Annotated in this window: 44 protein-coding genes and 3 tRNA genes (1 of these 47 only partly in view); 30 read left to right on the top strand and 17 right to left on the bottom strand. The window is 66.1% G+C overall.

The features are described from left to right. Positions 1-202, bottom strand: a 202-nt coding sequence (locus CGK74_RS19065) for a hypothetical protein (RefSeq protein WP_206186275.1), incomplete at its 3' end; no start/stop codon positions are given. Between the two features lie 43 nt (positions 203-245). On the opposite strand from CGK74_RS19065, the gene CGK74_RS16265 reads away from it, so the two are divergent. Together CGK74_RS16265 and CGK74_RS16260 are read left to right on the top strand one after the other, a co-directional pair. Continuing rightward, positions 246-1,601: a sigma-54 dependent transcriptional regulator gene (locus CGK74_RS16265; protein WP_094269460.1), complete on the top strand. Its 1,356-nt coding sequence runs from the start codon at positions 246-248 to the stop codon at positions 1,599-1,601. 48 nt (positions 1,602-1,649) lie between these two features. Then, entirely contained in the window at positions 1,650-2,933 is a 1,284-nt protein-coding gene (locus CGK74_RS16260) for a type IV pilus assembly protein FimV (protein ID WP_240498759.1), read from the top strand. A 30-nt stretch (positions 2,934-2,963) separates the two neighbouring features. Here the strand turns inward: CGK74_RS16260 and CGK74_RS16255 are convergent, their stop codons facing one another. The 5 genes from CGK74_RS16255 to CGK74_RS16235 all read right to left on the bottom strand — a co-directional run bounded on the left by CGK74_RS16255 (position 2,964) and on the right by CGK74_RS16235 (position 8,887). Beyond that, complete coding sequence (locus CGK74_RS16255) at positions 2,964-3,866, bottom strand: hypothetical protein (RefSeq protein WP_094269459.1); 903 nt, start codon at positions 3,864-3,866, stop codon at positions 2,964-2,966. Between the two features lie 18 nt (positions 3,867-3,884). Further along, positions 3,885-4,583 carry a C39 family peptidase gene (locus CGK74_RS16250; protein ID WP_094269458.1) on the bottom strand — a complete coding sequence of 233 codons (699 nt, stop codon included), beginning with the start codon at positions 4,581-4,583 and terminating at the stop codon, positions 3,885-3,887. An 11-nt stretch (positions 4,584-4,594) separates the two neighbouring features. Continuing rightward, positions 4,595-4,957: a hypothetical protein gene (locus CGK74_RS16245; RefSeq protein WP_094269457.1), complete on the bottom strand. Its 363-nt coding sequence runs from the start codon at positions 4,955-4,957 to the stop codon at positions 4,595-4,597. Between the two features lie 68 nt (positions 4,958-5,025). Then, a complete protein-coding gene (locus tag CGK74_RS16240; protein WP_094269456.1) occupies positions 5,026-6,924 on the bottom strand; it encodes a hypothetical protein in 1,899 nt (632 codons plus the stop codon). 61 nt (positions 6,925-6,985) lie between these two features. Next, on the bottom strand, positions 6,986-8,887 hold the full coding sequence (locus CGK74_RS16235) for a hypothetical protein (RefSeq protein ID WP_094269455.1): 1,902 nt from the start codon (positions 8,885-8,887) through the stop codon (positions 6,986-6,988). Between the two features lie 407 nt (positions 8,888-9,294). Between CGK74_RS16235 and argJ the strand changes: the two genes are divergently transcribed. Beyond that, complete coding sequence (argJ, locus tag CGK74_RS16230; RefSeq protein WP_094269454.1) at positions 9,295-10,533, top strand: bifunctional glutamate N-acetyltransferase/amino-acid acetyltransferase ArgJ; 1,239 nt, start codon at positions 9,295-9,297, stop codon at positions 10,531-10,533. Between the two features lie 100 nt (positions 10,534-10,633). On the opposite strand, the gene apaG is transcribed toward argJ, so the two are convergent. Continuing rightward, a complete protein-coding gene (gene apaG / locus CGK74_RS16225; protein WP_094269453.1) occupies positions 10,634-11,029 on the bottom strand; it encodes a Co2+/Mg2+ efflux protein ApaG in 396 nt (131 codons plus the stop codon). 65 nt (positions 11,030-11,094) lie between these two features. Here apaG and purB point away from each other — a divergent pair, with 65 nt between their 5' ends. Both purB and CGK74_RS16215 read left to right on the top strand, forming a co-directional pair. Next, the gene (gene purB / locus CGK74_RS16220; protein ID WP_094269452.1) at positions 11,095-12,471 is read left to right on the top strand and encodes an adenylosuccinate lyase; all 1,377 of its coding nucleotides are present in this window, start codon (positions 11,095-11,097) and stop codon (positions 12,469-12,471) included. 88 nt (positions 12,472-12,559) lie between these two features. Continuing rightward, complete coding sequence (locus tag CGK74_RS16215; protein ID WP_094269451.1) at positions 12,560-12,877, top strand: DUF2322 family protein; 318 nt, start codon at positions 12,560-12,562, stop codon at positions 12,875-12,877. A gap of 83 nt (positions 12,878-12,960) precedes the next feature. On the opposite strand, the gene secF is transcribed toward CGK74_RS16215, so the two are convergent. From secF to queA, 5 genes are all read right to left on the bottom strand, one after another. After that, positions 12,961-13,893, bottom strand: a complete 933-nt coding sequence (secF, locus tag CGK74_RS16210) for a protein translocase subunit SecF (RefSeq protein ID WP_094269450.1) — start codon at positions 13,891-13,893, stop codon at positions 12,961-12,963. A gap of 27 nt (positions 13,894-13,920) precedes the next feature. Continuing rightward, positions 13,921-15,783, bottom strand: coding sequence for a protein translocase subunit SecD (gene secD, locus CGK74_RS16205; RefSeq protein ID WP_094269449.1), 1,863 nt, complete (start codon positions 15,781-15,783; stop codon positions 13,921-13,923). Positions 15,784-15,897: 114 nt separating this feature from the next. Then, a complete protein-coding gene (gene yajC / locus CGK74_RS16200) occupies positions 15,898-16,221 on the bottom strand; it encodes a preprotein translocase subunit YajC (RefSeq protein ID WP_094269448.1) in 324 nt (107 codons plus the stop codon). A 92-nt stretch (positions 16,222-16,313) separates the two neighbouring features. After that, positions 16,314-17,426 carry a tRNA guanosine(34) transglycosylase Tgt gene (gene tgt / locus CGK74_RS16195; protein WP_094269447.1) on the bottom strand — a complete coding sequence of 371 codons (1,113 nt, stop codon included), beginning with the start codon at positions 17,424-17,426 and terminating at the stop codon, positions 16,314-16,316. Then, on the bottom strand, positions 17,416-18,492 hold the full coding sequence (gene queA / locus CGK74_RS16190; protein ID WP_094269446.1) for a tRNA preQ1(34) S-adenosylmethionine ribosyltransferase-isomerase QueA: 1,077 nt from the start codon (positions 18,490-18,492) through the stop codon (positions 17,416-17,418). The genes tgt and queA overlap by 11 nt, the downstream gene beginning before the upstream one ends. Positions 18,493-18,568: 76 nt before the next feature. Between queA and CGK74_RS16185 the strand changes: the two genes are divergently transcribed. Next, positions 18,569-18,653, top strand: a tRNA-Leu gene (locus tag CGK74_RS16185). A gap of 146 nt (positions 18,654-18,799) precedes the next feature. Here CGK74_RS16185 and nhaR read toward each other — a convergent pair. Beyond that, positions 18,800-19,696 (bottom strand): transcriptional activator NhaR, encoded by an 897-nt coding sequence (gene nhaR / locus CGK74_RS16180; RefSeq protein WP_094269445.1) that lies wholly within the window; start codon positions 19,694-19,696, stop codon positions 18,800-18,802. Positions 19,697-19,838: 142 nt separating this feature from the next. Between nhaR and CGK74_RS16175 the strand changes: the two genes are divergently transcribed. The 4 genes from CGK74_RS16175 (at position 19,839) to tilS (ending at position 23,401) form a co-directional block, all read left to right on the top strand. Further along, a complete protein-coding gene (locus tag CGK74_RS16175) occupies positions 19,839-20,183 on the top strand; it encodes an HPF/RaiA family ribosome-associated protein (protein WP_094269444.1) in 345 nt (114 codons plus the stop codon). A gap of 99 nt (positions 20,184-20,282) precedes the next feature. After that, positions 20,283-20,945 carry a Bax inhibitor-1/YccA family protein gene (locus tag CGK74_RS16170; RefSeq protein WP_094269443.1) on the top strand — a complete coding sequence of 221 codons (663 nt, stop codon included), beginning with the start codon at positions 20,283-20,285 and terminating at the stop codon, positions 20,943-20,945. A 166-nt stretch (positions 20,946-21,111) separates the two neighbouring features. Then, positions 21,112-22,077: an acetyl-CoA carboxylase carboxyltransferase subunit alpha gene (locus tag CGK74_RS16165; RefSeq protein WP_094269442.1), complete on the top strand. Its 966-nt coding sequence runs from the start codon at positions 21,112-21,114 to the stop codon at positions 22,075-22,077. Between the two features lies 1 nt (position 22,078). Next, a complete protein-coding gene (gene tilS, locus CGK74_RS16160; RefSeq protein ID WP_094269441.1) occupies positions 22,079-23,401 on the top strand; it encodes a tRNA lysidine(34) synthetase TilS in 1,323 nt (440 codons plus the stop codon). On the opposite strand, the gene CGK74_RS16155 is transcribed toward tilS, so the two are convergent. Together CGK74_RS16155 and CGK74_RS16150 are read right to left on the bottom strand one after the other, a co-directional pair. After that, a complete protein-coding gene (locus tag CGK74_RS16155; RefSeq protein WP_094269440.1) occupies positions 23,398-24,003 on the bottom strand; it encodes a response regulator transcription factor in 606 nt (201 codons plus the stop codon). The two genes, tilS and CGK74_RS16155, sit on opposite strands and share 4 nt — an antisense overlap. After that, complete coding sequence (locus CGK74_RS16150) at positions 24,000-25,937, bottom strand: sensor histidine kinase (RefSeq protein ID WP_240498758.1); 1,938 nt, start codon at positions 25,935-25,937, stop codon at positions 24,000-24,002. The genes CGK74_RS16155 and CGK74_RS16150 overlap by 4 nt, the downstream gene beginning before the upstream one ends. A gap of 245 nt (positions 25,938-26,182) precedes the next feature. Here CGK74_RS16150 and CGK74_RS16145 point away from each other — a divergent pair, with 245 nt between their 5' ends. The 19 genes from CGK74_RS16145 (at position 26,183) to CGK74_RS16055 (ending at position 45,092) form a co-directional block, all read left to right on the top strand. Next, complete coding sequence (locus CGK74_RS16145; RefSeq protein WP_094269438.1) at positions 26,183-27,187, top strand: TRAP transporter substrate-binding protein; 1,005 nt, start codon at positions 26,183-26,185, stop codon at positions 27,185-27,187. Positions 27,188-27,262: 75 nt separating this feature from the next. Then, on the top strand, positions 27,263-27,958 hold the full coding sequence (locus CGK74_RS16140) for a TRAP transporter small permease (protein WP_094269437.1): 696 nt from the start codon (positions 27,263-27,265) through the stop codon (positions 27,956-27,958). A gap of 14 nt (positions 27,959-27,972) precedes the next feature. Next, positions 27,973-29,259 (top strand): TRAP transporter large permease, encoded by a 1,287-nt coding sequence (locus tag CGK74_RS16135; RefSeq protein WP_094269436.1) that lies wholly within the window; start codon positions 27,973-27,975, stop codon positions 29,257-29,259. 220 nt (positions 29,260-29,479) lie between these two features. Continuing rightward, complete coding sequence (ndk, locus tag CGK74_RS16130; protein ID WP_004292046.1) at positions 29,480-29,905, top strand: nucleoside-diphosphate kinase; 426 nt, start codon at positions 29,480-29,482, stop codon at positions 29,903-29,905. Between the two features lie 130 nt (positions 29,906-30,035). Further along, complete coding sequence (rlmN, locus tag CGK74_RS16125) at positions 30,036-31,181, top strand: dual-specificity RNA methyltransferase RlmN (protein ID WP_094269435.1); 1,146 nt, start codon at positions 30,036-30,038, stop codon at positions 31,179-31,181. Continuing rightward, complete coding sequence (pilW, locus tag CGK74_RS16120) at positions 31,181-31,987, top strand: type IV pilus biogenesis/stability protein PilW (RefSeq protein ID WP_094269434.1); 807 nt, start codon at positions 31,181-31,183, stop codon at positions 31,985-31,987. The genes rlmN and pilW overlap by 1 nt, the downstream gene beginning before the upstream one ends. Next, entirely contained in the window at positions 31,984-32,928 is a 945-nt protein-coding gene (locus CGK74_RS16115; RefSeq protein ID WP_094269433.1) for a RodZ domain-containing protein, read from the top strand. Before pilW ends, CGK74_RS16115 begins: the two co-directional genes overlap by 4 nt. Positions 32,929-32,943: 15 nt before the next feature. After that, positions 32,944-34,203, top strand: a complete 1,260-nt coding sequence (gene ispG, locus CGK74_RS16110; RefSeq protein ID WP_094269432.1) for a flavodoxin-dependent (E)-4-hydroxy-3-methylbut-2-enyl-diphosphate synthase — start codon at positions 32,944-32,946, stop codon at positions 34,201-34,203. 59 nt (positions 34,204-34,262) lie between these two features. Next, positions 34,263-35,558 carry a histidine--tRNA ligase gene (gene hisS, locus CGK74_RS16105; RefSeq protein ID WP_094269431.1) on the top strand — a complete coding sequence of 432 codons (1,296 nt, stop codon included), beginning with the start codon at positions 34,263-34,265 and terminating at the stop codon, positions 35,556-35,558. Further along, entirely contained in the window at positions 35,558-36,202 is a 645-nt protein-coding gene (locus CGK74_RS16100) for a tetratricopeptide repeat protein (protein WP_206186279.1), read from the top strand. The genes hisS and CGK74_RS16100 overlap by 1 nt, the downstream gene beginning before the upstream one ends. 3 nt (positions 36,203-36,205) lie before the next feature. After that, a complete protein-coding gene (gene bamB, locus CGK74_RS16095; RefSeq protein ID WP_094269429.1) occupies positions 36,206-37,348 on the top strand; it encodes an outer membrane protein assembly factor BamB in 1,143 nt (380 codons plus the stop codon). 15 nt (positions 37,349-37,363) lie between these two features. Beyond that, positions 37,364-38,692, top strand: coding sequence for a ribosome biogenesis GTPase Der (der, locus tag CGK74_RS16090; protein WP_094269428.1), 1,329 nt, complete (start codon positions 37,364-37,366; stop codon positions 38,690-38,692). 113 nt (positions 38,693-38,805) lie between these two features. Next, on the top strand, positions 38,806-39,042 hold the full coding sequence (hfq, locus tag CGK74_RS16085) for an RNA chaperone Hfq (RefSeq protein WP_004292992.1): 237 nt from the start codon (positions 38,806-38,808) through the stop codon (positions 39,040-39,042). A 51-nt stretch (positions 39,043-39,093) separates the two neighbouring features. Next, entirely contained in the window at positions 39,094-40,239 is a 1,146-nt protein-coding gene (hflX, locus tag CGK74_RS16080) for a ribosome rescue GTPase HflX (RefSeq protein ID WP_094269427.1), read from the top strand. Between the two features lie 14 nt (positions 40,240-40,253). After that, complete coding sequence (gene hflK, locus CGK74_RS16075) at positions 40,254-41,543, top strand: FtsH protease activity modulator HflK (RefSeq protein ID WP_094269426.1); 1,290 nt, start codon at positions 40,254-40,256, stop codon at positions 41,541-41,543. Next, positions 41,543-42,424 (top strand): protease modulator HflC, encoded by an 882-nt coding sequence (gene hflC / locus CGK74_RS16070; RefSeq protein WP_094269474.1) that lies wholly within the window; start codon positions 41,543-41,545, stop codon positions 42,422-42,424. The genes hflK and hflC overlap by 1 nt, the downstream gene beginning before the upstream one ends. Before the next feature lie 7 nt (positions 42,425-42,431). Then, on the top strand, positions 42,432-42,617 hold the full coding sequence (locus CGK74_RS16065; protein ID WP_004292984.1) for a DUF2065 domain-containing protein: 186 nt from the start codon (positions 42,432-42,434) through the stop codon (positions 42,615-42,617). 6 nt (positions 42,618-42,623) lie between these two features. Beyond that, entirely contained in the window at positions 42,624-43,778 is a 1,155-nt protein-coding gene (locus tag CGK74_RS16060; RefSeq protein WP_094269425.1) for an ATP phosphoribosyltransferase regulatory subunit, read from the top strand. Positions 43,779-43,781: 3 nt separating this feature from the next. Further along, complete coding sequence (locus CGK74_RS16055; RefSeq protein ID WP_094269424.1) at positions 43,782-45,092, top strand: adenylosuccinate synthase; 1,311 nt, start codon at positions 43,782-43,784, stop codon at positions 45,090-45,092. Between the two features lie 239 nt (positions 45,093-45,331). Here CGK74_RS16055 and CGK74_RS16050 read toward each other — a convergent pair. Both CGK74_RS16050 and CGK74_RS16045 read right to left on the bottom strand, forming a co-directional pair. Further along, a tRNA-Leu gene (locus CGK74_RS16050) sits at positions 45,332-45,416 on the bottom strand. Positions 45,417-45,587: 171 nt separating this feature from the next. Next, a tRNA-Leu gene (locus tag CGK74_RS16045) sits at positions 45,588-45,672 on the bottom strand. Between the two features lie 39 nt (positions 45,673-45,711). Between CGK74_RS16045 and rnr the strand changes: the two genes are divergently transcribed. Then, positions 45,712-46,209, top strand: partial view of a ribonuclease R gene (gene rnr / locus CGK74_RS16040; protein WP_094269423.1) — the start only. It continues 2,517 nt past the right edge of the window; the window shows 498 of its 3,015 coding nt (coding positions 1-498); the start codon lies at positions 45,712-45,714; its stop codon lies beyond the right edge, outside the window.

Here is a 46,209-nt window from a genome sequence, read left to right as displayed (position 1 = left end):
CGTCAACCACTACTTCCCCCAGATCGCGCGAAGAACCTTTTTTTACCCGCATCCGGGGTCGACGTATTCCGTATCGCTGTCTAGTATGAAATCGGTTGTCCTGCGCCGACGGCATTTCCGTATCCGGAATTCCATGCCCGATCACGGCGTTACGGCGATCGACGGGACGTCGAGAAGCCCGATTCTGGGAGGCGAAGGTCATGAACAACATTCCGGAATTGCGCCTGCAGCCGCGCTGACTTGCGATGAGCGCAGGCTATCTGGCACGACTGGCGGCGCCGCGGCGGGGAGTCCTTCTCGACTGTGGAGGCCGTATTTACTCAGCGCTCGAGACGCTCGGTCTCGAGCGCTGGGAGTTTCAGATGGTGTCGACGATCGACGCCGCGCGCCGGGCGCTGCGCCAGGATCCGGGCGCGATTGGCCTGGTCGCCTTTGATGGGTGTCAGGCTTGGCCTCAGGCCGAACTCGAGATGCTGTTGGCGCGCAGCGATGTGGAGTGGGTCGCCTTGCTCGAGGAGGGGCTGCTGCGCAGCGAGCGTGTCAGTCCCGAGTTGCTGCGCAACTTCAACGATTTTCATTCCCTGCCACTCGATCGCGAACGCATGGCAATGACGCTGGGTCATGTCCATGGCAAGGCCGCCTTGCTTCCGCGGGCCAAAACGGCGTTCTCAGCGGCGGGCGATTTCGGCATGACCGGCCGCAGCGAGTGCATGCGACTCATCTACCGGCAGATCGAGAAGGTGCTCGGCGTCGATGCGCCGGTACTGATCGGCGGCGAGTCCGGCACCGGCAAGGAGCTGGTGGCGCGGGCGATCCACCAGCATTCCCTGAGGGCGGCCGGGCCCTTCGTGGCGATGAATTGCGGCGCGATCGCGCCCAATCTGATCCAGTCCGAGCTCTTTGGCCATGAGCGTGGCGCGTTCACCGGCGCTGCGCAGCGCAAGATCGGCAACATCGAGGCCGCCAACGATGGCGTGCTGTTCCTTGATGAGATTGGCGACCTGCCATTGGAGATGCAGGCCAACCTGCTACGTTTCCTGCAGGAGAAGACGATCACCCGGGTCGGCTCCACCGAGCGCGTGAAGGTCAATGTGCGCGTTATTGCCGCCACCCACGTCGATCTGCAGCGCGCCGTCGCTGACGGCCGCTTCCGCCAGGATCTCTACTACCGGCTCAATGTGCTGAACCTGACGCTGCCTGCGCTGCGTGAGCGGCGCGAGGACATCCCGCTGCTGGCCCAGACCATATTCGACGAGCAGCGAGTGCATGCCAGTCCGCAGGTGAAGGGATTCAGCAGCGCCGCGCTGCGCGCAATGATGGACTACGACTGGCCGGGAAACGTGCGCGAACTCATCAACCGCGTGCAGCGCGCGATGATCATGAGCGAGAGCCGCCTGCTGAGCGTCGCCGACCTGGGCCTGCCGGCGGCCGTGGATCCGGTCACGCCCACGCTGGAGGAAATCCGCACGAACGTCGAGCGCGAGGTCATCGAGACCAGCCTCAAGAAGCACGGCAACAACGTCTCCGAAACGGCCCGCCGCCTTGGCGTGTCGCGCGTCACCCTGTACCGAATGATCGACCGCCTGAAGATCGTCCTGTAGCCCGTTCGTGGCGCGGGGCGCGTGTCATCCTCTGTGGGAGTCTGCGAGATGAGTAAGTCCTGCGCCGATGCAACGCTGCTGCGCCCCTTGCTGGGCATGCTGATCGCAAGCCTGAGTGGTGGCGGATTCGCCGCAGATGAACCCGGCAAGGCGGACGACATCTCCGCACGCTTCGAGGCGCAGATAAGGCAGATCGAGGCGCTCAAGCGCGAACTGGCGCGTCAGGAGGCGGCGCTGTTCGATCTCAAGCGCGAGGTCGACCTCGAGCGGCGTGGGCGCGGCGTTGCGCCGACCCCAGGTCCCGAACGGGCGGTGCAGGTGGCGCAGGCTCAGCCCGCACAACCGGTCGGCCAGGCGCCCGAGGCGCCCGACCGGCCGCCCGAGGTCGCGCCGATCTTCGAGCAGCCCGGGGTGCTGACCCCGCCCGGGAAGTGGATCTTCGAACCGTCGCTGCAGTACTCGTATTCCTCGAGCGATCGCATCGCCCTCGTCGGCTACACGGTGATCCCGGCCATCCTCATCGGCCTCATCGACGTGCGCAACGTAAAGTCGAACTCGCTCACCGGGACGCTGGCGCTGCGACGCGGGCTGACGAACCGCTTCGAGCTCGAGGCCCGCGTGCCCTACGTCTATCGCTTCGACAACACCCGCGGGCGGGAGATCTTCACAGGCAGTGCGGGCGACGACATCTTCACCGACGTCGATGGTCGCGGTATCGGCGATGTCGAGTTGATCGGACGCTATCAGCTCAACGACGGCGGCGGAGATTCTCCCTATTACATCGCCTCGCTGCGCTTCAAGAGCCGCACCGGCAAGGATCCCTTCGAGGTGCGCTCAAGCTTTCTGGCTGATGGCGCCCGCATCGCGGCGGTGCAGGAGGAGTTGCCGACTGGCTCCGGTTTCTACTCGCTCACGCCGGGGCTGACTGTGCTGATCCCTTCCGATCCGGCGGTGTTCTTCGGCGGTATCAGCTACCAGTACAGCTTCAAGCGCAGCGGGGTGAAGCCGAATGTGGTGCCGGCCGAGGCGGCGGCGGTCTATGACGAAATCCAGCCAGGTGGCGTCTTCGGCTTCAACTTCGGCATGGGCCTCGCGCTGAACGAACGCTCCTCGTTCAGCATCGGCTACGACCATCTTTCGGTCGGCCCGACCAAGGCCCGGCTGGACAGCGGAGAACGGGTCCCAGGCGTGCGCGTGCAGCTTGGAACCTTGCTCCTCGGGTATTCGTACAAGATCGACAACTCGCAGACGCTGAACCTGTCTCTCGGCGTCGGTGTCACGCGCGATACGCCGGACGTGCAACTGACCTTGCGCATGCCGTTCTCGCTCTAGGCGTTGGAGCGCCCGCCGGGGCGCTTCGCGTCAGCGCATCAGCGAAGCGCGATTGAGTGCCTCCTGCATGGACTGGTGCATGCGCATGCCTCGCATCATCTCGGCGCTGTTGATCGTGGCATTGATCGTGGTCACGGTCTGGATGCGCTGGTTGTCCAAGGAGTTCTGCACGATCGTGGCGAGCGAGGTCGCGGGCAGGGACACGTTGAGGCTGTTGTTCATCCCGTTCTGGATCACTGCGACCGTGGAGCCCGCCGCCAGGGCCTTGGCCGTGACATTGCCAAGGTCCTCGACGCGCAGATGGGTCGTGCTCTGCAGCACGCCATTGATCAACACGGCACGTTCGATGCCAAAGCTCATGCGCAGGCCGCCGGGGGCGATGAAGCCACCCCGCAGCGTATCGAGCTTCTCCGCCGGGAGTGCTGCGGACGCGAGCAGATCTGCCCCGGGGTGCGCAGCCTCTCCGACGGACGGAGCCCCGGTGCCGGCGGCGCGGAGGCGCGCCTTCGTCTGCGCCAGCGCAGCCGATTCCCCGGCCAGCGTCGTCGACAGCGCTGCCAGCTTCCGGCGGATATCCTCGACCTTGACGATGACGGCAGTCACCTCCGGGACGGGCATCTCTTCGGCGGGGCGCGACATGTTGTCTGCGTTCCGGTCGGCTTGTCGCACCGGCGCCGCTTGTGCCGACATATTGCGCGCGAGGATCTCGGTCACCGGCTGGACGTGTGCGTCGATGACCTCGGCAGCCGGCTCGGTCCGCTCAACCGCGTGGGCAGGCTGTGGAGCGGCCGGGCTGCGGAAGACTTCGAGTTCGCCTGACCAGGGGTGTTCGATCAGCCGCGCCGCGCGGACCTCGGCGAGCCCGGCGCCCGTCAGTGAGAGGCCGACCATCAAGGCGATGGCGGCAATGCGCGGGTGCGGAGCGGCATGCATGGTCAGCCTCCGGTCGACTCAGAAGTCCACCAGGCTGTGCCGCGTCAGCGCATGAATCGCGCTGCTGCCGCGTTCGGCATGAAGCGGCGCCTGTGGCCTGATACGCCAGTCCTCGACGCGGTTGAACCGTGCCAGCTCAACGCGGTTCGCGACCAGCAGCAGGATATTGTTGATCCAGTAGCGCTCGAAGTCTGCTCGCGGCATGACACGTGTCCCCATCGCCGGATCGCCGAGCAGCACATCGCGATCGCGCACACCTTTTATCACCACGAAGTGCGCGTAACCGTTCTCCTGGATCAGGACGATGGCCGGGACCGCGGCCTGCGCTAGCTGGTCCAGCGTGCCCTCGATGCCGCGCGCGTCGAAACCGTGGCTGTCGAGGTAATGCTTCATGTCCAGCATCGAGAAGCCTTCGGCGCGGATCTTGTCCTGGTTGCCGCGCTCGAACATCGCCTGGAACACGCTCGCTTCATCAACCACGAGGCCGTAGTGGTGAGTCAATAGCGTTGCGAGCGCAGCGGATCCGCAGCTGAAGTCGTACTGCTGGCGCAGCGTAGCCAGGAAGCGAGCGTCCTTCATGCTCACCACCGGCATCGCCACGTTGCCACCGAGGGGCGTGACCATGCGTGGCACATCCGCCAAGGCGGGGCCGCTGGTCAGCCAGAAGAGGGTCGCCAGGGCGCAGGCAAGGCGACAGTGCGTGCCGAGCGGGCTCATCGTCCCCTCCGCTAACGGACCTCGACGTTGAGGATGACGGCGTTCTGGATCAGGACGCCGTTGCCCGAATTCTGGATCAGCATCGGCATGCCGGAAGTGTTGGCGAGCGCGCCGTCGGATACGACGTTGTGTCCGGTCACCAGGTCATAGGCCTGGACCTCGCTGACCGACCCGACCGCACGGATCTCGCTCAAGTGCGTGTCGGCGCCACCACGCTGTGTTTCGAGGATGTCGCTACCTAGCGCCTGCTGGGCAAACAGGTGCTCGGCGGCAGCGTTCGGGCGCGACATGCTGTCCGCGTGGGCCGTGCCCGGCGAGGCACAGGTGAAGGCGAGTGCGACGCCCAGTGCGATCAGTGGCAAAGCGGATCTCATGATGGTTCTCCTTGCCAATCGTGCGCTGATAAAGCCGGACGGCCAGGCCGTCCGGCTCCCATGCAACCTCAGCGGTTGAGACTGAGGTTGGCCTGCACGTTGGCGCTCTGCTGCACGAGTGCGCCGATCCCGCTGTTCTGGGCGCTGATCAGGATGCCCGCACCGTTGGTGAAGGCGCTGCTGATGCTGTTCGACATGTCGAAAGTACCCGCAGTCACGCTCACTGCACCGCCGCCGCCGCCACTGCCACCGGTGCCGCCATTGCCACTGCCACCGGTTGCGTTGCCGCCGGCGAGCGTGCCGCCACTGCCGCCGGCGCCACCGGTACCGCCGTTGCCGGCACCGCCTGCGCCACCGGTACCGCCGGTCGCATCGCCGCCGCCGGCTGCGCCACTCGAGGCCGTGCTGGTGCCAGCGCCGCCGGTTGCGCCGCCGCCGTTCGCCGTGGCGCTCGTGGCGGTGCCGCCGTTGCCGCCGGTGGCCGAGCCGCCCGAGGCTTCGCCGCTCATCGCGAGGCCGCCTTCACCGCCCGTGCCGCCCGCGTTGCTTGCAGAGCCGCCAGCGCCGCCGGTACTCGTGGCGTCGCCCGTGGTCGCACTCGCCAGCCCGGATGTGCCGCTGCCGCCCGATGCGGTGTTTGTGCCGCCATTGGCCGTACTGGCCGCGCCGTTCGCCGTGGCGCTGCCATTGGCGTTGCCGCCAGTGCCATTGCCGTCAGCACCCGTTCCGCTTGCGGTCTGGGTGTTGCCGCCGCCGTTGGCGGTGGCGTCACCGGTCGTGCCGCCGGTGGAATTCGCGGTGCCTGCCGTTCCGCCAGCACCGCCGGTCGCCGAAGCCATGTTCGAGGCATTAGCCTGACTGCCAGCCGTTTCACTGGTAGCCGAGGCTTCTGCGCCGAATGCGCCACCCCAGGCTCCGCCTCCGCCCGCGCCGCCGCCATCGGCGCCGCTGCCGCCCGCCGAACTGCCGGCAGATGCCGAGCCGACCTTGCTCATGTTGCCGGCGTTCCCGGATCCACCTGCGCCCCAAGCGCTGCCGGCAACGGCGCCGCCGGCTGCAGAACCGTCACCGCCGACCGACGTGGTGCTGCCGGTGCCGCCCATGGCCTTGCCGCCGTAGGCGTTGCCGGAATCGGCGGACGCGCCCACCTTGGCATCGGCGTCGCCGCCGCCCTTGGCCATGGCATTGCGTGCATTGCCGCCTTCGCCGCCATTGCCGCCGCTCGCACGGCCGGTGTCGGCACCACCGCCGACGGCTTCGCCACCGCTGCCAGCAGCCACGAAGCCGGTGTTGGCGTCGCCGCCGCTGGCCTTCCCACCATCAGCGTGGGCGCCGGCGTGGCCACTTTCGGCATCGCCGCCTACCGCCTTGCCGCCGCGTGCGCCGTCGCCGCCATTGCCGCCCCAGGCCATGCCGCCATTGGCGCCGTTTCCACCATAGGCGTCACCGCCGCCGGCCTTGCCGCCGTCGCCGCCATAGGCCTTGGCACCGTTTCCGCCGTTGGCATTGCCGAAGTTCACGGCGGTGTTGCCCAGGCCATGAACGCCAATCCTCGACACGGAACCCTCCAGCTTCGACAGTGCCACCGCCGTGCTGGTGTTGAATGCGTTGGCGATGCTCGAACTCGCCGACGCGCCGTTGTTGGCGGCCGTGCCGTGGTCGAGGGCCCACGCAAGGCCGTTGTTGCTGCGGTTGTTGCCCTGGCTGTTGTCGTTGTGCTCGGTGCTCGACGTGCTGTTGTCCGTCTTTGCGTAGGCGCTCGAGTATTCGTTGGCCATTGCGCCAGTGCCGCTCTGCGCCGAGGTCGCGGTCGCGTTCTGCGTGACCGGCCCGGCGATGGCCGAGGCAGACACCTCGGTCTCGGTGGTCGTGCCTGTGGTTGTGATGGTGTTCGTCGGGTTCGCTGTCGCCTGCGATGCGAAGCCGAAGGCGAGGGCGATGGAACTCGCGAGGTATTTCATCTTCATGGTGATCTCCGATCGGTGCGTGGAGGAGGCGCGGCCGTTCTGGCCACGCCTCCGGCCCGGCTTAACGGTTGAGGTTCAGGTTCGCCTGCACGTTGGCGCTTTGCTGGACCAGGGCACCAATGCCGCTGTTCTGGGCGTTGATGATGATGCCGGCGCCATTGGTGAAGGACCCGGAGATGCTGTTGCCCATGTTGAACATGCCGGCGTCGACGCTGACCGTGCCGCCCTGGCCGCCTGCGCCGCCGGTGCCGCCCTGGCCGCTGCCGCCCGTGGCATTGCCCGCGGTGAGTGTGCCACCGTTGCCACCCGCGCCCCCGGTGCCGCCCTGGCCCGCGCCGCCGTCACCGCCAGCGCCGCCGGTGGCCACGCCGCCGGTCGCATCGCCGCTGCTGGCGGTACTGGTGCCGTCGCCGCCGCTGCCACTGCCGCCGGTCGCCGCACCGCTGGTCGCCACGCCGCCGGCACCGCCATTGGCGTTCCCGCCGCTCGCATTACCGCTGGTTGCAGCGCCGCCCGCGCCGCCGAGGCCCGCGGTGTTGGTCGCGGTGCCGCCGTTGCCGCCATTGCTCGCGCTGTTGCCGGCGTTGGCAGTGGCTTCACCCGAAGTGCCCGTGCCGGCGGTCGAGGTGTTGCTGCCGCCTGTGCCATTGGCTTCGCCGCCCGTGCCGGCTGCGCTCGACGTGGCCGCGCCACCGGTTCCGGTGCCCGCACCCGCCGTCGCAGTGGCGGTCTGGTTGCTGCTGCCGCCGGTGGCGGAGGCTGCGCCGGTCGTGCCGCCCACCGAGGTCGCCGCGCCGCCGGTGCCGCCGGCTCCACCGGTGGCGGTCGCGGCGTTGCTTGCGTTCGCGCTGACGCCGCCGTTCGAGCTCAGGCTCACCGCCTCGCCGGATTCGGTCGTGGCTGGCACGCCAGTCGCCGTCGCTGTGGCCGTCGCTGCCTTCGCGCCGGCACTGCCGCCGTCGGCATAGCCACCGTCGGCCCCACTGCCACCAGCATGGCTGCCGGCCATTGCGCCGCCGACCGAGGACTTGCCGAAGGCGCCGGCGTCGCCGCCACTGCCTTTCGCGTTGCCGCCCGCCGCGAAGTCGACGGCCGTGCCATCACCGCCGATCGCCTTGGTGCCGCCAACGTAGCCGCTTGCGCTGCCGCCCGCTGCCTTGCCCGAATCGGCACTCGCACGCACGGACGCGTCTGCATCGCCACCACCACCGGCGAGGGCCTTGCTCGCGTTGCCGCCGTCACCGCCGCTGCCGCCCCGGGCGTTGCCGGAGTCGCCGTTGCCGCCATAGGCATTGCCGCCGCTACCGGCCAGCACGCCGCCGCTGCTCGCGTCGCCGCCGCTGCCGCGGCCGCCATCGGCCGAGGCCCTTGCGTTGCCGCTTTCGGCATCGCCACCGATCGCCATGCCGCCGGATGCGCCATTGCCGCCATCGCCACCAAAGGCCTTGCCACCGCTGGCGCCGTTTCCACCTGCGGCGTTGCCGCCATAGGCATTGCCGCCGTTGCCGCCGGAGGCCTTGCCTCCGTCACCGCCGTTGGCGTTGCCGGCGTTGAATGCGCTGTTGCCGAGGCCATGCACGTTGATCTTCGTGACCATGCCGTTCAGCCTGGAGAGCGCGATCGCCTTGCTGGTGTTGAACGCGTTGTCGATGCTCGACGTTGCAGTCGCGCCATTGTTGGCCGCCGTGCCGAAGCCGCTTGCCCATGCCTTGCCCGCATTGTTGCGGTTGTCGCCTGCGCTGTTGTCGTTGTTTTCACTCGTGGTGGTACTGCTGTCCGTCTTCCACACGGCTGTCGAGTACTCGTTCGCCATCGCCCCGGAGCCGCTCTGGTCCGACTGCGCGGTCGCGGTCTGGTCTACGGAGCTGGCATCGCCGGTCAGGGTGTTGGTGGGGTTGGCTCCGGCTTGTGTCGAAAAACCAAAGGCAAGCGCAAGCGCACTTGCAAGCAGACTTCGTTTCATGGCGTCCTCCACTGATCGATGACAAGGCGCTGCGAAGCGCAGGCCCTGCCGAGCGCCCGTAGCATGGCGCGTACCACCAGCCGGAAAGCGGCTCCCCGCCTCGCACGGTGGGGTGAGGCGAGCGCCCATGCGGGGGGAGGGCGTGCGTTTCCGTAGCGAGGCTGTACAGCGCTGTATCAGGATGGAGGTCCGGATACGGCGCCGGATGGCGCGCTGAGCCGCGTGATGGCTGGATTTGCGGGCGAGACCGACGTCCGGATGGCCTGTATCGGTGCCGTTACAGCGGGGCTGCGGACTGGCGCGGCGAGCGTGGCGCGACACCGTGTGCGCAGCCTGAATCCGCTATCATTTGCCGATTCGACGATGCCGGCCGTTCCGCCGCCGGCATCCGCAATCCGGAGACCCGCATGGCCGTCAATTTGAACACCCCGAATCCCGCCGATCTGCTGCCGGTTGCCGGCGTTCGCCTTGGCGTTGCCGAGGCCGGCATCCGCAAGGCAAACCGTCGCGACCTGACGGTCATCGAACTGGCCGAGGGCAGCCGTACTGCCGGCGTCTTCACGCGCAACCGCTTCTGCGCCGCACCGGTGCAGGTGTGCAAGGCGCATCTGTCGGGCGCTGCGATCCGCGCGCTGGTGATCAACACCGGCGTCGCCAATGCCGGTACCGGCGAGCCGGGTCTGGCCGCTGCGCGCGAAACCTGCGCGGCCCTGGCGAAGGCGATGGGCATCGGTACCGAGCAGGTGCTGCCGTTCTCGACCGGCGTGATCCTCGAGCCGCTGCCGGTCGACCGCCTCGTCGCCGGACTGCCGAAGGCGATCGCAAACCTGCGCGCCGACGGCTGGTTCGACGCGGCGCACGGCATCATGACCACCGACACGCTGGCCAAGGCAGTGTCGAAGCAGGTGCAGGTAGGCGGCAGGACCGTGACGCTGACCGGCATCAGCAAGGGCGCGGGCATGATCAAGCCGAACATGGCGACGATGCTCGGCTTCCTCGCCTGCGACGCCGCCGTGGCGCAACCGGTGCTCGAGGCGCTGGTCAAGGAGGCGGCCGACCTGTCCTTCAACAGCATCACGGTCGATGGCGATACCTCGACCAACGACTCCTTCATCCTGATCGCCACCGGCAAGGCTGGCAATGCGGAGATCACCGCGGCCGCGGGTGCCGACTACCAGGCCCTGCGCGATGCGGTGGTCGAGGTGTCGATCGCGCTGGCGCAGGCCATCGTGCGTGACGGCGAGGGCGCGACGAAGTTCATGACGATCGCGGTCGAACGGGGCAAGGATCGCGACGAATGCCGCAAGGTCGGCTACGCGGTGGCGCATTCGCCGCTGGTGAAGACCGCCTTCTTCGCCTCCGACCCCAACCTGGGCCGCATCCTGGCAGCGATCGGCTATGCCGGCATCGACGACCTGGATGTGTCGAAGCTGCGCGTGTGGCTGGGCAATCCGGAGGAGGCGGTGCTGGTGGCCGAACACGGCGGGCGCGCTGCGTCGTATCTGGAAGAGGCGGGTTCGCGCATCATGAAGCACGCGGAACTCACCGTCCGCATCGACCTCGCTCGTGGCAACGCGGCGGCCACGGTGTGGACCTGCGACTTCTCCTACGACTACGTGAAGATCAACGCGGACTATCGTTCCTGATCATTCGCCTCCGAGGCCGACCATCGGGTCTGCCTCTCCCGACGCGAGGCCAGCGTACGCTCGAACGAGGGACGCCGGCTTCGTCTTGTGTGGCGGTGTGTCAGTGCAGGACGCGCGGCACCGCCAGCATGAAGGGCGCGATGGCCGCGTCGAAATGGTGGCCGTCTCCTGCCACCATCTGATAGCTGCCGTGCATGGTGCCGACCGGTGTCTCCATCACGCAGCCGCTGGTGTAGCGAAAGCTCTCGCCGGGCGCCAGGGTCGGCTGCTCCCCGATCACGCCTTGGCCATGCACTTCCTGCACCTTGCCGTTGCCGTCGGTGATGATCCAGTGACGGGTCAGCAGCTGTGCCGGCTCGCTGCCGGTATTGCGGATGGTGATGTGGTAGGCGAAGACGTAGTGGTCGTCTTCCGGGCGGGACTGCGGGGCAATGTGCTCGGCGACCGCGGTCACTTCGATGCGGTAACGCTCGTCGGGGCTGTCGGGCTGGCTCACGTCGTTTGTTCTCTGTTTCGCAGGGGGTAAGCGTTAAAATAGCACTTTTGCCCGGAATCTCCGCCATGTCCCAAGTCGCCCCGTCCCCGCTCACTGCCCTGTCTCCGCTCGATGGCCGTTATCACGGCAAGGTGGCGGGGCTGCGCGATCATTTCTCCGAACACGGCCTGATCCGCAACCGCGTGAAGGTCGAGGTCGAGTGGCTGAAGGCGCTGGCGGCCGAACCGAAGCTGGCGGAAATCGCCCCCTTCTCGGCGGCGACCGTGGCCGAGCTGGACGGTGTCGTCGGCGCATTCTCGACCGATGACGGTGAAGCGGTGAAGGCGATCGAGGCCACCACCAATCACGACGTCAAGGCCATGGAGTACTGGCTCAAGAAGCGCCTGGGCCACAACGCCGAAGTGATGAAGGTGTCGGAGTTCATCCACTTCGCCTGCACCTCCGAGGACATCAACAACACCTCGCACGCGCTGATGCTGTCCGAAGGCCGCGATCGCGTGCTGCTGCCTGCGCTCGATGCTGTCATCGCCCGCTTCCGCGAGCTCGCCCACGCGCTGGCCGACCTGCCGATGCTGTCGCGCACCCACGGCCAGCCCGCCAGCCCGACCACGCTCGGCAAGGAGATGGCCAACATCGCGGCACGCCTGATGCGCGCCCGCGCGGCGATTGCGGGTGTCGCCATGTGCGCCAAGTTCAACGGTGCGGTCGGCAACTACAACGCCCACCTGTCGGCCTGGCCCGACTTCGACTGGGAAGGCTTCAACCGCCGCTTCATAGAATCCCTGGGCCTGAGCTTCAACGAATACACCATCCAGATCGAGCCGCACGACGCGATGGCCGAACTCTTCGACGCCATCGCCCGCTGCAACACCATGCTGATCGACGCCTGCCGCGACATCTGGATGTACATCTCGCTGGGCTACTTCAAGCAGAAGCTCAAGGAAGGCGAGGTCGGCTCGTCGACGATGCCGCACAAGGTCAACCCGATCGACTTCGAGAACGCCGAAGGCAACTTCGGCATCGCCAACGCGGTGCTCAAGCACTTCTCCGAGAAGCTGCCGATCTCGCGCATGCAGCGCGACCTGACCGACTCGACCGTGCTGCGCAACATGGGCGTGGGCTTCGGCCACACCGTGCTGGCGCTGGACAGCTGCCTGCGTGGCCTGAACAAGCTCGAAGCTGACCCCGCGCGTCTGGCGGCCGATCTCGACGAATGCTGGGAAGTGCTGGCCGAGCCGGTGCAGACCGTGATGCGCCGTTACGCCATCGAGAACCCCTACGAGCAGCTCAAGGCCATGACGCGCGGCAAGGGCATCACGCGCGAGGCGCTGCAGGACTTCATCCGCACCCTGGCTATCCCCGCCGAGGCGCGCGAGCACCTGCTGGCGATGACGCCGGCGAGCTATGTCGGCAAGGCCGCCGAGCTGGCGCGCCGCATCTGATCGCGACGCGCATGCGGCCCGTCCGGGCCCGCATGCTGCATCCATCTTGCGCCACCTGCGGGTGGCGTTTTCAATCCAGGAGAACCCGATGGCCTTCGCCGACAACCTCAAGACCCTGCCCGGTGTGTCGCACCTCGCCGCGCTGAACCTGATCGACGCCGCCGATGCGGTGGTCGCCACCATCGAGAACAAGCCCGGCCAGGCCGGCTCGCTTGCGGTCTACAACCACCTCGCCCAACTCTACGGTGCGATCAGCCCCGAAGCGTCGAAGAAGGGTCTCGAGCTGTACGCCGAGCACACCGAGGACGCCCGCACCAACCCCGGCAAGCACCCCAACATCGACCGCCTGATCGGCCTGATCGAGCGCGGCGAGACGCTCAAGGTCAAGCAGGTGTTTGCCGTCTGACCGCAGCAGCCGGGTGCCGCAGGGCTGGAGTGCAAAGAAAAAGGCGCCTGCGGCGCCTTTCTCACGTCCGGAAGACAGCGGCCTCAGACCACCGCTTCCTCCTTCTCCTTCTTCGGCTTCACGAACTGCTCGCGCGACACGCCCAGCCACATCACCAACGGGCTTGCCACCAGCACCGACGAGTAGATGCCGAAGCAGATGCCGATGGTCAGCGCCAGCGAGAAGTAGTAGAGCGTCTCGCCGCCGAACAGCAGCATCGACAGCACCATGATCTGCGTACTGCCGTGGGTGATCACGGTACGCGAGATCGTGCTCGTGATCGCGTGGTCGAGTACCTGCGGCGTCGTCATGTCCCGGCGCTTCTTGAAAGTCTCGCGCACGCGGTCGAACACCACCACCGACTCGTTCACCGAATACCCCAGCACTGCCAGCACCGCCGCCAGTACCGGCAGCGAGAATTCCCACTGGAAGAAGGCGAAGAAGCCCAGGATGATGATCACGTCGTGCAGGTTGGCGATGATCGCCGATACCGCGAAACGCCATTCGAAGCGCATTGCCAGATAGATCATGATGCCGATGATCACCAGCAGCAGCGCCATTGCGCCGTCGGTGGCCAGTTCCTTGCCCACCTGCGGGCCCACGAACTCGACGCGGCGCAGCTCCGGTGCCGGTCCGGCCTGGGCCTTCAGCGTTTCCATCACGCGTTCGGAGATGCGCGCCGTGTCCAGATCCTCGCGGTTCGGCAGGCGGATCAGCACATCGCGCGAGCTGCCGAAGTTCTGCACCTGCGCGTCCGGGTAGCCGCTGGCCGACAGACCCTGGCGGATGGGTTCGAGCTGCGGGGCTTCGGCGTAGCTCACTTCCATCAGCGTGCCACCGGTGAACTCCACCGACAGATGCAGGCCGCGGGTTGCGAGGAAGAACACTGCCAGCACGAAGGTGATCAACGAGATGACGTTGAACACCAGCGCACGGCGCATGAACGGGATGTCTTTCTTGATGCGGAAGAATTCCATGATGACTTGTCCTTTCGCCTCAAGCGCTTACTTGGTGGGCTTCCACACCTGGCCGATCGACAGCGCGTCGACCTTCCGGCGGCGGCCGTAGATGAAGTTGATCAGCATGCGCGACACCAGGATGGCGCTGAACATTGAGGTCAGGATGCCCAGGCAGTGCACCACCGCGAAGCCGCGCACCGGGCCCGAGCCGAACACCAGCAGGGCGACGCCAGCGATCAAGGTCGTGATGTTGGAGTCGAGAATCGTGTCCCATGCGCGGTCGTAGCCGGCTGCGATTGCCGCTTGCGGCGTGGCCCCATTGCGCAGTTCCTCGCGGATGCGCTCGTTGATCAACACGTTGGCGTCGATCGCCATGCCCAGCGTCAGCGCCATGGCGGCGATGCCCGGCAGCGTCAGCGTGGCCTGCAGCAGCGACAGCAGCGCTACCAGCAGCAGCAGGTTGGCTGCCAGCGCGATCGTCGATACCACGCCGAACAGCATGTAGTAGGCGCACATGAACACCGCGATGGCGAGGAAGCCCCACAGCGTGGAGTTGAAGCCCTTCTCGATGTTCTCGGCACCCAGGCTGGGGCCGACCGTGCGTTCCTCGATGATCTCCATCGGTGCTGCGAGCGAGCCGGCGCGCAGCAGCAGCGCGACGTCGTTGGCCTCGGTGGTCGTCATGCGGCCGGAGATCTGCACGCGCCCGCCGCCGATCTCGCTGCGGATCACCGGCGCGGTGACGACTTCGCCCTTGCCCTTCTCGATCAGCAGGATGGCCATGCGCTTGCCCACGCTTTCGCGCGTGACGTCGCGGAAGATGCGGGCGCCGGCGGCGTCCAGCGTCAGGTGTACGGCGGGCTCGTTGGTCTGGCCGTCGAAGCCGGGCTGGGCGTCGGTGAGGCGGTCGCCGGTCAGCACCACCTGCTTCTTCAACAGCAGCGGCGATCCGCCGCGCTCGGTGTACAGTTCGGTGCCGAAGGGAATGCTGCCTGCCAACGCCTGTTCGAGCAGGCCCGGCGTGTCATCCACCATGCGCACTTCCAGTGTCGCAGTGCGGCCGAGGATGTCCTTGGCCTTGGCGACGTCCTGCACGCCGGGCAACTGCACGACGATGCGGTCGGCGCCCTGCTGCTGGATGACCGGTTCGGCCACGCCGAGCTCGTTGATGCGGTTGTGCAGCGTGGTGATGTTCTGCTTGAGCGCGAACTCGCGCATCGTCTGCTGGGCCTGCGCGGTCAGCGTGGCGATCAGCCTGAGGTCATCGGCGCCGTCGTCGCGGTCGGCCAGTTGCAGGTCGGCGGTGCTGTCCTGGATGGCACGGCGGCCGGCCTCGCGTTGCTCGGCATCGCGGAAGCGGACGACGACGGTGTTGCCTTCGCGGGTGATGCCGGCGTGGCGGACGTTCTTGTCACGCATCAGGGTGCGCAGGTCGCCGGTGGTGGCGTCGAGGCGCTTGGTCAGCGCGCCCGGCATGTCGACTTCAAGCAGGAAGTGGACGCCGCCGCGCAGGTCGAGGCCAAGGTACATCGGCAGCGCGTGAATTGAGGTCAGCCAGGCTGGGGAGGCCGACAGCAGGTTCAGTGCGACGACGTAGGAAGGGTCGCTGGCGTCAGGGTTGAAGGCGCGCTCGATGGCGTCCTTGGCGCGCAACTGGATGTCGGTGCTCGCAAAGCGGGCGCGCACGCTGCTGGCGTCGGCGAAGATGCCGCCGTGCTCGATGCCGGCTTCCTTCAGCACGCCAGCGACGCGGTCGGACACCGTTGCCGGGTCGAGCTTGAGCGTGGCCTTGGCGCTGGACACCTGGACTGCGGGGACCTCGCCGTAGAAATTGGGCAGGGTGTAGATCAGGCCCCAGATCAGCACGAGGCCGATCAGGAGGTTCTTCCAGAGAGGGTAGCGATTCATCGTCGGCGGCAAACAGTATTGCGCCGGGTCACGACCGCTGCCCACATCGACAGTCAGGACCGTGCCCGGCGTGGCACGGTGGCGGGGGCTACCCCGACACCGCGGCAGTTGGGTTTACAGGGCCTTCAGCGTGCCCTTGGGCAGCACGGTGGCCACGGCCTGCTTCTGCACGGCGACCACGGTGTTGGGCGCGACTTCGACCTGCACGAAGCTGTCGCCGACGTCGGTCACGCGGCCGGCGATGCCGCCGCCGGTCACCACTTCATCGCCCTTGGCCAGTGCTTCGACCATGGCCTTGTGTTCCTTCGCGCGCTTCATCTGCGGGCGGATCATCAGGAACCACAGCACCACGAACATCAGGATCAGGGGCAGCAAGCCCATCAGGCCGCCGCTGGGGTCGCCGCCCGCGGCTTGGGCGTAGGCATTGGAAATCAGCACGTCTATTACTCCGGGTTAGCGAAAAAGCGCTCGATTATATCAGTAGCCGGGGAGCTCCCCGGCCGGGTGAGACGCCGGCGAGGGCGTCGGGTTCATTGCGTGCCGGTGGCGCGCTCGCTGCGGAAACGCTGCACGTAGGCGTCGAACTGGCCGACGGCGATGGCGTCGCGCAGCTCCGACGTCAGCGTCTGGTAGTAGCGCAGGTTGTGCACCGTATTGAGCATGCTGCCGAGGATCTCGCCGGTGCGATGCAGGTGATGCAGGTAGGCGCGGCTGAAGTTTCGGCAGGTATAGCAGTCGCAGGAGGGATCCAGCGGCCGGGTGTCGGCCTTGTGCACCGCGTTCTTGATCTTGATGTCGCCGTAGCGGGTGAACAGCCAGCCGTTGCGCGCATTGCGGGTGGGCATCACGCAGTCGAACATGTCGATGCCGGCGGCGACGCCGTCGACGATGTCCTCGGGCGTGCCCACGCCCATCAGGTAGCGCGGCTTGCCTTGCGGCAGGCGCGGCGCGGTGTGGGCGAGGATGCGCGCCATGTCTTCCTTGGGTTCGCCCACCGACAGGCCACCGATGGCGAAGCCGTGGAAGCCGATCTCCTCGAGCACGCCCTGCGATTCGTCACGCAGATCCTCGTACATGCCACCCTGGACGATGCCGAACAGTGCGTTCCTGTTCTCCAGGCGGTCGAACTCGTCGCGCGAGCGCTTCGCCCAGCGTTGCGACAGGCGCATCGACTTCGCCGCTTCGTCGCGGGTGGCGGGGTAGGGCGTACATTCGTCGAAGATCATCACGATGTCCGAGTTCAGCACGGTCTGGATCTGCATCGAGATCTCGGGCGTCAGGAAGAGCTTGGCGCCGTCGATCGGGCTGGCGAACTTGACGCCTTCCTCGGTGATCTTGCGCAGCGCGCCGAGGCTGAAGACCTGGAAGCCGCCCGAGTCGGTGAGGATGGGCTTGTCCCAGGCCATGAAGCGGTGCAGGCCTTCATGCGCGGCGATGATGTCGAGTCCCGGGCGCAGCCACAGGTGGAAGGTATTGCCCAGGCAGATCTGCGCGCCGATGTCGGCGAGCATGGCCGGCGTCATCGCCTTGACTGTGCCGTAGGTGCCGACCGGCATGAAGACCGGGGTTTCGACGATGCCATGGGCAAGCGTCAGGCGGCCGCGGCGGGCGCCGCCGTCGGTGGTGAGGAGTTCAAATTGCATCGCTGGGCTTGTCGTTCTCGGAGTTGTCCGTGCGGGTGAGGAACATCGCGTCGCCGTAGCTGAAGAAGCGGTAGCGCTGCGCGACGGCGTGGGCGTAGGCACGGCGGATGCCGTCCATGCCGGCAAAGGCCGAGACCAGCATCATCAGCGTGGACTTGGGCAGATGGAAATTTGTGATCAGCGCATCCACCACCTGGAAGCGGAAGCCCGGCAGGATGAAGATCTCGGTCTCGCCGCTGCCGGCTTCGAGCGGGCCGTCCTGAGCCGCGGCCTCAAGCGCGCGCATGCTGGTGGTGCCCACCGCGATCACCCGGCCGCCGGCCGCACGGGTGGCGTCGATGGCGTCGACCGTCTCCTGCGGGATCACGTAGCGTTCGCGGTGCATGCGGTGCTCGCCGAGGTCGTCGACGCGGACCGGCTGGAAGGTGCCGGCGCCGACGTGCAGTGTCAGCCAGGCGCATTTCGCGCCGCGCGCGGCGATGCGGGCGAGCACGCCTTCGTCGAAGTGCAGGCCGGCGGTGGGTGCGGCGACCGAGCCCGGCTCGCGGGCGAACACCGTCTGGTAGCGGCTCTCGTCGTCGTCGCCGGCGGCGCGCTGGATGTAGGGCGGCAGCGGCAGCTTGCCGTGGCGCTCGAGCAGCGCGAACAGGTCCTCGCCTGCCGGAAAACGCAGGTGATAGAACTCGCCGACGCGGCCAAGGACCTCGACGTCGAAGGCGTCGGCCAGACGCAGGGTGGTGCCGGTGCGGGGCGACTTGCTCGCTCGCACCTGCGCCAGCGCCTCGTGCGGCCCGACGGCGCGCTCAATCAGCACCTCGATCTGGCCGCCGCTGTCTTTCACTCCATGCAGGCGGGCGTGGATCACCCGGGTGTCGTTGAAGACCAGCAGGTCGTCGGGACCGACGAGATCGGGCAGGTCGGTGAAGCGGCGGTCGAGCAGGGCATCCACACCGTGCTCGTCGGGCTGCACGACCAGCAGCCGGCTGGCGCTGCGCTCGGGCAGCGGAGCCTGGGCGATCAGCTCAGGCGGAAGGAAATAGTCGAAATCGTTCAGCGTCAATGACATGGGGGAGTGCGGTCCCGGTTGGTGCTGGCCCGCTTGCTGCGATGGCCGGTATTCAGGGATAATGAGCGCCTTCCCTGCCGGGATGGCGGAATCGGTAGACGCAGCGGATTCAAAATCCGCCGCCGCAAGGTGTAAGGGTTCGAGTCCCTTTCCCGGCACCATCTCTGCGCACTTCTGCGCAAATGCCCTGTATGCGATGGCGGCTGAAGGCGCTTTGCCTTCCGTCCTTCCTTTCCTGCCGCGTCAGGGGCGAGATTCTGGATCAAGCGCTGGTGCGCTGGCAAATCCAGCGCGTGATTCCCTATCTCTATCCGATCTTCTGCCCCTTGTTCGCCGCCGCGCTGATGGCTCGCACCGCGGGGTGGGTCAGCCTGCGCTCGACCGAGATCGCGTAGTAGGTTTCGGTCACGCCGTCGGCGTCGCCCAGATGCACCATCGCATCCTGCTGGCACAGCTGTTCGCCCACCAGCGATGCACTCGGGAAGATGCCGGCGCCGGCCTCGGCGAAGGCGCGCATCAGGGCACTGTCATCGAATTCCCCCACTATGCGAGGTTTCAGGCGCGCGGCTTCGAGCCATTGCAGCAGCGGGCCGCGCACTGCAGCCTCGCCGCCCGGCAGCAGCAGCGGGGCACCGTCGAGGCAGGCGGGAAAGCCTCCTTGGAGTGTTGCGGCGAGCGTGGGCGTGGCGAAGAAGCCGATCGTCGATTCGCCGAGCGTATGGTTGTAGCCGCGCACATCCATGTTCGACGGCATGGGGCTGTCGGCCAGCACGACGTCGAGCTTGTGGATCGCGAGTTCGCCGAGCAGGGCGTCGAACTTGCCTTCCCGGCAGACGATGCGCATCGGTTCGGGCAGGTTCATCGACGGCGCCAGCAGCAGCCAGGCAATGGCCTTGGGCACGACATCGGCGATGCCGACGCGGAAGGGCACGGTGCGGCCGCTCGCTCGGCTGCGCAGTGCCTCCTCCAGTTCGTCGCCGAGCCGGAAGATCTCCTCTGCGTAATCCAGCGCGACCCGCCCCGTGTCGGTCAGCGCCAGCCCGCGGCCCTGTCGCCGGAACAGGCTGACGCCGAGCTCGGCCTCCAGTGTCGCGATCTGCCCAGACAGGGTTTGTGGGGCGAGTCCGGAACGTTCTGCCGCGCGCACGATCCCACCTGCTCGGGCGACGGTCCAGAAATGATGCAGCTGCTTGTAGTTGATCATGTCCTGCGTTCCCGATTGTGGATGCTTCGAAAAAAACGGATATACATTCTGTTGAACTGAGATTTTATCGAAGCGTCTGAGGTTTAGTATCCGTCAGGCGTCGAGCCTGAAGGCAATGCGCAACTACACAAGGAGACTCAGCATGCGAATCGATCTGCATTGTGATGGCGTTGAAGCCGCTCCCGTCCTGCGTGACTACGTGAGCCGCCGGATGAGTTTCGCAATCGGACGTTTTCGCGACCACATCCAGTGGGCGCGCGTGAAGGTCGCGGACGTCAATGGCCCGCGTGGCGGCAGCGACAAGCGTTGCGTGGTACAACTGCGCCTGCGCAACCTGCCCGACGTGGTGTTCGCGATCACTCAGCTCGACGTGCGTGCGGCGGTGGATCAGGCGGCTGATCGCGTGGCCCGCGTCCTTGCCCAGCGCGTGCGCCGCAGCCAGCGCCCTGTCCGACATCACGCGCCGATGGAGGCCCTGCCTGCCTGAAGCCGTCGTTCCAACCTTTTTCCTGGCCTGGTGCCGAAGGCCGTCGTCGTGGCCCCGGCACCCAAAACAAATCCACTTCTCCCCCGGAGGAAACAAAGCATGGAAAACCGCCTGACGATGACGCGCACCGAAGCCTCGGTGCTGTCGACCAACAAGGTCATCCGCAACACCTACATGCTGCTGTCGCTGACGCTGGCGTTCTCGGCGCTGACGGCCGGTCTGTCGATGGCGATGGGTGCGCCGCGCCTGGGCATCATCGTGACGCTTGTCGGCTACTTCGGCCTGCTGTTCGCGACCAGCAAGTTCCGCAACAGCAGCCTGGGCATCCTGTTCGTGTTCGCGCTGACCGGCTTCATGGGCTTCACGCTCGGCCCGATCATTTCCGCCTACCTGTCGCTGCCCAACGGCAGCAGCATCGTGATGCAGGCGATGGCCGGCACCGCGGCGATCTTCCTCGGCCTGTCGGCTTACGCGATCACCACCAAGAAGGATTTCTCCTTCATGGGCGGGTTCCTGATGGTCGGCATCCTGGTCGCCTTCCTGGCTGGCCTGGGCGCGATCTTCTTTGAGATCCCGGCGCTGTCGCTGACCGTTTCGGCTGCCTTCGTGCTGCTGATGTCGGGCCTGATCCTGTTCGAGACGAGCAACATCATTCACGGTGGCGAGACCAACTACGTGATGGCGACGGTGTCGCTGTTCGTGTCGATCTTCAACCTCTTTACCAGCCTGCTGCACCTGCTGGGCTTCATGAACAACGACTGACGCCGATCACCGGCGGGACTTGGGCGGGGTGGCTGCCGGAAGGCGGTCACCCCGCTTGCGTTTAGTGCAACCGGATGATTCCGGACTGCGTTTGCCCGAATGCGATGGGCACGACTTGCGCCCTGTGGCGCTACAATGGCGCACATTTTTCAGTGGGAACGGTTGGATGAAAACCACTTTTCTGGATTTCGAACAGGCAGTTGCCGAGCTCGAAGCCAAGATCGACCAGCTCCGTTTCGTCTCCGACGACCCGGCCGTGGACATCTCCGAGGAGATTGCCCGCCTCGAAACCAAGAGCCAGTCCCTGACCAAGGACATCTACGCCAAGCTGACGCCGTGGCAGATCGCGCAGGTCGCCCGTCATCCGCAGCGTCCTTACACGCTCGACTACGCGCAGCATGTCTTCACCGACTTCGAGGAACTGCACGGCGATCGTGCGTTTGCCGACGACAAGGCAATCGTCGGTGGGCTGGCGCGCTTCAATGGCGAGAGCTGCGTCGTCATCGGCCATCAGAAGGGCCGTGACACCAAGGAAAAGATCGCGCGCAACTTCGGCATGCCGCGGCCGGAAGGCTATCGCAAGGCCATGCGGCTGATGAAGCTGGCGGAGAAGTTCGGCCTGCCGGTGTTCACCTTCGTCGATACGCCGGGCGCCTATCCCGGCATCGGTGCGGAGGAGCGCGGCCAGTCCGAGGCGATCGGCCACAGCATCTACCTGATGGCCGAGCTGAAGGTGCCCATCATCAGCACGATCATCGGCGAGGGCGGCTCCGGCGGCGCGCTGGCGATCGCGGTCGCCGACCAGTTGATGATGCTGCAGTACTCGACCTATTCGGTGATCTCGCCCGAGGGCTGCGCCTCCATCCTGTGGAAGAGCGCGGACAAGGCCTCCGAGGCGGCCGAGACCATGGGCATTACGGCCGCGCGGCTGAAGTCCCTCGGGCTGGTGGACAAGGTCGTCAATGAGCCGGTCGGCGGTGCACATCGCGATCATCGCGCGATGGCGGCGACACTCAAGCGTGCGCTAGCCGAGGCGCTGCGCCAGGTCGATCACCTGTCGCCGTCAGAACTCGTGGCCCAGCGCTACGAGAAGCTGATGGGCTACGGCCGCTTCAAGGAACTGGCGGCCTGACATGCTGCCCGAGGCCGTTTCCCGCGCGCTGACGGCGGCGGGAGTCGGTCCTGGCGCCCGCCTGTGCTGTGCGCTGTCGGGCGGCGTCGATTCGCTCTTACTGCTCGAGGTGCTGCACGAGCTGGCGCCGCAGCACGGCTACGCGCTGCAGGCGGCGCATGTGCATCACGGCCTGAGCCCCCATGCCGACGCGTGGGCGCAGGCGTGCGCGTCGCGCTGCGCGCAGCTGCGGGTCTCCTTCTCGCTGATCCGTGTCGAGGTGCCGCGCGACGATCGCGCGGGCCTCGAGGCCGCAGCCCGTCGCGAGCGGCTGGCGGCGCTGGATGCCATTCCCTGCGACTGGCTCGCGTTCGGTCATCATCAGGACGACCAGGCCGAGACGCTGCTGTTCCGGCTGTTGCGTGGCAGCGGCGTGCGTGGCGCCGCGGCGATGGCCTCTTTTGAGCCGCCTTTGGGTGGCAGGCCGGGGCGCCTGCGCCCGCTGCTCGACTGCCGTCGCGCCGGAATCGAGGCCTGGGCGCGTGCGCGCGGGCTGGAGTGGGTCGAGGACGAGAGCAACGCCGACGTGCGTTTCAGCCGCAATTACCTCCGTCATCGCGTGCTGCCGCTGGTTGGCGAGCGCTTTCCCGCCGCGGTGCCGACACTGGCGCGCGCGGCCCGCCACTTCCGTGAGGCAAGCGAGCTGCTGGACGAGCTTGCCGCACTCGACCAGGCCGCCTGCGGCGGCGAGTCCTTGCAGCGCCGCGCCGTACTGGCGCTGTCGGATGCGCGTATCGCCAATCTGCTGCGCTGGCAGGCGCGCCGGCACGGCTGGCGGGCGCCGGCCCAGGCCAGGCTGGACGAAGCCCTGCGTCAGTTGCGTGTGGTTGCACTGGCGCACCCGCTGCGTGTCGTTCTGGGTGACATGGCCTTGTGCGCCTATCGCGACCTGCTGTGGCTCGAGTCCGTCGGGGGCGACTATTACGAGCCTCGGGACTGGTGTGGGGGAGCGACGCTTCCGTGGGGGGCAGGGCAGGTCGGTTTCACCTCAGTGCGCGGGCAGGGCATAGCGCGTTCGCTGCTCGACGAGGCACATTCGTTGCGGCTCGCCGGGCGGCGGCCGGGGATGCGGCTGCGGCTGGAGGCCGGCCGGCCACGCCGCGAATTCAAGAACCTGTGCCAGGAGGCTGGCATCCCGGCGTGGCTGCGTGATCGTCTGCCGGTGCTCTGGGTGGATGAGGCTCCGGCTTGGGTCGGCGGCATTGGGGTCGCGGCGGAGTTCGCCTGCGCCCCGGGGCACGATGGGCTCATGCCCGAATGGCGGCCCGCGCGCATCGTAGTCTAGCCGCGCATCGTCGTCAGCATCTGGGCAAGCTCGACCGCCGAGCGCACCGCCATCTTGTCGAAGATGCGCGAACGGTGGGCTTCGACAGTGCGCATCGAGATCGACAGTTCATCGGCGATCACCTTGTTGTACTTGCCTTCGAGGATCAGATCCATCACCTCGCGCTCGCGCTGGGTCAGCGTGGACAGGCGCGCCTCGATGGTCTCGCGGCTCGCGGCGGCGCGCTGGCGCTCGGCGTCGAGGGCGATCGCTTTTTCGACCAGGTCGACCAGATCGTGGTCGTTGAAGGGCTTTTCGATGAAGTGGAATGCGCCCTTCTTCAGTGCGGCCACGGCCATCGGCACATCACCGTGTCCGGTGATGAAGATCACCGGCAGTTCGCAACCGCGTGCGAGCAAGTTATCGAAGCACTCGAGGCCGCTCATGCCGTGCATGCGGATGTCCAGTACGATGCAGCCACGCCATTCTGGCTGCCAGGCCTCCAGGAAGGGTTCGCCGCCCTCCCAGGTGCGGCACGCGACGCCGCGCGTCTTGAACAGCCATTGCAGGGCATCGCGGATGGCTTCGTCGTCGTCGATGATGTGCGCGCAGACCGGATTCATGCGGATTCCACGGGTAGCGAGAGGGTGAAGATGGTACCGCCCTCGGGGGCGGGTTCGAAAGTGAGGCGACCATGATGCAGCTCGGCGATCGAGCGGCAGATGTTCAGGCCCATGCCCATGCCTTCGGGCTTTGTGGTGAAGAAGGGCTCGAACAGGCGGGCGGCGGTCTCGGGCGGGATGCCGGCGCCGCGGTCAGATACGCGCACGCAGACGTGGCGGCCTTCCTGGTTGGTGCGGATGCGCACTTCGCGGCGCGTGCGTGGGGTGTCGCGCATGGCGTCCATGCCGTTGCGCACCAGGTTGACGATGATCTGCTCGATCATCACCGCATCGGCGAGCACGGCGGGCAGCCCGGACGCGAGCTCGGTGACGATGCGCATCTGACGCTTGCGCGCGTCGGCTTCGATCAGGCCGACGGCGTCGCGGATCACGGTGTTGAGGTCGAGCGGGGCGCGCTGGGGTTCGGAGCGGCGCACGAAGTCGTGCACGCGACGGATGATCTCGCCGGCGCGCCGGGCCTGACGGGCGATGCGCTGCTGGATGTCGAGCAACTCGGCGCGGTCGAGCGCACCCGATTCGAGGCGGTTGATGCAGCCGTTGCTGTAGCTGGCGATCGCGGCCAGCGGCTGGTTGAGCTCGTGCGCCAGCGTCGAGGCCATTTCGCCCATCGTCACCAGGCGCGAGGTGGCCTGCAGGCGCTCTTCCTGCTGCAGGGCAAGCTCGCGCGCACGCTTCTGTTCGGTGATGTCGAGCACCGAACCCATCCAGCCGGTGTGGCGGCCGCGGGCATCGATCAGCGGCGCCTCGAAGACCAGCACGTCGAGCACCTCGCCGTTCTTGCGTCGGAGACGTACCTCGGTGCCCTCGCTGGGGGTGCCGCCGGACATGATCTCGTGGTGCAGCTCGAAAGTGCGCTCGATGCGCTCGGGGTCCCAGTAGGGCATGGGGGGCTTGAGACCGATCAGTTCGTCAGCCGTGTAGCCCGTCATGTTGCAGAAGGCGGAGTTCACATAGGTCAGGCGGCCCTCGAGGTCGCGCGCGCGCATGCCGGTGAGCAGCGAGTCTTCCATTGCGCGGCGGAAGGCCGATTCCTCGAGTAGCGCGTTTTCCGCGCGTTGGCGCCGCGCGAGCTGGCGCCGCAACTGCATCACGCTCCACACGATCATCCCGCCAAGCAGCACCAGCGAAGCGATCAGCAGCACCGGAATCCAGCGCGTCTCCGACCTGTAGGCCGTGATATCGAGCGTCAGACCGTGCCCCGGAGGGTCGAAGGGCATGCGATAGGCGAGCTGTGGCGCGAGCGGGGCAATCTTGGACTTGGCCGCGATCTCCCGACCGTCGGAATCGAGCACGGCAACGCGGTATCGCTCGGAGAACCACCATGGCAGTTCGCGGATCACCAGGTCGGACAGCGAATACACGCCGACGACGATGCCGACCAGGGCTTCGTCCGACCACACCGGCACGTGGATGGCGAAGTGGAAGGCGTCGCCCGCCACCGGGTAAGCGGGTCCATAGACGGGGCGGCCGATGCTGCGTGCCAGCTCGAAGCTCGTGCCTGCGGTCAGCGTGCGCAACTCATTGTCGGCGCCGCCATCCGTGTATGGCGGCATCGAACCCACGGTGTTGCCCTGTGGGCTCAGCCACGCGATGCGCACCAGTCCACGTTCCTGGTTCAGCAGATGATGAACCTGCGCCTCGGTCTGCGGACTCAGCTTGCCGCCATATAGGTCGGGGCCGAGCTGCTGCAGCTGGGCCTCATTGCGGTCGAGGTGGAATCGCAGGTTCTGTTCCATCCACAGCACGTCGCTGATCAGGGTCGCCTTCTGCTCGTCGCTGTCGTACTGGCGGGTCAGCCACACCAGCGCTGCGATTGCGATCAGGAACAGCACCAGGCTGAGGTAGGGCAGCTGCCCGAGCAGCCGGTTGCGCACGGCGGCCTTTGGCGCCTTGTCACCGCCTGGAGAGGGGGCCGCAGAGGACGCGGCCGAAGAGGATTTGGAGCTTGCGGGTTCCACTGATGCGGCATTCCACAATAGCGACAGGCGCTGCGCAATAAGGATACTGATGGCCTGCATAACAGGTTTTATCTGTTGGCGGTCATCGTCAGGGCGTTCCGTGCGCCGGGCGGAAAACGATGCGTCCGGCGTGGCGCGCTCAATTCGGAGGAGAAGAACTCATGAAGATTCGTACGCTTCTGGTTGGTCTGATGGCTGTGGGTCTGTCGGCGGCAGCGGTCGCCGCAGAGCCGATCGTGATCAAGTTCAGCCACGTCGTGGCTCAGGACACGCCCAAGGGCAAGGCTGCGGAGAAGTTCAAGGAACTGGCCGAGAAGTACACGAGTGGCGCCGTGAAGGTCGAAGTCTATCCGAACAGCACGCTGTACAAGGACAAGGAAGAGATGGAGGCGCTGCAGCTGGGCGCCGTCCAGCTCCTCGCCCCTTCGCTGGCCAAGTTCGGCCCGCTCGGCGTGCGCGAGTTCGAGGTCTTCGACCTGCCCTACATCTTCGACGGCTACGAGGCACTGAACAAGGTCACCCAGGGCGCGGTCGGCCAGCAACTGCTTGCCAAGCTCGAGCCCAAGGGCATTCGTGGTCTGGCTTTCTGGGATAACGGTTTCAAGTCGTTCTCGGCCAACTCCCCGATCAAGAAGCCGGAAGACCTGCGTGGCAAGAAGATGCGCATCCAGTCGTCCAAGGTACTCGAGGAGCAGATGCGCGAGCTCAAGTCGCTGCCGCAGGTGATGGCCTTCTCCGAGGTCTATCAGGCGCTGCAGACGGGCGTGGTCGACGGCACCGAGAACCCGCACTCGAACCTCTTCACCCAGAAGATGCACGAAGTGCAGAAGCACATGACCCTGACCGATCACGGCTATCTGGGCTACGCGGTCATCACCAACAAGAAGTTCTGGGACGGCCTGCCGGCTGAAGTGCGCACCCAGCTCGACAAGGCCATGGCCGAGTCGACCGCCTACGCCAACCAGATCGCCAAGGAAGAGAACGACAAGGCGCTCGAGGGCGTGCGCGCCTCGGGCAAGACCGAGGTCTACACGCCGACCGCCGAAGAGAAGGCCGCGTTCAAGAAGGCGCTGGTGCCAGTGCACAAGAAGATGGAATCGCGCATCGGTGCCGACCTGATCCAGTCGATCTACAAGGAAACCGGCTTCGATCCGGCCAAGCTGTAATCCACGTTTCATCTCACCCAGCAACGCCCGTCTGGCGCTTCGAGCGCGACGGGCGTTTTTCCGGGGAAAACAATCATGAACAAGCTTCTCGACCGCCTGGAGGAGTTCATCATCGGCGCGCTGATGGCGATCGCGACGATCGTGATCTTCGTGTCGGTGGTGCATCGCTACCTGTCCGGCTATGAAATTCCCGTGCTGCAGGACTGGCTGCTCGACATGAACGTCGGCTGGGCCCAGGAGTTCTGCATCATCCTCTTCGTGTGGATGGCCAAGTTCGGTGCCGCCTATGGCGTGCGCACCGGCATCCATGTCGGTGTGGACATCCTCGTCAACAAGCTCTCGGGCACGCCGCGCGCGGCGCTGATCCAGGCTGGCCTGGTGTGCGGTGTGATCTTCACGGGACTGATCGGCGTGTTCGGTGCGCTGTTCGTTTGGGAGAACGGCATGGCCTACGAGACGCTGTCGCTCCTCGGTCGCGATACGGGTGACTACTTCGAGGGACCGACGACGCCCGACCTCGAATGGCCGACCTGGATGGTGTATGCGGCCGTGCCGCTGGGCTCCTTCCTGATGTGCTATCGCTTCCTGCAGGTGATGGTGAGCTTCGCCCGCAGTGGTGAGCTGCCATCGCACGACCATGGTCACGTCGAGGGCCTTGACGAAGACCAGGATGAGAACGTGCTGCTCGAGGGCGAGGCGATCTCGATCGCCGAGGATATCGAGCACGCGAGCCGTGAGGCTGACGCCAAGCGTCCGCGTCAGGGCAACTGAGAGGGGATGACATCATGACCAACACGATTGCAATCTTCGGTCTGCTCGTCGTCCTGATGGCGATCGGCATGCCGGTGGGCGTGGCGCTCGGCCTCACGGTGCTGAGCTTCATGTTCATCTTCACCGACGTGCCGCTGGAGTCGGTGGCGCTCAAGATGTTCACCGGTATCGAGAAGTTCGAGATCATGGCGATCCCGTTCTTCATCCTCGCCGGCAACTTCCTGACCCACGGCGGGGTGGCGCGGCGCATGATCAACTTCGCCACCGCCATGGTCGGCCACCTGCGTGGCGGCCTGGGCATGTCGGCGGTGCTGGCCTGCGCGCTGTTCGCGGCGGTCTCGGGTTCGAGCCCGGCGACCGTGGTGGCGATCGGCTCGATCCTGATCCCGGCGATGATCAAGCAGGGCTACCCGGTGCGCTTCGGCGCGGGTGTGGTGGCTTCGGCCGGCGGCCTGGGTATCCTGATCCCGCCGTCCATCGTCATGGTGATGTATTCGGTGACCACCAACTCGTCGGTCGGTGCGCTGTTCATGGCGGGCGTGATCCCGGGCCTGCTGCTGGCTTTCATGCTCGGCTTGACTACGTGGTACGTGGCGCGCAAGAACAACTACCCGACCATGCCGTCGGTGTCCTGGGGTGAGCGCTTCGCGGCTTTCCGCAAGGCCTTCTGGGGTCTGATGCTGATCGTCGTGGTGATGGGCGGCATCTACTCTGGCATGTTCACCCCGACCGAAGCGGCGGCGATGAGTGCGGTTTATGCCTTCTTCATCGCGGTGTTCGTGTACAAGGACCTGACCTTCAAGCAGATTCCGCGCGTGCTGCTGGATTCGGCGAACATGAGCGCGATGCTGCTGTTCATCATCGCCAGTGCGGTGCTGTTCTCCTTCATCCTCACCAGCGAGCAGATCCCGCAGCGCATGGCCGATGCCATCGTCGCCAGCGGCATGGGGCCGATCGGCTTCCTGATCGTGGTGAACATCCTGCTGCTGGTGGCCGGTGCGCTGATGGAGCCGTCGTCGATCATCCTGATCCTGGCGCCGATCCTTTTCCCGGTTGCGGTGGCGCTGGGGATCGATCCGATCCACTTCGGCGTGATGATCGTGGTGAACATGGAAATCGGCATGATTACGCCGCCGGTGGGCCTGAATCTCTTCGTCGCCTCCGGGGTGACCAAGGCGGGCCTGACCGAGATGAGCAAGGCGGTCATGCCCTGGCTGTACACGATGCTGGTGTTCCTGATGATCATCACCTACGTCCCGAGCATCTCCACCTTCCTGCCGAAGGCGCTCGGCATGATGTAAGCGTCGCGGCCCGGTCGCATCAGGCGGCGCGGCCGGCTGGTCGCTGCAATCCCCGCAGGGCGGTCACGTCCGGCGGGGATTGTTCTTTTGAAGTCGGAACGCTTGCGTCGGCTTACATTCGCACGCACCGTGCGCGCATCGGTGTCACGCGAAACCTGTTAAAATTTCGCGCTTTTTTCTTAACCTCGCGCTTCTTTCGAGCGCAGTCCCGGAGTTTTCCATGGCAATCGAACGCACCCTGTCCATCATCAAGCCCGACGCCGTCGCCAAGAACGTGATCGGCCAGATCTACGCCCGCTTCGAAGGCGCCGGCCTGAAGATCATCGCCGCCAAGATGGCTCACCTGTCCGAGCGTGAGGCCGGCGAGTTCTACGCCGTGCACAAGGAGCGTCCCTTCTTCAAGGATCTGGTGTCCTTCATGACCTCCGGCCCGGTGATGATCCAGTGCCTCGAAGGCGAGAACGCCATCGCCAAGAACCGCGAGCTGATGGGCGCCACCGACCCGAAGAAGGCCGACAAGGGCACCATCCGCGCGGACTTCGCCGAGTCGATCGACGCCAACGCCGTGCACGGCTCCGACGCACCGGAAACCGCTGCCGTGGAAGTGGCTTTCTTCTTCCCGGGCATGAACGTTTACTCGCGCTAAGCGGTCCGTTCCAACGGCCCGTCGCGCACGCTTCGCGGTGCCTCCCGCACCGCGCGCGGCGTGTTCGGGCCGTTTGCATTACGGCGGGGCCCTTGTCCGGCCTCCGCTATGAGAGAGTGAAGTTTCAGGCATGAGCACACCCAATCCGGTCAATCTGCTCGATTTCGACGTCGATGGCCTCGTCGCCTGGTTTGCCGGGCTGGGCGAGAAGCCCTTCCGTGCCCGCCAAGTGATGCGCTGGATGCATCACGAGGGCTGCGACGACTTCGACGCGATGACCGATGTCGCCAAGTCCCTGCGCGCCAAGCTCAAGGACATCGCCGTGATCCGCCCGCCGGTGCCGGTGCGCGACTCGATCTCGGCCGACGGCACGCGCAAGTGGTTGCTCGACGTCGGCAACGCGAACGCCGTCGAGACCGTGTTCATTCCTGAAACCAACCGCGGCACGCTATGCGTGTCCTCGCAGGCGGGCTGCGCGCTCGACTGCGCGTTCTGCTCGACCGGCAAGCAGGGCTTCAACCGCAACCTCAGCGCGGCGGAGATCATTGGCCAGCTGTGGCTAGCCAACAAACTGCTGGGTGCTGCGCGAGTTGACCCAAATGAGGAGGCCCAGGACCTCGAAGCCGGCGAGAAGGACAACGGCCGCATCATCAGCAATGTCGTGATGATGGGCATGGGCGAGCCGCTGGCCAACTTCGACAACGTGGTTACCGCGCTGCGCCTGATGCTCGACGACCATGCCTACGGCCTGTCGCGCCGCCGCGTCACGGTGTCGACCTCGGGCATCGTGCCGGCGATGGACCGTCTGCGCGAGGAATGCCCGGTGGCGCTCGCCGTGTCGCTGCACGCCTCCAACGACGCGCTGCGCGACCGCCTGGTGCCGATCAACCAAAAGTACCCGCTGCGCGAGCTGATGGCTACGTGCCAGCGCTACCTCGAGCGTGCACCGCGCGATTTCGTCACTTTCGAGTATGTAATGCTCGATGGCGTGAACGACAGCGAGGCGCATGCGCGCGAGCTTGTTGCGCTGGTGCGCGACGTGCCGTGCAAGTTCAACCTGATTCCGTTCAACCCCTTCCCGAATTCGGGTTTCCTGCGCTCCCCGGCCGAACGCATCCGCCGTTTTGCCGGTATCCTGATTGACGCCGGCATTGTCACGACCACGCGCAAGACGCGTGGTGACGACGTCGATGCGGCCTGCGGCCAGCTCGCAGGCCAGGTTCAGGACAAGACGCGGCGCACGGTGCGCCTGAAACAGGTCATGGAGGATCGCTGATGAAGCGCAAGTTCGCGCTGGCCGCCTTGCTGGTGGCGGCCGTGGTGACAAGTGGTTGTGCAACGGTGCCGGCAGGTCAGAGCGGGCTGTCGACAACGGTCAGCCGTCCCATGTCGGATATCACGCCGGCGACACCGGCCGAATCACGTGCCCGGGTGCACGTCGATCTCGGCATGGCCTACTTCGAGATCGGCCGCTACGACGTGGCGCTCGACGAGGGGCGCATCGCGCTCAATGACAGCCCGGGCTATGCGCCGGCCTACCATCTGCTGGGGTTGGCCTACATGCTGATCGAGGAGAACGGCCCGGCACGGCAGAACTTCGAGGCAGCGCTCAGCGCGGCGCCAGGCGATCCGGATTTCAACAACAGCTACGGCTGGTTCCTGTGTACCCAAGGCGAGGAACTGCGCGGCCTTGAGCGTCTCGCGCAGGCAGCACGCAATCCCTACTACCGCCACGCCACACGGTCCTACACCAATGCCGGTCTCTGCCATCTGCGGCTGAAGGACGATGCGGCGGCCGAGGGCCAGTTCCTGGCCGCGGTGCAGGCTGATCCCGCGAACCGCCAGGCGCTTTACCAACTGGCCGATATCGCCTACCGCGGCGGCCGCTATGATCAGGCGCGCACGCACCTGATTCGCCTGCATCAGCAGAGCGAGCCGACCGCCGCGTCGGCATGGCTCGGCTTGCGTACCGAGCGCCGCCTGGGCAATCGCGATGCCGAGGCCAGCTATGCGTCGCAGTTGGGCAGCCGCTTTGCCGAGTCGGATGAGTACCAGTCGATGACTCAAGGGAAGTTCGAGTGAGCAACGATCAGTCGCGCGAACCGGCGGCCGACATCGCCCACGAGGACGTTCGCTCGCCGGGTGCCGTGCTGCGTGCGGCGCGCGAGGCGCGAGGCGAAAGCGTGAGCGAGGTCGCCTTCGCGCTGAAGCTCAATCCGCGTCAGATCGCTGCGCTCGAGGCCGACAATTTCTCGGCGCTGCCGGGCATGGCCTTCGTGCGCGGTTTCCTGCGCAACTACGCGCGTTATCTGGGGCTTGATCCGGCACCTCTGCTGGCGGGTGTCGAGCGCCTGGCCGGGCAGGGTGACGTGGATCTGTCGCCGATCCGCAATGCCGACGGTGAGCTGCCGATTGGCGGCAGCGCGCCGAAGCTCGGCGCCGCCTCGGTGCGCTGGATGGTGCTGCTGCTCGTGGCGGCCTTGCTGGCGGGCTGGTATTTCGACTGGTTCCGCACCGAGCCGGTGAGCGTTGAACGCATGCTGGAGACTCCTGCGGCAGATACGGCCGTCCTGGACTCGCAACCGATGGTTGTGCCCTCGGCGCCTGTCGAGGCATCGTCGGTGACCTCGATGACTCCGACGGATTCGCCTGCGGACGTGAGGCCACAGACGGACAGTGCGGCGCCAACTGAGGAAGCTGCGCCTGCAGAACCGGTCGCCCCGGTTCTGCCCGCCGTCACCGGGGCCACCGCAGAAGCGGGCGATGCGCCGGTGCAGAGCGGCTCCGGCGGCCGGCTGGCATTCCGCTTTGCCGGTGAATCCTGGGTGGAGGTGCGCGATGCGACGGGTGCCATCGTCTATTCGGGTGTCAACCGCGCCGGCACCGAGCGCAATGTGCAGGGCACGCCGCCGTTTGCTCTGGTTATCGGCAATGCGACGAACGTGGTGCTCGAATTCGATGGCAAGCCGGTCGATCTGGCGCCGCATACCAAGGTTTCGGTGGCAAGGCTCACCGTCAAGTAATTTCTGTCGATCAAGATGACGCAAGATTTCTCGCACTCTCCCATCGAAGCATCTCCCCTGGCTCGTCGGCTCACGCGCGAGGTCGTCATCGGGCGCGTCCGCGTGGGCGGGGGGGCGCCGGTCGTCGTGCAGTCGATGACCAACACCGATACCGCCGATGTGCTCGGCACGGCGATGCAGGTTGCCGAGCTGGCGCGCGCGGGGTCGGAGATCGTGCGCATCACGGTGAACAACGAGGCCGCAGCCAAGGCCGTGCCACACATCCGCGACCGTCTGCTGGCGCTCAACATGGATGTGCCGCTTGTCGGCGACTTCCACTACAACGGTCACAAGCTGCTGACCGACTTCCCAGCCTGCGCCGAGGCGCTCGCCAAGTTCCGCATCAACCCCGGCAACGTCGGCGCGGGCAGCAAGCGCGATCCGCAGTTCGCAGCCATCGTCGAACTTGCCTGCCGCTACGACAAGCCGGTGCGCATTGGCGTCAACTGGGGCAGTCTGGACCAGTCTGTGCTGGCCCGCATCATGGACGCCAACGCCAAACGCGCCGAGCCACGCGACGCCGGTGCGGTCATGCGCGAGGCGCTCGTAGTCTCCGCGCTCGAATCGGCCGCGAAGGCCGAGGAATACGGCCTTGCCGGCAACCGCATCATCCTGTCGGCCAAGGTATCGAGCGTGCAGGATCTCATCGCGGTGTACCGTGACCTTGCCCGCCGCAGCGAATACGCCCTGCATCTCGGTCTCACCGAGGCGGGCATGGGCAGCAAGGGTATCGTCGGCTCCACCGCCGCGCTTGCCGTGCTGCTGCAGGAGGGTATCGGCGACACCATTCGTATCTCGCTGACCCCCGAGCCGGGGGGCAGCCGCACGCAGGAAGTCGTGGTTGCGCAGGAGATCCTGCAGACCATGGGCTTGCGCGCCTTCACGCCGATGGTCACTGCCTGCCCGGGGTGTGGACGCACCACCAGCACTTTCTTCCAGGAACTGGCGTCGGGCATCCAGGATTATGTGCGTGCGCAGATGCCGGTGTGGCGCGAGCAGTACGACGGTGTCGAGAACATGACGCTGGCCGTGATGGGCTGCGTGGTGAACGGCCCGGGCGAGTCCAAGCACGCCAACATCGGCATCTCGCTGCCGGGTACCGGCGAATCGCCCGCGGCGCCGGTGTATGTGGATGGCGAGAAGGTTGTCACCCTGCGCGGTGACAACATCGCCGCCGAGTTCAAGGCCATCGTGGACGACTACGTGGCCACCAAGTACGTGAAGAAGGGCGGCTGAGGGCCGCGCCGCAAGATAACAACAGCGCATCGACGCAACAACGCAAAGACCAAGCACTCATGAGCCAGACCTTGCAGGCCGTGCGCGGGATGAATGACATCCTGCCCGAAGACGCCGAAACCTGGGAATACTTCGAAGACATTGTGCGCGACTGGCTGCAGAGCTATGGCTATCGCCCGATCCGCATGCCCATCGTCGAGCCGACGCCGCTGTTCAAGCGCGCCATCGGCGAGGTCACCGACATCGTCGAGAAGGAGATGTACTCCTTCGAGGATGCGCTGAATGGCGAGCATCTCACGTTGCGCCCGGAAGGTACGGCATCCTGCGTGCGTGCTACGATCCAGCACAACCTGGTGGCCTCGGCCGGTCCGCAGCGGCTGTACTACTACGGGCCGATGTTCCGCCACGAACGTCCGCAGAAGGGCCGTTACCGCCAGTTCCACCAGATCGGTGTCGAGGCGCTCGGTTTTGCCGGGCCGGATACCGACGCCGAACTGATCCTGATGTGCGCGCGCCTGTGGGAGGATCTCGGGCTGGAGGATGTCGCACTCGAGATCAACTCGCTCGGTTCGCCAGAGGAGCGTGCGCAGCATCGCGCCGCGCTGATCGCCTATCTCGAACAGCACCAGGACAAGCTCGACGAGGACGGCAAGCGCCGCCTGTACACCAACCCGCTGCGCATTCTGGACACCAAGAACCCGGACCTGCAGGCGATCGTCGAGGCCGCGCCGAAGCTTGCCGACTACCTCGGCGAGGAGTCGAAGGCGCACTTCGAGGCGGTGCAGGTCTTCCTCAAGGATGCCGGAATTCCGTACCGCATCAATCACCGACTGGTACGCGGGCTGGACTACTACAACCGTACCGTGTTCGAGTGGGTCACCACGCGTCTGGGTGCGCAGGGCACGATCTGCGCCGGCGGGCGCTACGACGGCCTGGTCGAGCAACTCGGCGGCAAGTCGCAGCCGGCCGCGGGCTTCGCGATCGGCATCGAGCGCCTGTTGTTGTTGTGGAAGGAGTGCGGTGGCGAACCCGAGCGCCCGGTGGTCGACGCCTACGTGGTGCACATGGGCGACGCTGCTGCGCGGCTGGCTTTCCGTGCGGCCGAGGCCTTGCGCGAGCATGGTTTCGCCGCGATCCTGCATTGCGGTGGCGGCAGCTTCAAGTCGCAGATGAAGAAGGCCGACGGCAGTGGCGCCCCGGTGGCGGTCGTCATCGGCGAGGATGAAGCGCTCGCCGGCGAAGTGGGGATCAAGCCCCTGCGCGGGCCGGGTGGCCAGCAGCGTGTGTCGCTCGAGGCGCTGCCCGAGGCGATGGCGGAACTGCTTTACGGCAATGAAGAAGAAGGGGCTGAATGATGGCGGTGTACGACCTCGAAGAACAGGAACAGATCTCCGAACTCAAGGCCTGGTGGGCGCAGTACGGCACGCTGGTGACGACGATCGCCATGATCGCCGCGCTGGCGTCGGTCGGCTGGCAGGGCTGGCAGTGGTACCAGAATCGGAATGCGGGTGAAGCCGGCGCGTTGTATTTTGCCGTGCAGCAGGCGGCCGAGCAGCAGGACGCGCAGAAGGCACGCGATGCAGCAGGTCGGCTGATCGGCGAGTACTCGGGCACAGCCTACGCGCAGCTCGGCGCCTTGCTCTCCGCCGGCGTCCAGTTCAGCGGCGGCGATCTCGACAATGCGCGCGCCCAGCTCGAGTGGGCGGCGGACAAGGGTAAGGACCCGGCCCTGCGCGATCTGGCGCGCCTGCGCCTGGCCGCAGTGTTGCTGCAGAAGGGCGAACTGGACGCGGCGCTCGCGCGTCTGCAGGCCGCGCCGACCGCCACGTATGCTGCGCGCTATGCCGACCTGCGCGGCGATGTGCTCGCAGCACAGGGCAAGGCCGCGGAGGCCCGTGCTGCCTACCAGGCTGCGATCGAAGCGCTGGCCAGCGGTGGCGATCAGGCCACGACCCTGCGCGAAGTCGTGCGCGTCAAACTCGAATCCCTGGAAGGCTGACCGATGAAGCTTGCTTCCCTGCGTGTGGTGCCACTCGTTGCCGCGATTGTGCTGGCGACCGGCTGCTCGTCCCTCAACCCCTTCGCCAGCGCCAAACCGAAGCCCGCCGAATTGGCGGACTTCAAGCCCAGTGCCGAGCTGGTTGCACTGTGGAGCGTCGACATCGGCGAATCGGGCGCCTATCTGTTCCAGCCGGCGGTCGTCGGCGAGAGCGTCTATGCCGCCGGCGAGGATGGCGACGTCGCCCGCTTCGACAGCGGCCGTCAGGTGTGGCGCGTGGATGCCGATACGCGGTTGTCGGCAGGCGTCGGGGCGGATGGTCGCATCGCCGTGGTGGTCACGGCCAGCGGTATTGCGATCGCCTATGACGCGGACAGCGGCAGCGAACGCTGGCGCGCCACGATCGGCGCCGAAGTGCTTGCCCAGCCTGCCGTCAGCAGCGATCTCGTCGTGTTGCGAGCCTCCGATAACCGCCTGATCGCGCTCAGCGCGCGTGACGGCAGCCGGCGCTGGGTCTATCAGCGTGCCAACCCTCCGCTTGCGCTGCGCAACTTCTCGGGCGTCGTGCTCGAGGGCAACGTGGTGCTGGCTGGTTTCCCCGGTGGCAAGCTGGTGGTGATCAACGCGGCCAACGGTGGGGCCATCACCGAGCTGTCGGTCGCAGTGCCGCGCGGTTCGACCGAACTGGAGCGCGTGGCCGACGTCGCCGGTACGCCGGTCGTGGGTCGGCGCGAGGTGTGCGCGGTGTCCTACCAGGGGCGCGCGGCCTGCTTCGATACCAGCAATGGCAACGCACTGTGGGCGCGCGATTTCTCGAGCAGCGTGGGCATGGACCGAGATGCGCGCTTCGCGGTGATCACCGACGAGCGCGATGCCGTGCATGCGCTTGATGTCTACAGTGGTGCCAGCGTCTGGAAACAGGACTCGATGGCGCGCAGGGCAGTGTCGCGCCCGCTGATCGTCGGCGATTACGTCGTCGTCGGCGATGTGGAGGGTTACGTGCACGCGCTCAGTCGAGATTCCGGGGCCTTTGCCGCGCGCGCGCGCGCCGGCGACGGTCCGCTGTCTGCGCCACCACTCGCCTACGGGCGTGGCTTCATCGTGCAGGGCCGTGACGGTGAGATCACCGCCTACGAACTGCGTTAAGGCGGATTACTTTAAGTGAAACCTACCATCGTCCTGGTCGGCCGGCCCAATGTCGGCAAGTCGACCCTGTTCAACCGTCTCACGCGCACCCGCGACGCGCTGGTCGCGGACCAGCCCGGACTGACGCGTGACCGCCACTACGGCATCGGCCGGGTCGGCGATCGCGACTACCTGGTCGTCGATACCGCGGGCTTCGACCCCGTCGCCAAGGACGGCATCATGCACGAGATGGCGCGGCAGGCCGAGCAGGCCATTGCCGAGGCCGACGTGCTGCTGTTCCTGGTCGATGGCCGTGCCGGGCGGACACCACACGACGAGCAGATCGCGGCACGCCTGCGCCGCGCCGGTCGGCCGGTGCACCTCGTGGTCAACAAGGCGGAAGGTCTCGACCGTGCGATTGTCGCGGCCGACTTCCATGCGCTGGGCCTGGGCGATCCGCTTCCGGTGTCGGCCGCGCATGGCGACGGCATCAAACAGCTCGTCGAGATCGTGCTGTCGCCCTTCCCGCTCGATAGCGACAAGGAAGCGGCCGAGGATGAAGGCCCGAAGGTGGCCATCGTCGGCCGACCCAATGTCGGCAAGTCGACGCTGGTGAACACCTTGCTTGGCGAAGAGCGCGTGATCGCCTTTGACTTGCCGGGCACCACACGCGACGCGATTGCGATCCCGTTCGAGCGCGGCGGCAAGCGCTACACCCTGATCGATACCGCTGGCCTGCGCCGGCGCGGCAAGGTGTTCGAGGCCATCGAGAAATTCTCGGTGATCAAGACCCTGCAGGCGATCCAGGAAGCCAACGTGATCGTCCTCGTGCTCGACGCGGCCCAGGATATTTCCGATCAGGATGCGCACATCGCCGGCTTCGCGCTCGAGGCCGGGCGGGCCTTGGTGGTGGCGATCAACAAATGGGACGCGGTCGACGATTACCAGCGCGACCGCCTGAAGGCCGACATCGCGCGCAAGCTGGCCTTCCTCGGCTTTGCCCGTTTCCATCAGATCTCGGCCTTGCAGGCGCAGGGTATCGGCGGTCTGCTGAAGTCCGTCGACGCGGCCTATGCGGCGGCCACAGCCAACCTGTCGACCCCGCGCCTGACCCGCACGCTGCAGCAGGCCGTCGCGCGTCAGGCGCCGCCGCGCCATGGCATGCAGCGCCCGAAGATGCGCTACGCACACCAGGGCGGCATGAATCCGCCGGTGATCGTGATCCACGGCAACGCGCTGGACGACATTCCCGCATCCTACGTGCGCTATCTCGAACGCTGCTTCATGGATGCCTTCAAGCTGCAGGGTACGCCCTTGCGCATCCAGTTCCGGACCACGCACAATCCTTACGCTGCGAGGGACTGAGCGCGCAGCGCAGGAACCTGTTTCCACACCCGGATTTCGATGCATACTGCGATGTGGCGGTGCAACATCAAATCCATTACATTCTTATAAACAGAAAATACCGAGGTTCACTCATGAGCAACAAAGGGCAACTTCTACAAGACCCGTTCCTGAACACGCTGCGCCGCGAGCACATTCCGGTTTCGATCTATCTGGTCAACGGAATCAAGCTGCAGGGCCAGGTCGAGTCGTTCGACCAGTACGTCGTGCTGCTCAAGAACACCGTCACGCAGATGGTGTACAAGCATGCCATCTCCACCGTCGTGCCGGCCCGTCCGGTCGTCATCCAGCAGCAGGAAGACGGCAACTGATCGCCCTGGCGATTTCATGCGGCCGGTCCCGCCCGGCCGCAGGGGGTGTGCATGTTTGAGCGCCCCGCATCCGGCGAGCGGGCAATCCTGGTTCAGCTTGACCTCGGCCAGGGTGCAATCGACGAACGTCTTTCCGAACTGAAGCTGCTGGTGCTCAGTGCGGGCGCGAGTGTCGAGGCCGTCGTGCAGGGCAAGCGCGCAGCGCCCGATCCCAAGCTGTTTGCCGGCAGCGGCAAGGTGCAGGAGATCGGTGAGGCACTGCGTGCGCATGAGGCGGACATCGTCATTTTCAACCATGCCCTGTCGCCCGCGCAGCAGCGCAACCTCGAGCGTCAGCTCGAGTGCATGGTCATCGACCGCACTGCGCTGATCCTCGACATCTTCGCCCAGCGCGCGCGCAGTCACGAGGGCAAGCTGCAGGTCGAGCTCGCTCAGCTCGAGCATCTGTCCACCCGGCTGGTGCGCGGCTGGTCCCACCTTGAGCGGCAGAAGGGCGGTATCGGCCTGCGCGGCCCGGGTGAGAAACAGCTGGAGACCGACCGGCGCTTGCTCGGCAACCGGGTCAAGATGTTGAAGTCGCGCCTCGCCCAGATCGAAAAACAACGCAAGGTTCGGCGCCGCGCCCGGGAACGCCGCGACGTTCTGTCTGTCTCTTTGGTCGGTTACACCAATGCGGGCAAATCGACGCTGTTCAATGCGCTGACGAAGGCGGGGGCCTATGCGGCCGATCAGCTCTTCGCCACACTCGACACGACTTCGCGCCGGCTCTATGTGGGCGGAGCGAGTGTCGTGCTGTCGGACACCGTCGGCTTCATCCGCGACCTGCCTCATGCCCTCGTTGCCGCGTTTCGCGCGACGCTCGAGGAAACGGTGCAGGCCGACCTCCTGCTGCATGTCGTGGATTCCGCGAGCGAGGATCGCGATGCGCAGATCGCCGCAGTGAACGAGGTTCTTGCCGAGATCGGTGCGGCCGACGTGCCGCAGGTCCTCGTCTGGAACAAGATCGACCTCACGCGCGCCGAGCCGGCGGTCGAGCGGGGTGACTGTGGTAACATTCGGCGCGTTTTTTTGAGCGCCCGAACGGGCGAAGGTCTTGATCTGCTTCGCGAAGCGCTTGCCGAAGCGGCGCAGCAGACCTTCCATGAAGATGCCGGCCGGGAATCCGGTACGGTGGATGAACTTCCTTCTCAATCGTGATTACGGGCATTCTCATGTCACTTAACGACCCCCGCTGGGGCGGCCAGGGCGGCGACAATGACCGCGACCGTGACCGCAACGATGGTCAGCGCGGCGACGGCAACCGCGGCAATAACCAGGGACCTCCCGATCTCGAGGAGGTCTGGCGCGATTTCAACCAGCGTCTGACCGGCATGTTCGGCGGCAAGCGCCAGAACCGTGGCATGGGCGGCGGAGGGGGCGGGGGCGGCGACGGTGGTCCGCAACTGCCGAATTTCTCCTTCAAGCAGTTCGGCGGCGGCATCGGTGCGTTGCTTGCGCTGGCCGGCGTGGTCTGGCTCGCGAGCGGCATCTACACGGTCGATGCCAACCAGCGTGGCGTGGTTCTGCGCCTTGGCGAATACGTGCAGACGACTGAGCCAGGCCTGCGGTGGCGCCTGCCGTACCCGTTCGAAACTCACGAGATCGTCGATCTGACCGGCGTGCGTACGGTCGAGGTGGGGTATCGCGGTTCGGAGCGTAACAAGGTGCTGCGCGAGTCGTTGATGCTGACCGATGACGAGAACATCATCAACATCCAGTTCGCCGTGCAGTACGTGCTGAAGAGCCCGGAGAACTACGTCTTCAACAACCGCTTCCCGGACGAATCCGTCGCCCAGGCGGCCGAAACCGCGATGCGGGAGATCGTCGGCAAGAGCCGAATGGACTTCGTGCTGTACGAAGGTCGCGAGGAGATCGCCGCGACCGCGCACGAGCTGATGCAGCGCATCCTCGACCGTTACGAGACCGGCATCCAGATCAGCCGCGTGACGATGCAGAACGCCCAGCCGCCCGAGCAGGTGCAGGCGGCGTTCGATGACGCGGTGAAGGCGGGCCAGGATCGCGAGCGCCAGAAGAACGAGGGCGAGGCCTACGCCAACGACGTGATCCCGCGGGCGCGTGGTACCGCGTCGCGCCTGATCGAGGAAGCCAATGCCTACCGCGAGCGTGTCGTCGCGAATGCCGAGGGTGAGGCGAGCCGCTTCAACCAGGTGTTTGCCGAGTACAGCCGCGCGCCGGAAGTGACCCGCCAGCGGATGTACATCGAGACCATGCAGGAAGTGATGTCGAACACGTCCAAGGTCATGATCGACGCCAAGGGCAACGGCAATCTGCTGTTCCTGCCACTCGACAAGCTGATGCAGCAGGCGGGTGGGTCCGCAAAGGCGGCGTCCATCACGCCCGAACCCCAGTCGGCGGCAGCGCTGAGTTCGAACGCCCCCGGATTGGCGTCCGACCCCCGCAACCGTGACCTGATGCGAAGCCGTGAGCGTGGAGAACGATGATGCGTGACAAGTTTCCCCTGATTGGCGGCGCGCTGCTGGTCATCATCCTGATCGCGTCGGCATCGCTGTTTACCGTAGACCAGCGCCAGCACGCGATGGTGTTCCAGCTTGGCGAGATCAAGGAAGTCATTGACGAGCCGGGTCTCAAGTTCAAGCTGCCGCTGATCCAGAACGTGCGCTACTTCGACAAACGCATCCTGACCATGGATACCGCGGAGCCCGAGCGCTTCATCACCTCCGAGAAGAAGAACGTGCTGGTGGACCACTTCGTGAAGTGGCGCATCGTTGATCCGCGCCTCTACTACGAGTCGGTCGCGGGCGACGAGGCGCGTGCGCGTACCCGCCTCACGCAGACGGTCAATGCCGGCCTGCGCGAGGAGTTCGGCCGCCGCACGGTGCACGACGTGGTGTCCGGCGAGCGTGAGCTCATCATGGATCAGATGCGCGAGCGCGCCGACCGCGACGCCCGTACCATCGGCGTGCAGATCGTCGATGTGCGCCTCAAGCGCGTCGATCTGCCCAACGAGGTGTCGGAGTCCGTTTATCGCCGCATGGAGGCCGAGCGCAAGCGTGTGGCAAACGAACTGCGCTCGCAGGGTGCCGCCGAGGCCGAGAAGATCCGGGCCGATGCCGATCGTCAGCGTGAGGTCATCGTGGCCGAGGCCTATCGCAGTGCTCAGCAGGTCAAGGGTGAAGGCGACGCCAAGGCGACCGCGATCTACGCTGAGGCGTTCGGCAAGAATCCGTCCTTCTACTCCTTCTACCGCAGTCTTGAAGCCTACCGCGCCAGCTTTGCCGGCAAGGACGACGTTCTGGTGGTGGACCCGAGTTCGGACTTCTTCCGCTTCATGAAGGACGCCGGGGGCTCCGCAAGGAACTGATTCCCCCATGGGTGCTTCCCTGTTGACTGCCTTCGCGCTGATGCTGATCATCGAAGGCATCCTTCCTTTCGTCGCGCCAGCCGCCTGGCGCGAAACTTTTTTGCGTCTCGCCAGCATGGCCGACGGTCAGATCCGCTTCATCGGCCTGACCTCGATGCTGGCGGGTGTGCTGCTTCTTTTCGTCTTGAGCTGAACCCCCATGCGCTGGGTATTGCCCGATCACATCCAGGACGCCCTGCCGTCCGAAGCCCACCAGCTCGAGACCTTGCGTCGCCGGCTGCTCGATGCCTTCCGCGTTCGCGGCTATCAGCTGGTGATGCCGCCGCTGCTCGAGTACCTTGATTCGCTCACTACCGGTGCCGGGCAGGACCTCAAGCTGCGCACCTTCAAGCTGGTGGATCAGCTGTCGGGTCGCACCATGGGTGTGCGTGCCGACATGACTCCGCAGGTGACGCGCATCGATGCGCATCTGCTCAATCGCCAGGGCGTCTCGCGGCTGTGCTATTGCGGCAGCGCCCTGCACACGCTGCCGTCAACGCTAACCGCCACCCGCGAGCCGCTGCAACTGGGCGCCGAACTCTATGGCCATGCCGGCATCGAGGCGGACGTCGAGATCCTGCGCCTGCTGGCCGAGGTGTTGCGTCTGGCTGAGGTGCCGGCGTCGCGCATCGATATCGGCCACGTCGGTCTCTTTCACGCGCTCGCTGCGCGTGCCGGCCTGGTGCCGGGGCGGGAGGAGGAACTGTTCGACCTGCTGCAGGCCAAGGACGTGCCCACGCTGCAGGTCGTGCTCGATGACGTCGCTGAACCGGTGCGTACGGCGCTACTGGCGCTGCCGGGCCTCTACGGTGGGCCGGAGGTGCTCGAGCGGGCGGCCGCCTGCCTGCCGCAGGACGAGGAGATCGCTGGCTTGCTGGGCGAACTGCGTCAGCTTGCCGCGGCGCTGGCCGACCTGCCGATCAGTTTTGACCTGTCGGATCTGCGTGGCTATCACTATCACAGCGGTATCGTCTTCGCGGCCTACGGCGCGGACTCGCCCGCGGCGCTCGCGCTGGGCGGCCGCTACGACCGCGTGGGCGAAGCCTTCGGTCGTGCGCGGCCGGCGACCGGCTTCAGCCTCGACCTGCGCGAGCTGGTCTGGCGGTTGCCTGCGCGCGGCGAGGCCGCGGGCATTCTCGCGCCCTGCGTCGACGATGCGGAGCTCGGCCGGGAGGTGGCGGCACTGCGTGCGCGTGGCGAGATCGTCGTCACCGCGCTACCCGGACATGATGGAACTTGGAACGAGGCCGGCTGCGACCGGCAACTGGTGAAGCGGGGAGATCGCTGGGCGATCGTGCCGTTACAGGGAGAGTAAGAAATGGCAAAGAACGTCGTCGTCGTCGGCACCCAGTGGGGTGACGAGGGCAAAGGCAAGATCGTCGACTGGCTGACCGACCATGCGAAGGGTGTCGTGCGCTTCCAGGGCGGCCACAACGCCGGTCATACGCTGGTCATCGGCCAGAACGAGTACAAGCTGAACCTCGTGCCCTCGGGCATCGTGCGAGAAGGCGTGGCCTGCTTCATCGGCAACGGCGTGGTGCTCGACGCGCACCACCTGCTGTCCGAGATCCGCACGCTGGAGGCGGGCGGCATCAAGGTGCGCGATCGTCTGCGCATCAGCCCGGGCTGCCCGCTGATCCTGGGCTACCACAGTGCGCTCGATCGCGCGCGCGAGGCGGCGAAGTCCGCAGGCGACAAGATCGGCACCACGGGCAAGGGCATCGGCCCCACCTACGAAGACAAGGTGGCGCGCCGCGCGCTGCGCGTGTATGACCTGTTCGACCGCGAGCGCTTCGCGGCCAAGCTCAAGGCCAATCTGGAGTACCACAACTTCGTGCTGACCCAGCACCTGGGCGCCGAGCCGGTGGATTTCCAGTCGGTGTTCGACGAGGCGATGGCCGATGCCGAAGAGCTGCTGCCCATGGTGGCGGACGTCTCTGCCGAACTGTACGCGATCAACAAGTCGGGCGGCTCGCTGCTGTTCGAAGGTGCGCAGGGTACGCTGCTCGACATCGACCACGGCACCTATCCCTTCGTGACCTCGAGCAACTGCGTGGCCGGCCAGGCCGCGGCGGGCTCGGGCGTCGGCCCCAGCCGCCTGCACTACGTGCTGGGCATCACCAAGGCGTACTGCACCCGCGTCGGCGGTGGCCCGTTCCCGACCGAGCTCGACATCGAGACCAAGGGCGTGCCCGGCGAGCAGATGTCCACCAAGGGGCGCGAGTTCGGCACCGTGACCGGGCGCAAGCGCCGCTGCGGCTGGCTGGACCTCGCGGCGCTCAAGCGCTCGATCATCATCAACGGCGTGACCGGGCTGTGCATCACCAAGCTCGATGTGCTCGACGGGCTGGAAGAACTCAAGCTGTGCACCGGCTACATGCTGGATGGCAAGCGCATCGACCTGCTGCCGATGGGTTCGGAAGAGGTGACGCGTTGCGAGCCGATCTACGAGACCATGAAGGGCTGGAGCGGCACGACCTTCGGTGCGCAGAGCTGGGACGCGCTGCCGCAGGAGGCGCGTGCCTACCTGCATCGTATCGAGGAGATCTGCGAGATTCCGATCGACGTGATCTCGACTGGCCCCGAACGCGACGAAACGATCCTGCGTCGTCATCCGTTTGGCGCCTGAGCGTCGGTTCGAAAGCTCGCGTTGGCCGCTGTCTGGCCGCGCCTGCTTCGTGATGGAAGCGGTGTCGTTCGTGCGCAGGGTCGCCCCAGGTGACCCTGTTGCCGGGGGCGCCGCTTCCTCGTTTCCGGCCAGCGTCGTGCGTGCTGCGGCAATGTCCGATTCAGCGCTGGCGGCACGGGCCGGCACGAACGGCGGCGTAAACGAAAAAAGCCGGCTTTTAGCCGGCTTTTCCCTGCAACTGGTGCCCAGAAGAGGACTCGAACCTCCACGCCTCGCAGCGCTAGTACCTGAAACTAGTGCGTCTACCAATTCCGCCATCTGGGCAGGGAGGCGCATAATAGCAAAGGTTTCTGCGCCTGCAAAGTCTTTCTTCGCCACTTCGCTTGCGGTGGCGGGTATCGGCATCGTCCGTGGAGGCGAGTGCGTTGCGGATGGCATGCGACAAACCAACGGACAACAAAAAAGCCGCTCCGAAGAGCGGCTTTCCTGTGAAACTGGTGCCCAGAAGAGGACTCGAACCTCCACGCCTCGCGGCGCTAGTACCTGAAACTAGTGCGTCTACCAATTCCGCCATCTGGGCAAGAAGACGCGCATTATAAGCACTGAAAGAAGATTGTCAATGACTCGAAGAACGAAAAACACCCAAAAGAACACCACGCCGACCAAGCGCAATGCCGCAGATCGGGGCGCTGCGCCTTCAGCGGCGCGCCAGACCGGCAGGGCCGCCGCGCCGGGCGCCGGGCGCAGCCGCGCGGCGCGCAAAGCGGCAGCCGCGCACACCAGTGCGATCCGGCAGGCCGATCCCTTCCACGAACGCGAATCGCAGAAGTACGAGCAGCCCCTGCCCAGCCGCGAATACGTGCTGCAGGTACTGGCGGAGCGCGGCGTGCCGATGCCTTTCGCCGAATTGGCGGACGCACTCGACATCCAGGCGCACGAACGCGAACACTTCGACCGCCGGCTGCGCGCCATGGAGCGCGACGGCCAGATTGTGCGCAACCGCCGCGACGCCTACCTGCTGCCGGCGAAGGCCGACCTGATCAAGGGCCGCGTCGAGGGCCACCCGGACGGCTTCGGTTTCCTGCGCCGTGACGATGGCGGGCCGGATATTTTCCTC

The organism is Thauera propionica (assembly GCF_002245655.1).
Classification (GTDB): domain Bacteria; phylum Pseudomonadota; class Gammaproteobacteria; order Burkholderiales; family Rhodocyclaceae; genus Thauera; species Thauera propionica.
Note: the sequence above shows the minus strand (reverse complement) of the source record. Positions and strands in the feature narration are given on the sequence as shown.

Bases quoted from the DNA above. Each gene is read 5' to 3' on its own strand.
- CGK74_RS16265 (WP_094269460.1), top strand. From the start codon at position 246: ATGAGCGCAGGCTATCTGGCACGACTGGCGGCGCCGCGGCGGGGAGTC.
- CGK74_RS16260 (WP_240498759.1), top strand. From the start codon at position 1,650: ATGAGTAAGTCCTGCGCCGATGCAACGCTGCTGCGCCCCTTGCTGGGC.
- CGK74_RS16255 (WP_094269459.1), bottom strand. From the start codon at position 3,866: ATGCATGCCGCTCCGCACCCGCGCATTGCCGCCATCGCCTTGATGGTC.
- CGK74_RS16250 (WP_094269458.1), bottom strand. From the start codon at position 4,583: ATGAGCCCGCTCGGCACGCACTGTCGCCTTGCCTGCGCCCTGGCGACC.
- CGK74_RS16245 (WP_094269457.1), bottom strand. From the start codon at position 4,957: ATGAGATCCGCTTTGCCACTGATCGCACTGGGCGTCGCACTCGCCTTC.
- CGK74_RS16240 (WP_094269456.1), bottom strand. From the start codon at position 6,924: ATGAAGATGAAATACCTCGCGAGTTCCATCGCCCTCGCCTTCGGCTTC.
- CGK74_RS16235 (WP_094269455.1), bottom strand. From the start codon at position 8,887: ATGAAACGAAGTCTGCTTGCAAGTGCGCTTGCGCTTGCCTTTGGTTTT.
- argJ (WP_094269454.1), top strand. From the start codon at position 9,295: ATGGCCGTCAATTTGAACACCCCGAATCCCGCCGATCTGCTGCCGGTT.
- purB (WP_094269452.1), top strand. From the start codon at position 11,095: ATGTCCCAAGTCGCCCCGTCCCCGCTCACTGCCCTGTCTCCGCTCGAT.
- CGK74_RS16215 (WP_094269451.1), top strand. From the start codon at position 12,560: ATGGCCTTCGCCGACAACCTCAAGACCCTGCCCGGTGTGTCGCACCTC.
- secF (WP_094269450.1), bottom strand. From the start codon at position 13,893: ATGGAATTCTTCCGCATCAAGAAAGACATCCCGTTCATGCGCCGTGCG.
- secD (WP_094269449.1), bottom strand. From the start codon at position 15,783: ATGAATCGCTACCCTCTCTGGAAGAACCTCCTGATCGGCCTCGTGCTG.
- tgt (WP_094269447.1), bottom strand. From the start codon at position 17,426: ATGCAATTTGAACTCCTCACCACCGACGGCGGCGCCCGCCGCGGCCGC.
- queA (WP_094269446.1), bottom strand. From the start codon at position 18,492: ATGTCATTGACGCTGAACGATTTCGACTATTTCCTTCCGCCTGAGCTG.
- nhaR (WP_094269445.1), bottom strand. From the start codon at position 19,696: ATGATCAACTACAAGCAGCTGCATCATTTCTGGACCGTCGCCCGAGCA.
- CGK74_RS16175 (WP_094269444.1), top strand. From the start codon at position 19,839: ATGCGAATCGATCTGCATTGTGATGGCGTTGAAGCCGCTCCCGTCCTG.
- CGK74_RS16170 (WP_094269443.1), top strand. From the start codon at position 20,283: ATGGAAAACCGCCTGACGATGACGCGCACCGAAGCCTCGGTGCTGTCG.
- CGK74_RS16165 (WP_094269442.1), top strand. From the start codon at position 21,112: ATGAAAACCACTTTTCTGGATTTCGAACAGGCAGTTGCCGAGCTCGAA.
- tilS (WP_094269441.1), top strand. From the start codon at position 22,079: ATGCTGCCCGAGGCCGTTTCCCGCGCGCTGACGGCGGCGGGAGTCGGT.
- CGK74_RS16155 (WP_094269440.1), bottom strand. From the start codon at position 24,003: ATGAATCCGGTCTGCGCGCACATCATCGACGACGACGAAGCCATCCGC.
- CGK74_RS16145 (WP_094269438.1), top strand. From the start codon at position 26,183: ATGAAGATTCGTACGCTTCTGGTTGGTCTGATGGCTGTGGGTCTGTCG.
- CGK74_RS16140 (WP_094269437.1), top strand. From the start codon at position 27,263: ATGAACAAGCTTCTCGACCGCCTGGAGGAGTTCATCATCGGCGCGCTG.
- CGK74_RS16135 (WP_094269436.1), top strand. From the start codon at position 27,973: ATGACCAACACGATTGCAATCTTCGGTCTGCTCGTCGTCCTGATGGCG.
- ndk (WP_004292046.1), top strand. From the start codon at position 29,480: ATGGCAATCGAACGCACCCTGTCCATCATCAAGCCCGACGCCGTCGCC.
- rlmN (WP_094269435.1), top strand. From the start codon at position 30,036: ATGAGCACACCCAATCCGGTCAATCTGCTCGATTTCGACGTCGATGGC.
- pilW (WP_094269434.1), top strand. From the start codon at position 31,181: ATGAAGCGCAAGTTCGCGCTGGCCGCCTTGCTGGTGGCGGCCGTGGTG.
- ispG (WP_094269432.1), top strand. From the start codon at position 32,944: ATGACGCAAGATTTCTCGCACTCTCCCATCGAAGCATCTCCCCTGGCT.
- hisS (WP_094269431.1), top strand. From the start codon at position 34,263: ATGAGCCAGACCTTGCAGGCCGTGCGCGGGATGAATGACATCCTGCCC.
- CGK74_RS16100 (WP_206186279.1), top strand. From the start codon at position 35,558: ATGGCGGTGTACGACCTCGAAGAACAGGAACAGATCTCCGAACTCAAG.
- bamB (WP_094269429.1), top strand. From the start codon at position 36,206: ATGAAGCTTGCTTCCCTGCGTGTGGTGCCACTCGTTGCCGCGATTGTG.
- hfq (WP_004292992.1), top strand. From the start codon at position 38,806: ATGAGCAACAAAGGGCAACTTCTACAAGACCCGTTCCTGAACACGCTG.
- hflX (WP_094269427.1), top strand. From the start codon at position 39,094: ATGTTTGAGCGCCCCGCATCCGGCGAGCGGGCAATCCTGGTTCAGCTT.
- hflK (WP_094269426.1), top strand. From the start codon at position 40,254: ATGTCACTTAACGACCCCCGCTGGGGCGGCCAGGGCGGCGACAATGAC.
- hflC (WP_094269474.1), top strand. From the start codon at position 41,543: ATGCGTGACAAGTTTCCCCTGATTGGCGGCGCGCTGCTGGTCATCATC.
- CGK74_RS16065 (WP_004292984.1), top strand. From the start codon at position 42,432: ATGGGTGCTTCCCTGTTGACTGCCTTCGCGCTGATGCTGATCATCGAA.
- CGK74_RS16060 (WP_094269425.1), top strand. From the start codon at position 42,624: ATGCGCTGGGTATTGCCCGATCACATCCAGGACGCCCTGCCGTCCGAA.
- CGK74_RS16055 (WP_094269424.1), top strand. From the start codon at position 43,782: ATGGCAAAGAACGTCGTCGTCGTCGGCACCCAGTGGGGTGACGAGGGC.